The sequence below is a fragment of the Agrococcus sp. GW821-FHT14H11 genome (genome assembly GCF_058803545.1).
This window is the reverse complement of the sequence record NZ_JBXAPA010000007.1, coordinates 110307-164339: the sequence shown is the minus strand read 5'-3', so window position 1 is coordinate 164339 and position 54033 is coordinate 110307. Positions and strand designations below refer to the sequence as shown.

The 54033-nt window shown below is 73.1% G+C and carries 58 protein-coding genes, 1 tRNA gene and 1 pseudogene (2 of these 60 running past the window's edge); 31 read left to right on the top strand and 29 right to left on the bottom strand.

Annotated elements, in window-relative coordinates:
* The 4 genes in view from hpaD to AC1RNL_RS09705 are tightly spaced (at most 59 nt apart) and all read right to left on the bottom strand, a layout consistent with a single transcriptional unit that may run on beyond the window.
* Positions 1–935 carry the 5' portion of a 3,4-dihydroxyphenylacetate 2,3-dioxygenase gene (hpaD, locus tag AC1RNL_RS09720; RefSeq protein ID WP_128189587.1) on the bottom strand. The gene continues 160 nt to the left of window position 1, outside the view, so the window shows 935 of its 1095 coding nt (coding positions 1–935); it begins with the start codon at positions 933–935; its stop codon lies off the left edge, out of view.
* A 24-nt stretch (positions 936–959) separates the two neighbouring features.
* Positions 960–2453: a 5-carboxymethyl-2-hydroxymuconate semialdehyde dehydrogenase gene (gene hpaE / locus AC1RNL_RS09715; RefSeq protein WP_492935090.1), complete on the bottom strand. Its 1494-nt coding sequence runs from the start codon at positions 2451–2453 to the stop codon at positions 960–962.
* A gap of 59 nt (positions 2454–2512) precedes the next feature.
* Positions 2513–3217 carry a GntR family transcriptional regulator gene (locus AC1RNL_RS09710; RefSeq protein ID WP_128189585.1) on the bottom strand — a complete coding sequence of 235 codons (705 nt, stop codon included), beginning with the start codon at positions 3215–3217 and terminating at the stop codon, positions 2513–2515.
* The gene (locus tag AC1RNL_RS09705; protein WP_492935089.1) at positions 3214–4731 is read right to left on the bottom strand and encodes a fumarylacetoacetate hydrolase family protein; all 1518 of its coding nucleotides are present in this window, start codon (positions 4729–4731) and stop codon (positions 3214–3216) included. Before AC1RNL_RS09705 ends, AC1RNL_RS09710 begins: the two co-directional genes overlap by 4 nt.
* A 173-nt stretch (positions 4732–4904) precedes the next feature.
* Here AC1RNL_RS09705 and AC1RNL_RS09700 point away from each other — a divergent pair, with 173 nt between their 5' ends.
* Positions 4905–6302 (top strand): MFS transporter, encoded by a 1398-nt coding sequence (locus AC1RNL_RS09700; protein ID WP_128189583.1) that lies wholly within the window; start codon positions 4905–4907, stop codon positions 6300–6302.
* 82 nt (positions 6303–6384) lie between these two features.
* Here AC1RNL_RS09700 and AC1RNL_RS09695 read toward each other — a convergent pair whose 3' ends face one another.
* Entirely contained in the window at positions 6385–7575 is a 1191-nt protein-coding gene (locus AC1RNL_RS09695) for a RimK family alpha-L-glutamate ligase (RefSeq protein WP_128189582.1), read from the bottom strand.
* A 35-nt stretch (positions 7576–7610) separates the two neighbouring features.
* On the opposite strand from AC1RNL_RS09695, the gene AC1RNL_RS09690 reads away from it, so the two are divergent.
* Positions 7611–8099, top strand: coding sequence for an ATP-dependent zinc protease family protein (locus tag AC1RNL_RS09690; protein WP_146356544.1), 489 nt, complete (start codon positions 7611–7613; stop codon positions 8097–8099).
* Positions 8092–9036 (top strand): succinylglutamate desuccinylase/aspartoacylase family protein, encoded by a 945-nt coding sequence (locus AC1RNL_RS09685; protein WP_492935088.1) that lies wholly within the window; start codon positions 8092–8094, stop codon positions 9034–9036. The genes AC1RNL_RS09690 and AC1RNL_RS09685 overlap by 8 nt, the downstream gene beginning before the upstream one ends.
* A gap of 6 nt (positions 9037–9042) precedes the next feature.
* Here AC1RNL_RS09685 and AC1RNL_RS09680 read toward each other — a convergent pair whose 3' ends face one another.
* The 3 genes from AC1RNL_RS09680 to AC1RNL_RS09670 all read right to left on the bottom strand — a co-directional run bounded on the left by AC1RNL_RS09680 (position 9043) and on the right by AC1RNL_RS09670 (position 11247).
* A complete protein-coding gene (locus AC1RNL_RS09680; RefSeq protein WP_246991855.1) occupies positions 9043–9795 on the bottom strand; it encodes a sulfite exporter TauE/SafE family protein in 753 nt (250 codons plus the stop codon).
* Positions 9796–9801: 6 nt separating this feature from the next.
* Complete coding sequence (locus AC1RNL_RS09675) at positions 9802–10524, bottom strand: IclR family transcriptional regulator (protein ID WP_246991853.1); 723 nt, start codon at positions 10522–10524, stop codon at positions 9802–9804.
* Between the two features lie 90 nt (positions 10525–10614).
* Entirely contained in the window at positions 10615–11247 is a 633-nt protein-coding gene (locus AC1RNL_RS09670) for an MBL fold metallo-hydrolase (RefSeq protein ID WP_492935087.1), read from the bottom strand.
* Between the two features lie 256 nt (positions 11248–11503).
* On the opposite strand from AC1RNL_RS09670, the gene AC1RNL_RS09665 reads away from it, so the two are divergent.
* Both AC1RNL_RS09665 and AC1RNL_RS09660 read left to right on the top strand, forming a co-directional pair.
* Positions 11504–12394, top strand: coding sequence for a diacylglycerol/lipid kinase family protein (locus AC1RNL_RS09665; protein WP_492935086.1), 891 nt, complete (start codon positions 11504–11506; stop codon positions 12392–12394).
* Between the two features lie 95 nt (positions 12395–12489).
* Positions 12490–12562: transfer RNA gene (locus tag AC1RNL_RS09660), tRNA-Glu, on the top strand.
* A 107-nt stretch (positions 12563–12669) separates the two neighbouring features.
* Here AC1RNL_RS09660 and AC1RNL_RS09655 read toward each other — a convergent pair.
* The gene (locus AC1RNL_RS09655) at positions 12670–14574 is read right to left on the bottom strand and encodes an FAD-binding monooxygenase (RefSeq protein ID WP_492935085.1); all 1905 of its coding nucleotides are present in this window, start codon (positions 14572–14574) and stop codon (positions 12670–12672) included.
* Between the two features lie 325 nt (positions 14575–14899).
* Between AC1RNL_RS09655 and AC1RNL_RS09650 the strand changes: the two genes are divergently transcribed.
* Both AC1RNL_RS09650 and AC1RNL_RS09645 read left to right on the top strand, forming a co-directional pair.
* On the top strand, positions 14900–15745 hold the full coding sequence (locus tag AC1RNL_RS09650; protein WP_310124105.1) for a DUF559 domain-containing protein: 846 nt from the start codon (positions 14900–14902) through the stop codon (positions 15743–15745).
* Between the two features lie 88 nt (positions 15746–15833).
* Entirely contained in the window at positions 15834–16223 is a 390-nt protein-coding gene (locus tag AC1RNL_RS09645; RefSeq protein WP_492935084.1) for a TFIIB-type zinc ribbon-containing protein, read from the top strand.
* Positions 16224–16331: 108 nt separating this feature from the next.
* Here the strand turns inward: AC1RNL_RS09645 and AC1RNL_RS09640 are convergent, their stop codons facing one another.
* Both AC1RNL_RS09640 and AC1RNL_RS09635 read right to left on the bottom strand, forming a co-directional pair.
* Positions 16332–17333, bottom strand: coding sequence for a malate dehydrogenase (locus tag AC1RNL_RS09640; RefSeq protein ID WP_492935083.1), 1002 nt, complete (start codon positions 17331–17333; stop codon positions 16332–16334).
* A 32-nt stretch (positions 17334–17365) separates the two neighbouring features.
* A complete protein-coding gene (locus AC1RNL_RS09635; protein ID WP_492935082.1) occupies positions 17366–18370 on the bottom strand; it encodes a magnesium and cobalt transport protein CorA in 1005 nt (334 codons plus the stop codon).
* 159 nt (positions 18371–18529) lie between these two features.
* Between AC1RNL_RS09635 and leuC the strand changes: the two genes are divergently transcribed.
* From leuC to AC1RNL_RS09600, 7 genes are read left to right on the top strand one after another with little or no spacing between them, the layout of a single operon-like run.
* Positions 18530–19951: a 3-isopropylmalate dehydratase large subunit gene (leuC, locus tag AC1RNL_RS09630; RefSeq protein ID WP_128188840.1), complete on the top strand. Its 1422-nt coding sequence runs from the start codon at positions 18530–18532 to the stop codon at positions 19949–19951.
* A 1-nt stretch (position 19952) separates the two neighbouring features.
* Positions 19953–20558: a 3-isopropylmalate dehydratase small subunit gene (gene leuD, locus AC1RNL_RS09625; RefSeq protein WP_492935081.1), complete on the top strand. Its 606-nt coding sequence runs from the start codon at positions 19953–19955 to the stop codon at positions 20556–20558.
* A 45-nt stretch (positions 20559–20603) separates the two neighbouring features.
* Complete coding sequence (gene murA, locus AC1RNL_RS09620; protein WP_128188886.1) at positions 20604–21920, top strand: UDP-N-acetylglucosamine 1-carboxyvinyltransferase; 1317 nt, start codon at positions 20604–20606, stop codon at positions 21918–21920.
* The gene (locus tag AC1RNL_RS09615; protein WP_492935080.1) at positions 21920–22726 is read left to right on the top strand and encodes a lysophospholipid acyltransferase family protein; all 807 of its coding nucleotides are present in this window, start codon (positions 21920–21922) and stop codon (positions 22724–22726) included. Before murA ends, AC1RNL_RS09615 begins: the two co-directional genes overlap by 1 nt.
* Positions 22719–23717, top strand: a complete 999-nt coding sequence (locus AC1RNL_RS09610) for an NAD(P)H-dependent glycerol-3-phosphate dehydrogenase (RefSeq protein ID WP_492935079.1) — start codon at positions 22719–22721, stop codon at positions 23715–23717. Before AC1RNL_RS09615 ends, AC1RNL_RS09610 begins: the two co-directional genes overlap by 8 nt.
* 2 nt (positions 23718–23719) lie before the next feature.
* A complete protein-coding gene (locus tag AC1RNL_RS09605) occupies positions 23720–24814 on the top strand; it encodes a D-alanine--D-alanine ligase family protein (RefSeq protein ID WP_128188844.1) in 1095 nt (364 codons plus the stop codon).
* On the top strand, positions 24739–25356 hold the full coding sequence (locus AC1RNL_RS09600) for a DUF488 domain-containing protein (RefSeq protein ID WP_492935105.1): 618 nt from the start codon (positions 24739–24741) through the stop codon (positions 25354–25356). The genes AC1RNL_RS09605 and AC1RNL_RS09600 overlap by 76 nt, the downstream gene beginning before the upstream one ends.
* Before the next feature lie 43 nt (positions 25357–25399).
* On the opposite strand, the gene AC1RNL_RS09595 is transcribed toward AC1RNL_RS09600, so the two are convergent.
* The 5 genes from AC1RNL_RS09595 to AC1RNL_RS09575 form a co-directional block, all read right to left on the bottom strand.
* On the bottom strand, positions 25400–26188 hold the full coding sequence (locus tag AC1RNL_RS09595) for an alpha/beta fold hydrolase (RefSeq protein ID WP_246991830.1): 789 nt from the start codon (positions 26186–26188) through the stop codon (positions 25400–25402).
* A complete protein-coding gene (locus AC1RNL_RS09590; protein WP_128188846.1) occupies positions 26185–26706 on the bottom strand; it encodes a PadR family transcriptional regulator in 522 nt (173 codons plus the stop codon). Before AC1RNL_RS09590 ends, AC1RNL_RS09595 begins: the two co-directional genes overlap by 4 nt.
* Positions 26707–26875: 169 nt before the next feature.
* Positions 26876–27949 carry a Glu/Leu/Phe/Val dehydrogenase dimerization domain-containing protein gene (locus tag AC1RNL_RS09585; protein ID WP_146356575.1) on the bottom strand — a complete coding sequence of 358 codons (1074 nt, stop codon included), beginning with the start codon at positions 27947–27949 and terminating at the stop codon, positions 26876–26878.
* 206 nt (positions 27950–28155) lie between these two features.
* Positions 28156–28437: an acylphosphatase gene (locus AC1RNL_RS09580; RefSeq protein WP_492935078.1), complete on the bottom strand. Its 282-nt coding sequence runs from the start codon at positions 28435–28437 to the stop codon at positions 28156–28158.
* Between the two features lie 7 nt (positions 28438–28444).
* Positions 28445–28777 carry a hypothetical protein gene (locus tag AC1RNL_RS09575; RefSeq protein WP_128188849.1) on the bottom strand — a complete coding sequence of 111 codons (333 nt, stop codon included), beginning with the start codon at positions 28775–28777 and terminating at the stop codon, positions 28445–28447.
* 121 nt (positions 28778–28898) lie between these two features.
* Here AC1RNL_RS09575 and ychF point away from each other — a divergent pair, with 121 nt between their 5' ends.
* From ychF to AC1RNL_RS09550, 5 genes are all read left to right on the top strand, one after another.
* Positions 28899–29972 carry a redox-regulated ATPase YchF gene (ychF, locus tag AC1RNL_RS09570; protein ID WP_128188850.1) on the top strand — a complete coding sequence of 358 codons (1074 nt, stop codon included), beginning with the start codon at positions 28899–28901 and terminating at the stop codon, positions 29970–29972.
* 23 nt (positions 29973–29995) lie between these two features.
* A complete protein-coding gene (locus tag AC1RNL_RS09565) occupies positions 29996–31036 on the top strand; it encodes a serine hydrolase domain-containing protein (protein ID WP_275065522.1) in 1041 nt (346 codons plus the stop codon).
* 69 nt (positions 31037–31105) lie between these two features.
* Positions 31106–31594 (top strand): SOUL family heme-binding protein, encoded by a 489-nt coding sequence (locus AC1RNL_RS09560; protein ID WP_492935077.1) that lies wholly within the window; start codon positions 31106–31108, stop codon positions 31592–31594.
* Between the two features lie 239 nt (positions 31595–31833).
* Complete coding sequence (locus AC1RNL_RS09555) at positions 31834–32559, top strand: competence/damage-inducible protein A (protein ID WP_492935076.1); 726 nt, start codon at positions 31834–31836, stop codon at positions 32557–32559.
* A gap of 75 nt (positions 32560–32634) precedes the next feature.
* On the top strand, positions 32635–35178 hold the full coding sequence (locus tag AC1RNL_RS09550) for an excinuclease ABC subunit UvrA (protein WP_492935075.1): 2544 nt from the start codon (positions 32635–32637) through the stop codon (positions 35176–35178).
* A 48-nt stretch (positions 35179–35226) separates the two neighbouring features.
* Here the strand turns inward: AC1RNL_RS09550 and AC1RNL_RS09545 are convergent, their stop codons facing one another.
* Positions 35227–35565 carry a TraR/DksA family transcriptional regulator gene (locus AC1RNL_RS09545; RefSeq protein ID WP_128188855.1) on the bottom strand — a complete coding sequence of 113 codons (339 nt, stop codon included), beginning with the start codon at positions 35563–35565 and terminating at the stop codon, positions 35227–35229.
* Positions 35566–35626: 61 nt separating this feature from the next.
* On the opposite strand from AC1RNL_RS09545, the gene AC1RNL_RS09540 reads away from it, so the two are divergent.
* Together AC1RNL_RS09540 and AC1RNL_RS09535 are read left to right on the top strand one after the other, a co-directional pair.
* On the top strand, positions 35627–36883 hold the full coding sequence (locus AC1RNL_RS09540; RefSeq protein ID WP_492935074.1) for an FAD-dependent oxidoreductase: 1257 nt from the start codon (positions 35627–35629) through the stop codon (positions 36881–36883).
* 71 nt (positions 36884–36954) lie between these two features.
* A complete protein-coding gene (locus tag AC1RNL_RS09535; RefSeq protein WP_364196394.1) occupies positions 36955–37431 on the top strand; it encodes a GNAT family N-acetyltransferase in 477 nt (158 codons plus the stop codon).
* A 15-nt stretch (positions 37432–37446) separates the two neighbouring features.
* Here AC1RNL_RS09535 and arfB read toward each other — a convergent pair whose 3' ends face one another.
* Positions 37447–37887, bottom strand: a complete 441-nt coding sequence (arfB, locus tag AC1RNL_RS09530; RefSeq protein WP_492935073.1) for an alternative ribosome rescue aminoacyl-tRNA hydrolase ArfB — start codon at positions 37885–37887, stop codon at positions 37447–37449.
* Between the two features lie 38 nt (positions 37888–37925).
* On the opposite strand from arfB, the pseudogene AC1RNL_RS09525 reads away from it, so the two are divergent.
* Positions 37926–38123 (top strand): annotated as a pseudogene (locus AC1RNL_RS09525) (4a-hydroxytetrahydrobiopterin dehydratase); the annotation flags it as partial.
* A gap of 42 nt (positions 38124–38165) precedes the next feature.
* Here the strand turns inward: AC1RNL_RS09525 and AC1RNL_RS09520 are convergent.
* Complete coding sequence (locus AC1RNL_RS09520; protein ID WP_492935072.1) at positions 38166–38753, bottom strand: hypothetical protein; 588 nt, start codon at positions 38751–38753, stop codon at positions 38166–38168.
* 118 nt (positions 38754–38871) lie between these two features.
* Between AC1RNL_RS09520 and AC1RNL_RS09515 the strand changes: the two genes are divergently transcribed.
* Together AC1RNL_RS09515 and AC1RNL_RS09510 are read left to right on the top strand one after the other, a co-directional pair.
* On the top strand, positions 38872–40533 hold the full coding sequence (locus AC1RNL_RS09515; protein WP_492935071.1) for an ABC-F family ATP-binding cassette domain-containing protein: 1662 nt from the start codon (positions 38872–38874) through the stop codon (positions 40531–40533).
* A gap of 99 nt (positions 40534–40632) precedes the next feature.
* The gene (locus AC1RNL_RS09510; RefSeq protein ID WP_128188862.1) at positions 40633–41013 is read left to right on the top strand and encodes a PH domain-containing protein; all 381 of its coding nucleotides are present in this window, start codon (positions 40633–40635) and stop codon (positions 41011–41013) included.
* 30 nt (positions 41014–41043) lie between these two features.
* Here the strand turns inward: AC1RNL_RS09510 and AC1RNL_RS09505 are convergent, their stop codons facing one another.
* The 5 genes from AC1RNL_RS09505 to AC1RNL_RS09485 all read right to left on the bottom strand — a co-directional run bounded on the left by AC1RNL_RS09505 (position 41044) and on the right by AC1RNL_RS09485 (position 45254).
* Positions 41044–41373 carry a YciI family protein gene (locus tag AC1RNL_RS09505; RefSeq protein ID WP_246991791.1) on the bottom strand — a complete coding sequence of 110 codons (330 nt, stop codon included), beginning with the start codon at positions 41371–41373 and terminating at the stop codon, positions 41044–41046.
* Between the two features lie 66 nt (positions 41374–41439).
* Positions 41440–41901, bottom strand: a complete 462-nt coding sequence (locus AC1RNL_RS09500; RefSeq protein ID WP_128188864.1) for an Lrp/AsnC family transcriptional regulator — start codon at positions 41899–41901, stop codon at positions 41440–41442.
* Complete coding sequence (locus AC1RNL_RS09495) at positions 41886–43226, bottom strand: aspartate aminotransferase family protein (protein ID WP_246991789.1); 1341 nt, start codon at positions 43224–43226, stop codon at positions 41886–41888. Before AC1RNL_RS09495 ends, AC1RNL_RS09500 begins: the two co-directional genes overlap by 16 nt.
* 94 nt (positions 43227–43320) lie before the next feature.
* Positions 43321–43737 carry a universal stress protein gene (locus AC1RNL_RS09490; protein ID WP_128188866.1) on the bottom strand — a complete coding sequence of 139 codons (417 nt, stop codon included), beginning with the start codon at positions 43735–43737 and terminating at the stop codon, positions 43321–43323.
* Positions 43734–45254 carry an APC family permease gene (locus AC1RNL_RS09485; protein WP_492935070.1) on the bottom strand — a complete coding sequence of 507 codons (1521 nt, stop codon included), beginning with the start codon at positions 45252–45254 and terminating at the stop codon, positions 43734–43736. Before AC1RNL_RS09485 ends, AC1RNL_RS09490 begins: the two co-directional genes overlap by 4 nt.
* Before the next feature lie 180 nt (positions 45255–45434).
* Here AC1RNL_RS09485 and AC1RNL_RS09480 point away from each other — a divergent pair, with 180 nt between their 5' ends.
* On the top strand, positions 45435–46673 hold the full coding sequence (locus AC1RNL_RS09480; protein WP_492935069.1) for a saccharopine dehydrogenase family protein: 1239 nt from the start codon (positions 45435–45437) through the stop codon (positions 46671–46673).
* 127 nt (positions 46674–46800) lie between these two features.
* On the opposite strand, the gene AC1RNL_RS09475 is transcribed toward AC1RNL_RS09480, so the two are convergent.
* Both AC1RNL_RS09475 and thpR read right to left on the bottom strand, forming a co-directional pair.
* Entirely contained in the window at positions 46801–47178 is a 378-nt protein-coding gene (locus AC1RNL_RS09475; RefSeq protein ID WP_128188869.1) for a nuclear transport factor 2 family protein, read from the bottom strand.
* Between the two features lie 51 nt (positions 47179–47229).
* On the bottom strand, positions 47230–47781 hold the full coding sequence (gene thpR / locus AC1RNL_RS09470) for an RNA 2',3'-cyclic phosphodiesterase (RefSeq protein ID WP_492935068.1): 552 nt from the start codon (positions 47779–47781) through the stop codon (positions 47230–47232).
* Positions 47782–47860: 79 nt separating this feature from the next.
* Between thpR and AC1RNL_RS09465 the strand changes: the two genes are divergently transcribed.
* Genes AC1RNL_RS09465 through AC1RNL_RS09455 form a run of 3 tightly spaced genes read left to right on the top strand, consistent with a single transcriptional unit; the run spans position 47861 to position 49294 of the window.
* On the top strand, positions 47861–48067 hold the full coding sequence (locus AC1RNL_RS09465) for a hypervirulence associated TUDOR domain-containing protein (RefSeq protein WP_246991786.1): 207 nt from the start codon (positions 47861–47863) through the stop codon (positions 48065–48067).
* Between the two features lie 40 nt (positions 48068–48107).
* Positions 48108–48563 carry a DUF1905 domain-containing protein gene (locus tag AC1RNL_RS09460; RefSeq protein WP_492935067.1) on the top strand — a complete coding sequence of 152 codons (456 nt, stop codon included), beginning with the start codon at positions 48108–48110 and terminating at the stop codon, positions 48561–48563.
* Between the two features lie 17 nt (positions 48564–48580).
* On the top strand, positions 48581–49294 hold the full coding sequence (locus AC1RNL_RS09455) for a ZIP family metal transporter (protein WP_492935066.1): 714 nt from the start codon (positions 48581–48583) through the stop codon (positions 49292–49294).
* A gap of 14 nt (positions 49295–49308) precedes the next feature.
* On the opposite strand, the gene AC1RNL_RS09450 is transcribed toward AC1RNL_RS09455, so the two are convergent.
* Both AC1RNL_RS09450 and AC1RNL_RS09445 read right to left on the bottom strand, forming a co-directional pair.
* Positions 49309–49617: a biopolymer transporter Tol gene (locus AC1RNL_RS09450; RefSeq protein WP_146356622.1), complete on the bottom strand. Its 309-nt coding sequence runs from the start codon at positions 49615–49617 to the stop codon at positions 49309–49311.
* A gap of 5 nt (positions 49618–49622) precedes the next feature.
* A complete protein-coding gene (locus AC1RNL_RS09445) occupies positions 49623–50045 on the bottom strand; it encodes an Hsp20/alpha crystallin family protein (protein ID WP_246991780.1) in 423 nt (140 codons plus the stop codon).
* Positions 50046–50181: 136 nt separating this feature from the next.
* Between AC1RNL_RS09445 and AC1RNL_RS09440 the strand changes: the two genes are divergently transcribed.
* From AC1RNL_RS09440 to AC1RNL_RS09430, 3 genes are all read left to right on the top strand, one after another.
* Positions 50182–50631 carry an SRPBCC family protein gene (locus AC1RNL_RS09440; RefSeq protein WP_128188875.1) on the top strand — a complete coding sequence of 150 codons (450 nt, stop codon included), beginning with the start codon at positions 50182–50184 and terminating at the stop codon, positions 50629–50631.
* A 266-nt stretch (positions 50632–50897) separates the two neighbouring features.
* Positions 50898–53024 carry a DEAD/DEAH box helicase gene (locus tag AC1RNL_RS09435; RefSeq protein ID WP_492935065.1) on the top strand — a complete coding sequence of 709 codons (2127 nt, stop codon included), beginning with the start codon at positions 50898–50900 and terminating at the stop codon, positions 53022–53024.
* A 24-nt stretch (positions 53025–53048) separates the two neighbouring features.
* A complete protein-coding gene (locus AC1RNL_RS09430; protein WP_492935064.1) occupies positions 53049–53798 on the top strand; it encodes a class I SAM-dependent methyltransferase in 750 nt (249 codons plus the stop codon).
* A 16-nt stretch (positions 53799–53814) separates the two neighbouring features.
* On the opposite strand, the gene AC1RNL_RS09425 is transcribed toward AC1RNL_RS09430, so the two are convergent.
* Positions 53815–54033, bottom strand: partial view of a DsbA family oxidoreductase gene (locus tag AC1RNL_RS09425; protein ID WP_492935063.1) — the 3' portion only. The gene runs 441 nt beyond the window's last position; only the last 219 of its 660 coding nucleotides appear in the window; its start codon lies off the right edge, out of view; the stop codon is at positions 53815–53817.

The following is a 54033-nucleotide window of genomic DNA, read 5'->3' as shown; positions in this document are numbered from 1 at the left end:
TCGAGCACGGGCGACGCCTCGGTGTACCAGGAGGGCACGACGGGGTTGCCCCACCAGTCGCGGCGCTGGTTGTCGTGCACGTCCCACGTGATGACGGGGTTGTCGGGGTCGCCCGTCCAGTAGTCCTGCGTGTAGATCTCGACGCGGTGGCCGTCGGGGTCGGTGATGTAGAGGTAGAACGCGTTCGAGACGCCGTGCCGGCCCGGTCCGCGCTCGATGTGGTCGGACATCCGCAGCGCGCCGAGCTTGTCGCAGATCTGGATGATGTTGTGCTTCTCGTGCGTCGAGAAGGCGATGTGGTGCATGCGCGGGCCGTTGCCGCCGGTGAGCGCCGTGTCGTGCACGGTGCCCTTGCGGTGCATCCACGCCGCGTAGGTGACGCCCTGGTCGTCCTGGATGTCCTCGGTGACGCGGAAGCCGAGGTCCTCGAGGTACTTTCGGCCGCGCGGCACGTCGGGGGTGACCTGGTTGAAGTGGTCGAGGCGCACGAGCTCGCCCGCCGAGATGAGGTCGTAGCGCTGGTGCAGGCGCTCGGCGTGCTCGGTCGCGTGGAAGAACTCGTAGGGGAAGCCGAGCGGGTCCTCGACGCGCACGCTGTCGCCGAAGCCCTTCTGGAAGCCGTCGCGCCGGCGCTCCGTGCGGCAGCCGAGCTCCTGGTAGTAGGCCTCGGCGGCGTCGACGTCCTCGGGGGTGCGCACGCGGTAGGCGAAGGCGGCGACGGCCGCGACGGGGCCCTTCCGCAGCACGAGGTTGTGGTGGATGAACTCCTCGAACGACCGCAGGTAGATCGCCTCGTCGTCCTCCTCGGTCACGTGCAGGCCGAGCACGTCGACGTAGAAGGCGCGGCTCTCGGCGAGGTCGGTGACGACCAGGTCCATCGCCGCGCAGCGGATGATGTCGGGCGCGGGCACGGAGGGCTTGGGGATCTCGTTCATGGTGCTGCTCCTTCGCAGTCGGGGTCAGGCGGATGCGCCGAAGCGGGCGGTGTGGACGTCGCCGAGCGTGATGTGCACGGCCTGCTGGTCGCTGTAGAAGTCGAGCGAGCGGTAGCCGCCCTCGTGCCCGAGGCCCGAGGCCTTCACGCCGCCGAAGGGGCTGCGGAGGTCGCGCACGTTGTGGCTGTTGAGCCACACCATGCCGGCCTCGACGTCCTGCGCGAAGAGGTGCGCGCGCTGCAGGTCGCGCGTCCAGATGTAGGCGGCGAGACCGTACTTCGTGTCGTTCGCGAGCTCGAGCGCCTCCTCGTCGGAATCGAACGGCGTGATCGCGACGACCGGGCCGAAGATCTCCTCCTGGAAGATGCGCGCATCCGGCGCCACGTCGACGAACACCGTCGGCGCGACGAAGTTGCCCTCGGGGAAGGCATCGGGGCGGCCTCCGCCGGCGACGAGCCGGCCCTCCTGCTTGCCGATCTCGACGTACGACATGACCTTGTCGAAGTGCTCCGGGTGCACGAGCGCGCCGACCTCGGTGCTGGGGTCGCCCGGGTCGCCGACGACGATGTTCTTGGCCCGCGCCGCGTAGCGCTCCACGAACTCGTCGTAGATCGAGCGCTCGACGAGGATGCGGCTGCCGGCGGTGCAGCGCTCGCCGTTGAGCGAGAAGACGCCGAACAGCGTCGAGTCGATCGCGGCGTCGAGGTCGGCGTCGGCGAAGACGACGGCCGGGCTCTTGCCGCCGAGCTCCATCGACAGCGCCTTGAGGTGCGGCGCCGAGTTGCCGAAGATGAGCTGGCCGGTGCTGCTCTCGCCCGTGAAGGAGATGAGCGGCACGCCCGGGTGCTTCACGAGCGCGTCGCCGGCGGTCTCGCCGAAGCCGTTGACGAGGTTGAACACGCCCTTCGGCAGCTCTGCCTCCTCGAAGATGCCGGCCCAGAGCGACGCCGACAGGGGCGTGAACTCGGCGGGCTTCAGCACCACGGTGCAGCCGGAGGCGAGCGCGGGGCCGAGCTTCCACGACTCGAGCATGAACGGGGTGTTCCACGGGGTGATGAGCCCCGCGACGCCCTTGGGCTTGCGGTTGACGTAGTTCACCTGGCTGCCGGGCACCTTGTAGGCGTCGTCGCGGCCGGCGACGATGAGGTCGGCGAAGAAGCGGAAGTTCTCGGCGGCGCGCTGCGCCTGGCCGCGCGCCTGCGTGATGGGCAGACCCGAGTCCCACGACTCGAACTGCGCGAGCTCCTGGTCGCGCGACTCGACGATGTCGGCGATGCGGCTGAGGATGCGCGCGCGCTCGCGGTTCTTCATGCGCGGCCAGGGCCCCTCCTCGAAGCCGCGCGTGGCGGCGGCGACGGCCAGGTCGATGTCGGCCTGCTTGCCCGACGCGGCGACGGTGTAGTCCTCGTTCGTGACCGGGTTCAGCACGCCGAACGTCTCGCCGTCGACGGAGGGCACGCGCTCGCCGTCGATGTAGTGGGGGATGAGCTCGGGGATGCCTGCGGGCTGGGTGGCCATGGTGGGGCTCCGTTCGTTCGGATCGTGGGGCCGGCGCCGCGATGCGGCTCGGCGGTCGGTCAGTCCTGGTTCGGGTGGATGCGCTGGAGGTAGGCGTCGGGGGTCGCGAGGCGGTGGGCGCGCACGGCGAGCTCGATGCGGCGCGGATCGGCGCCCTCCTCGATGAGGGCGAGGATCGCCTCGTGCTCGTCGACCGACGACACGGCGCGGCTCGGCACGAACGAGAAGGTCGACTGGCGCAGCCGCGCGAGCCGCTTCCAGCAGGTGTCGATCACGTCGCCGAGCACCTCGTTGGGGCAGACGTCCGAGAGGCGGCGGTGGAAGGCCTCGTTGAGCGCGGTGAACTGCACCGGGTCGAAGCCGGCGAGCGACTCGCGCAGCTGCGCGTTGATGGCGCGCGCCTCGTCGACGTCGCGCTTCGAGTAGAGGCCGGCGGCGAGCATGATCGCGGCGCCCTCGACGAACGAGAGCGTCTCCATCGTGTCGTGGTACTCGAGCTCGTCGATCTCGGCCACGCGCGCGCCGATGTTGCGCTCGAAGGTGACGAGCCCCTCCGCCTCGAGCCTGCGGATCGCCTCGCGCACGGGCACGACGCTCATGTCGAGCTCGCGGCCGATCGCGTCGAGCACGAGCCTGTAGCCGGGGGAGTAGGTGCCGTCGACGATGCGGTCGTGCAGCAGCTGGTAGGCGCGCTGCGACTTCGAGGGCGCGGCGGTGCCGCCCGCCTCGGCGAGCGCCGCGGCGCGGGCGCGCGGGCCGGTCACTCGGCCGCCCCCTGCTGCGCGAGGTGCGCCTCGTACTTCGCGCGCCACTCGGCGTTCATCGGGAAGAGCCCGTCGACGGGGTGGCCGGCGTCGACCTGCGCGGCGATGAACTCCTCCTCGCGCTCCTGCGCGATCGCCTCGGCGGCGAGCTCGCGCGCGAGCGCGGGCGGGATGACGAGCACGCCGTCGCCGTCGCCGACGATGATGTCGCCGGGCTGCACGGTGGCGCCGCCGCACGCGATCGTCTCGTCGTGCGACCACGGCACGTGGAGCCGGCCGAGCACGGCCGGGTGGCCGCCCGCGTGGTAGGTCGGCACGCCGATCTCGGTGACGACGTCGAGGTCGCGCACGCCGCCGTCGGTGACGAGGCCGGCCGCGCCGAGGTGCCGGGCGCGCAGCGCCAGGATGTCGCCGAGCGTGCCCGAGCGGTTGTCGCCGCGCGCCTCGATGACGACGACGTCGCCCGGGCGCAGCGAGTCGAACAGCCGCTTCTGCGCGTTGTAGCCGCCGCCGTGGGTCGTGAAGAGGTCCTCGCGGTTGGGCACGTAGCGCAGCGTGCGCGCGGTGCCGACGATGCGGCTGCCGGGCCGCGTCGAGCGCAGGCCGTCGATCGAGACGTTGTTGAGGCCGCGCTTGCGCAGGCCCGACGAGAGCGTCGCGAGCGCGACGCTCGTCAGCTGCGCGCGCAGCTCGTCGTCGAGCACGGGCGCCTCGGCCTGCTGGAACTCGTCGATCGGGCGGCCGGAGGCGTCTGCCCACTGCTCGGGCGTCGGCTTCGGCTGCGCCGAGTACGGCGGGAGCGCCTGGTCGCCGACCCGCACGGTCGTGGCGAGCCTGCCGGTCGACAGCCGCTCGCCGTCGCGCGCGGCGGCGGTCACCTCGACCTCGACGGTCTGCCCGGGGGAGAGGGTGGATGCGCCGGCGGGCGTGCCCGTGAGGATCACGTCGCCGGGCTCGAGGGTGATGAGCTGCGAGAGGTCGCTGACGATCTGCGGCAGCGAGAAGATGAGGGTCGCGGTGGAGTCCTCCTGCACGAGCTCGCCGTCGAGCCAGGTGTGCACCTCGATCGACGCCGGGTCGAGCCGCTCGGCGGGCAGCAGCGTCGGCCCGATCGGCGTCATGCCGTCGCCGCCCTTCGAGCGCAGGTTGGAGCCCTTGTCGACCCACCGGAGGTCGAACACGCCCAGGTCGTTCGCGGCGGTGACCGCGGCGACGTGACCCCACGCATCCGCCTCGCTCACGGCGCGGGCGTGGCGGCCGATGACGACGGCGATCTCGCCCTCAAAGCCGAAGATCGAGGTCGACGCGGGCAGCACTGCCTCGCCGCCGGTGGAGAGCGAGGTCGCGGGCTTCAGGAAGTAGCCGGGCGCCTCGGGCGTGCGGCCCTTCTGCGCGGCGCGGGCGCGGTAGCCGATGTGCATCGCGAACACCTTGTGGGGGCGGGCGCCGAGCAGCTGCCACGCCTCGGCGGCGGCGGGAGGGGCACCCTCTGCGGGGTGCGACGATGCATCCATGCGGGCATCGTATACGATTCCGAATCTGAAGTGCAAGGGTCGGGCAGCAGCCCTCCACCCCGTGTCAAGAGGCCTCCAGCGCCCTCTTGACCGTCGTGCATGAAATCGTATATGTTCCTGGCAGTCCCCCCGGGTCGCGCCTCGCGGTCCACCTCTCTGACAAAGGAGTCAGCGTGTCTCACAGCACGACGCATCCGCACACGTCGCCCAAGGAGCGCAACAAGGTCCTCGGCGCCGTCGTGGTCGGCACCACCATCGAGTGGTACGACTTCTTCATCTACGCCTTCATGGCGAACCTCGTCTTCGCGCAGCTGTTCTTCCAGCCGGCCGGCGAGGGCATGATGCAGATCCTCTCGCTCATCACCATCGGCATCTCGTTCCTCTTCCGGCCGCTCGGCGCGTTCCTCGCCGGGCACTTCGGCGACAGGGTCGGCCGTCGTCCGATGCTCGTGCTGACGCTCCTGCTCATGGGCGTCGCGACCACCCTGGTCGGCGCGCTGCCCACCTTCGAGCAGGCCGGCTGGATCGCGCCGATCCTCCTCATCCTGCTCCGCATCCTGCAGGGCATCTCCGCGGGCGGCGAGTGGGGCGGCGCGGTGCTCATGGCCATCGAGCACGCGCCGCGCGGCCGCCGCGGCCTCTTCGGCTCCTTCGTGCAGGCGGGCGTGCCGCTCGGCATGCTGCTCGCGACGGGCGTGCTCGCCGCGATCCGCGCCATGTTCCCCGGCGACGCGTTCCTCGAGGTCGGCTGGCGCATCCCGTTCTTCATCTCGATCCTGCTGGTCGTCGTCGGCTACGTCGTGCGCCGCTCGGTCGACGAGTCGCCGGTGTTCCAGGAGATCAAGGAGACCGCGCAGCAGGAGTCGGCGCCGATCGTGCAGGTCTTCAAGAAGTACGGCCTCGTCGTGCTGCTGTGCGCGATGGTCTTCATGGCCAACAACGCCATCGGCTACATGACGACCGGTGGCTTCGTGCAGGGCCTCGCGTCGCGACCGGTCGACGGCACCCCGCCGGGCCTCGGCTTCGACCCGGTGGGCGTGCAGCTCGCGGCGTTCGCCGGCTCGCTCTCGTGGCTCGTGTTCACGTTCGTCGCCGGCTGGGCCTCCGACCGCATCGGCCGCAAGAAGCTCTACCTCATCGGCTGGACGGTGCTCGCGATCACGACGATCCCGCTCTTCATCCTCGTCGAGCAGGGCGTCTGGGGCGTCGCGATGGGCACGATCCTGCTCGGTGCGGGCCTCGGTCTCACCTACGGCGCGCAGGCGGCCTGGTACGCCGAGTCGTTCCCGGCCTCGGTGCGCTTCTCGGGCGTCTCGATCGCCTACGCGATCGGGGCGGTCATCGGCGGCGCCTTCGCGCCGACCATCGCGCAGGCGCTGCTGCAGGCGACCGGCACCACGTGGGCGATCGTCGGCTACCTGCTCGTGACGGTGGTCATCTCGGTCATCGGCACGGTGCTGCTGCGCGAGCGCAACGACATCCCGCTCTCGATCGACTTCGAGCACTCCGGCAAGTGGGAGTCGTGGCGCACGGGCGACCCCGAGACCGTCGAGGCGACCGCCGCGCGCTGATCCGCGCCGAACGCACGGGAGGGGGTCCGCCGCACGGCGGGCCCCCTCCCGTCTGCGCTGGCTCGGCGACCGCCGCGCCGGCTCAGGCCTCCTCGATCGCCCGCTTCGTCAGCTTCTTGACGCGGGCGCGGCGCTTCGGCCGCGCGGGGATCATCGAGCGCATCTCCTCGAGCCGGCCGAAGCAGAGCAGGCGGTCCTCGGCCTCGAGCACCCGGCGGCCGGGCGGGTTGGGGATCACGTGCGTGCCGCGGTGCAGCGTGAGCACCGTGATGTCGCGCTCGCGCAGGCCCGACTCGCTGATGGTCTTGCCGATGAGGTCGGCGTCGCCGTGCACGACGAGCTCGGCCACGCCGTAGCCGGTCGAGATGCTCAGCCGCTCGCGCACGTCGATCTGCGGGAACGCCACCTGATCGGCGATGTGGTCGATGATCGCGCCGGCGACGTCGAGCCGCGTCGCGGTCTCGATGCCCTCGAGACCGGGGGAGGAGTTGACCTCCATGACGAGCGGTCCGTCGTTGCCCTCGAGCATGTCGACGCCCGCGACCTTCAGCCCCATGATCTGCGCGGCCCGCACCGCGACGCGCTCGAACTCGGGGTCGAGGTCGACGGCCTCGACGCTGCCGCCGCGGTGCACGTTCGAGCGGAACTCGTCGCCCTGGGCGCTGCGCCGCATGGCCGCGACGACCCGGTCGCCGACGACGAGCGCGCGGATGTCGCGGCCCTTGCTCTCGGCCACGAAGTGCTGGATGAGCACCTGCTGCCGCGTCGACTGCAGCGTCTCGATGATCGCCTCCGCCACCTTGATGGTGGGCGCGAGGATCACGCCGATGCCCTGCGTGCCCTCGAGCAGCTTGAGCACGACCGGCGCCCCGCCGACCCGCTCGATCGCCGGGATCACATCCGCCCGATCGCGCACGAACGTGGTGGCGGGCATGCCGATGTCGTGCCGCGCCAGGATCTGCGTCGCGCGCAGCTTGTCGCGCGCGTTGGCGATGCCGTTGGCGGTGTTCGGCGTGTAGACGTCCATCTGCTCGAACTGCCGCACGACCGCGGTGCCGAAGTAGGTGATCGAGTTGCCGATGCGGGGCAGCACGGCGTCGTAGTCGCGCAGCTGGCGGCCCCGGAACTGCAGGTCGGGCCCGTCGCCCGAGAGGTCGATCGCGAAGCGCAGGGTGTTGAGCACCTTCACGTCGTGGCCGCGCTCGACGGCCGCGGCACGGAGCCGCCGGGTGCTGTACGAGCGCGGAGCGCGCGAGAGGATGGCGAGCCTCATCAGGACGCACCTGCCTTTCCTGGTTGGATGGCCGCATGGGCGGAGACCATCCTGGCAGGCCGGCGACGGCGGGCTGGCGCGAGTGGGTCGGGCTGCCCGAACTCGGCATCGCGCACGTGAAGGCCAAGCTCGACACCGGTGCACGCACGAGCGCGCTGCACGCGTTCGAGATCGAGGAGCTCCGTCGCGACGGCGCCGACTGGGTGCGCTTCGAGGTGCACCCGTGGCAGCGGTCGAAGGCCGACGCCCGGGTGGTCGAGTGGCCCGTGCACGATCGCCGGCTCGTGCGCTCCTCCACCGGTCACGAGCAGGAGCGCATCGTCATCCGCACCGCCCTCGCGCTGCTCGGCACGCCGGTGACCACCGAGATCACGCTCGCGCGCCGCGACGAGATGGGGTTCCGGATGCTCGTGGGGCGCGAGGCGCTCCGCCAGGGCTTCGTGGTCGACGCCGCGCACTCGTACCTCGGCGGGCGCCCCGACCGCGCCGTGCGCCAGCGCAACCGGGGGCGCGCCGGTGCGTGAGTCGTTCGCGATCGGCGGCGTGCGGGTGCGCGCCGGCCAGTCGAAGAGCGTCGAGCTGCCGATCGCTCGGCTCGTGACCGGCGGCGACGTCTCGCTGCCCGTGCGCGTCGTGCACGGCCGCGAGCCCGGCCCCGTGGTGTGGCTCGACGCGGCGGTGCATGGCGACGAGGTCGTCGGCGTCGAGGTGATCCGCCAGGTGCTCGCCGCGGTCTCGCCGCGCACGCTGCGCGGCACGCTGCTCGCGGTCCCCGTCGTCAACGTGCTCGGGTTCATGACGGGCGACCGCTACCTGCCCGACCGGCGCGACCTCAACCGCTCCTTCCCCGGCTCCGCGCGCGGCTCGCTCGCGAGCCGCATCGCCCACCTGCTCATGACCGAGGTGGTGGCGCGCTGCGACGTCGGCATCGACCTCCACACCGGCTCCGACCGGCGCGACAACCTGCCGCAGATCCGCGCCGACCTCGACGACCCCGAGACCCGGCGGCTCGCCGCCGCGTTCGGCGCCCCGGTCATGCTGCACGCGCGGCTGCGCGACGGCTCGCTGCGGCAGGCCGCGAGCGAGGCGGGCGCCATCGCGCTGCTGTACGAGGCCGGCGAGGCGCTGCGGCTCGAGCCGGAGCCGATCGACGTCGGCGTCGCGGGCGTGCTGCGCGTGCTCGCCGCGCTCGACATGCTCGACGGGCAGCCGCACGAGGGCCCGCCGCCGGTCGAGTGCCGCGCGAGCGGCTGGGTGCGCTCCCGGGGCTCGGGCATCCTGCACCTCGACGCGCAGCTCGGCGACGCGGTGTCCGCGGGCGCCCGGCTCGGCCGCGTCGCCGACGCGCTCGGCACCGGCGGCCGCATCGTGCGCGCCGACCGCGACGGGATCGTCATCGGCCTCACCCGTGCGCCGATCGTGCACGCGGGCGACGCGGTCGCGCACATCGCCGCGACCTGACGCGCCTCAGCCCAGCAGCCCCAGCGTGCCGGTCACGATGAGCGCGCCGCCGCCGAGCACCGACAGCGCGATGATCGTCCATCGCACGACGGTCGGGTTCACCAGGTGCGCGAGGCGGTCGCCGAGCAGCACGCCCGCGACCACCGGCAGCGCGAGCGCGAGCCACGCCCACAGCGGCCACTCGGGCGATCCCTCGGGGGCGACCAGCGGACGCACCGCGACGACCGCGCCGCTGATGAGCACCCAGAAGGGCTGCATCGTCGCGACGAAGGTGCGGTCCTGCCAGCCGGACAGCAGCGAGTAGGCGCCGACCGCCGGAGCCCCCATGCCGACGCTCGCGTTCAGCAGGCCGATCGCGGTGCCCGAGGCCACCCGCAGCGCCGGGCCGTCGTGCGTGCGCGTCGCGCTGGTGAACGCGACCGCCACGAGCACGCCGAGCACCGCGATGGTGCCGACGGCCACGCGCAGCAGATCGGTGTCGAGGCCCTTCGCCAGCAGCATGCCGGGCACCATCACGGCGAGCGCGGGGATCGCGATCCAGAGCAGCCGCCGCCAGTCGATGTCGCGCCAGACCCGCGGCAGGATGATGAGGCAAGCGATGGCGCCGTAGAGGTTCACGACGAGCACGGCGGCGAGCGGGCCTGCCACGAGCGCGACGGCCGGCGTGACGACGAGGCCCCAGCCCATGCCGATCATGCGCTGCCCGACGGCGCCGATGAGCACGGCCGCGAGCGCGACGACGAACGAGAGCAGGTCCACGGGGCGCTAGCGGAGGTCGGCCTCGATGGCGCGGGCGACCCGCTGCACGGCGGCGCCGAGCGCCTCCGTGTCGGGCTGGCCGACCGTGACCACCGCCACCGACGCATCCGTCGTGCCGCGGCTGCGGATCGGCGCGCCGACCGACGTGATGCCCTCGATCACCTCGTTGGCGCTCACCGCGAAGCCGCGCGAGCGCACCCGCTCGACCTCCGGGTGCATCGGCCCGTCATGGCCGAGCGCGCGCCACGTGGCGTCGTCGAGCATCGCCTGCAGCGCGATGCCGGGCGCGCCGAGCGCGATCGGGTGCCGGTGCCCCGGGTGCTGGGCGACGGATGCGTTGACGCCCCGGGGCACGGCCGTCACGAGGGTCACGGCGTCGTCCCCGTCGCGGACGGCGAGGAACGCCGTCATGCCGAGCTCGTCGGCGAGGTGCTGCAGGTGGGGGAGGGAGGCCGACTGCAGGTCGTGCTCGACGTCGCGGGCGAGCACGACGAGCTGCGGGCCGAGCGACAGCATGCCGCCGGCGTCGCGCACGACCAGCCGGTGCTCCTCGAGGGTGCGCACGAGCCGGTAGGCGACCGAGCGGTGCACGCCGAGGCGGTCGGCGAGCGACTGGATCGACTGGCTGCCGTGGTCGGCGAGCAGCGAGAGCGCGGTCAGGCCCCGCGAGAGGGTCTGCGAGCCGCTCGTCTCGCTGCGCGGGGTCGTGGTCGCGGCATCCGTCGGCATCGTCGCCCGCTCCCATCACCGCATCCGCTCGGACGCGCTGTTGCAAGCATAGAACAGCGCGTTCAGATAGCGGGCGGCGTCCGTCCGGCGTCAGACCTCGACGAAGTCGCCGACGTCCAGGCGGTGGTGCTCGCCGCCGCCCTGGCTGACGGCGCCCTCGATGCGCGCGTGCGCCATGCCGAGGCCCATCTCCGACAGCGGCGCGTCGTGCACGGCGAAGGTCGCGCGCGGCGCCACCTCGACGACGAAGTCCATCACGTCGCCGATCTTCAGCCACGGCGCGCCGGCCGGCGCCGCGAGCAGCGCGACGGGCACGTCGGGCACGGCGTAGGAGTCGCCCGGGTAGTAGAAGCGCTCGTTGACGAGCACGCCCAGGTTGTCGACCACCGGGATCGAGCGGTGGATGACGGCGTGCTCGCCGCCGAAGAAGCGCAGCCGGAACGGGCCGGCCGTCACGCGCTCGCCGGCGTGGACGACCGACACGTCGAAGCCCTCCGCCGCCTGCGCGACGCCCTCGGGGCCGTAGATCGGCACGCCCGGGTGGGCGGCGCGGAGCGCCTCGAGGTGCTCGGCATCCCAGTGGTCGGCGTGCTCGTGGGTGATCACGATCGCCACGAGCCCCGGCGCCGTGACGGCGCCGCTCTGGTTGCCCGGGTCGATGACGAGCTGCTGCCCCTCGTCGTCGAGGATCATGCAGGCGTGCTCTCGCTTGGTCACTCGCATGCCGACCACCCTAGGCGCCCGCCTCCCGGCGGTCGAGCCGCGACCCCCTCCGCCGGTCGAGCCGCGGCCGCCTCCGCTGGTCGAGCCGCGACCTCTCCTCCGCTGGTCGAGCCGCGGCCGCAGGCCGCGAGTCGAGACCACCCCGCAACCTCCTCCGCTGGTCGCGGCCTCCTCCGCCGGTCGAGCCGCGGCCGCAGGCCGCGAGTCGAGACCACCCCCGCGAGCCGCCCACCCCGCGCGCCCCTAGGCTCACCCTGTGCGCATCGTGGTCGCCTCCAACCCCGCCGCCCGCTTCGGCCGCAGCGGCGCCGTTGGCGCGCTCGTCGCCGCCCGCATCGCCGACCTCGGCCACGAGGTGACCCACATCGCCGCGGCCGACTACGCCGGCCAGCTCGAGCAGTCGCGCTTCGCGATGATCGCGGCGGATGCGCTGGTCGTCGTGGGCGGCGACGGCATGGTGCACCTCGGGGTCAACATCGTCGGCGGCACGTCGAAGCCCCTGCTGGTGGTGCCCGCGGGCAGCGGCAACGACTTCGCGGCGGCGATGGGCATCACGTCGGCGCAGCAGGCGATCGACAGCCTCGAGGCGGCGCTCGCAGCCGAGCCCGACCGCGTCGACCTCATCCGCATCGAGCACCCCGACGGGGTCGCGCTCGCCGCCGGCGTCGTCTCGGTCGGGTTCGACGCCGACGTCAACGTGCGCTCGTTCCGGCTGACGGGCGTGCCGAGCCGCATCCGCTACCAGGCGGCGATCCTCGCGACCGTGTTGCGGCCGCGGCACCGCACCTTCCGCGTCCGCCTCGACGGCGGCCCCGAGCGCACCTGGCGCACCCTGGTCGCGGCGATCGCCAACAACCGCACCTTCGGCGGCGGCATCCCGATCGCGCCCGACTCGTCGATGCGCGACGGGCGACTCACGGCGGTCTTCGCCGACGAGCTCTCCTACCCGTCGTTCCTGCGACTGCTCGCGCGCGTGCTGCGCGGCACGCACACGCGCGACCGCCGCGTGACGGTCATCGACTGCGAGACGGCCGAGCTCGCGAGCGACGAGACGGTGATCGTGTGCGCCGACGGCGAGATCGTGGGCCGGCTGCCCGTGCGCTGCAGCATCATGCCGGGCGCCCTGCGGGTGCTCCGGGCGCGCTGATCGGGCGCGCTCGACGCCCCGGCGGCGGCGGATTTTGCGCGGCGCCGCATCGTGTGGCACACTATCCAGGTTGCAATCGCAAGACCAGCAGCGCCGGCCCCATCGTATAGCGGCCTAGTACGCCGCCCTCTCACGGCGGTAACGCGGGTTCGAATCCCGCTGGGGTCACAGTGAGAAGCGCCCCGGTCCACGGACCGGGGCGCTTCGTCGTTCCCGGCCACGGATGCGCAGCGCCCCTCGACCGGAAGGCCGAGGGGCGCTGGAGCCGCCGCTGCTCAGGCGGGCTGGCGCACCGCCGGCAGCAGCGCGCCGCGGAAGTACTCGGCGAGCTCGTCGGTCGCCGTCAGCGGCAGCACGGCGCCCACGTACTGGTCGGGCCGCACGACGACGATCGCGCCGTCGCGCGAGATGCCGCGGATGTCGAAGATGTCCTCGTGGGGGAGCGTCGCGTAGACGTTCTCGAGGTTCACGAGCTCGAACGGTCCCACGACCGGCTTGAACGCATCCGGCACCTGGCCGAGGTGGAAGTCGTGGTGCCCCTGCTGGTAGACGGCCTTCACGTCGATGATCGCGCTCGAGTCGCGGCCCTCAGGGGTGTGCACGCGGATGGGGGAGTCGGGCGACTGCTCCAGCCACTCGGCGAGCGCCGTCATCGCCGACGCCTCGCCGGCGGCCGGGCGGTCGGCGAACGCGTAGAGGCGGTAGCGGCCGTCGGCGGTGTGGAAGTGGCCGAGCTGCACCGGGTTGGTGTCGGCGACCTTCACGACGCGGGCCGACTTGAAGCGCTTGCCGACGGGGAAGCCCGTCGCGAGCTCCTGGTGGCGGGCCTCGGCGACGATCTGCGACGGCGCGTACTCCGTCATGAACCCGGCCGGGAACTCCATCGTCCGCGTGTAGAACTCGGCGACCTCCTGCGGGCTGCCGAGCTCGCTCGCGGGCTTCGCCATGAGCGTCGACCACTCCTTGTCGAAGTCGATGAGGTTCTGCGCGACCACCTGGCGCTCGAGCGAGTAGGTGTCGAGCAGGCTCTCGGGGGCGCGGCCGTCGAGCACGTGGCCGAGCTTCCAGCCGATGTTGAAGCCGTCCTGCATCGAGACGTTCATGCCCTGGCCGGCCTTCGCGCTGTGCGTGTGGCACGCGTCGCCGGTGATGAACACGCGCGGCGTGCGCGTGCCGCGCTCGTCGGGCTTCACGTCGTCGAAGCGGTCGGTGATGCGGTGCCCGACCTCGTAGATGCTGCTCCAGGCGATGTTGCGCACGTCGAGCGTGTACGGGGCGATGATCGCGTTCGCGCGGCGGATGACCTCCTCCATGGGGGTCTGGCGCACGCGGCCGTGGTCGTCCTCGGGCACCTCGCCGAGGTCGACGTACATGCGGAAGAGGTAGCCGCCCTCGCGGGGGATGAGCAGGATGTTTCCGCCCGTGCTCGACTGGATCGCGCACTTGGTGCGGATGTCGGGGAAGTCGGTCACGGCCAGCACGTCCATGACGCCCCAGGCGTGGTTCGCCGACTGGCCGGCGAGCGTGCAGCCGATCGCGGCGCGCACGCCGCTGCGCGCGCCGTCGGCGCCGATCACGTACTTGGCGCGGATGACGCGCTCCTCGCCCGTGCGCTCGCCGGCCGTGCGGGCGACCGTGACGCGCACGGGGTGCTCGCCCTCCTGCGCCACCTCGAGGCCGCGGAACTCGTAGCCGTAGTCGGGGGTGACGCGGCCGGGCGCGTTGCGCGCCGCCTCGGCGAAGTAGTCGAGCACGCGCGCCTGGTTGACGATGAGGTGCGGGAACTCGCTGATGCCGGTCGGGTCGTCCTCGGGCGCGGAGGTCTTCACGATGCGCGAGGGGTCCTCGGGGTCGGGGCCCCAGAACGCCATCTCGGTGATGCGGTACGCCTCGGCGGTGATGCGCTCTGCGAAGCCGAACGCCTGGAACGTCTCGACGCTGCGCGCCTGGATGCCGTCGGCCTGGCCGATCTCGAGCCGGCCCGGCCGGCGCTCGATGATGCGCACGTTGACTTCGGGGAACTGCGCGAGCTGCGCGGCGGCGATCATGCCCGCGGGGCCGGAGCCCACGATCAGCACGTCGACCTCGTCCGGCAGGTCTGCCGGGCGGGCGAGCCCGATGCCTGCGGCCGGCTGCACGCGCGGGTCGGTGGACACGTAGCCGTGGTGGTGGAACTGCACGGGCTTCCTCACTCCTGTGTGGGGATGACGGACATCATCGTCTGTTCGCCTCGTGTTCGATATATGAACACGCGCTTCGATTATTGACACGAGCATACGACGGCGGCCGAGGCGGTACAACCCTCGGCCCCTTGCGCGACGGATCGAGGAGCATCCAGGCGCTGTGCACCGGCCGAGGTCCGACTCTCCTCATCTCGTGCCACCTCCTCTGCTCGTGACGGGCTCGCCCGGCCGCTCGCCGCCCACCGGGCCGCACGCCGCATCCGTCTCCACACCCCGGCCTGCCGCCCGCACGAGGGCGAGCCAGTCGCGCCAGACTCCCGCCATGCGCGACCTCCGACTCGATCTGCTCGCAGCAGGCGGCGCCACGACGCGCACGGCGCTGCGCGCGCTCGGGCACTCGCACCGCGGGCTGCGCGCCGCGGTCGACGCCGGCGTCGCTGACGCGGCGACGCGCTCCTGGCTCGTGCTGCCCGACGCGATGCCGGCGATCCGCGCGGCACTCGCCGCCGGAGGCGCTGTCGGCGGCGCGAGCGCGCTCGCGACCTACGGCGTGTGGGTGACCGAGGCCCCGCTGCTGCAGATCGCGACGACCCCCACCACCGGCGTGCCGGCCGCGACTGTCGGCACGCGGCTGTGGGTGCGATTCGAGCGCGACGCGCAGCCGTGGCGAGTCAGCATCGTCGACGCGCTCGCGCAGCACGCGGTGCGCGTCGAGCGGGAGCACGCGATCGCGTCGATCGACAGCGCGCTGCACCAGGGGCTCATCGACGACGGCGACCTCGATCGCCTCTTCGGGATGCTCCCGCAGCGCTGCGGGCCGTGGCGGCGGCGGCTCGATGCCGCGGCCGAGTCGGGCCTCGAATCGCTGCTGCGCGTGCCGTGCCGCGATCGAGGCTGGACGGTCGAGTCGCAGGTGCCGGCGCCGGGCGGCGGTCGCAGCGACCTGCTGATCGACGGCTGGTTGTACGTGGAGGCCGACGGTGCGCAGTGGCACGACGAGCCGAAGCAGGCGGCGAAGGACCGCCGGCGCAACGCGGCGATCACCGCGGCCGGCGGCCGGTGGCTGCGGTTCGGCTACGCCGATGTGGTGCACCAGCCGACGCGCACGCTCGACACGATCGCACTCGTGCTGGCGCAAGGGCGGCCCGCGCGGAGGCTGGCTGGATGACGCGAGCGGCGCGGTCACCGGACGGCCGTCCATCGGTGCCGCACAGGCGCATCCGCCATGCTCTCCCGGTCGACGAGAGGAGACCGACATGCAGTGCCCCAATGACGCGACGACCCTGGTGATGAGCGAGCGCAGCGGCATCGAGATCGACTACTGCCCCGAGTGCCGCGGCATCTGGCTCGACCGCGGCGAGCTCGACAAGCTCATCGAGCGGTCGGCCGAGCAGCAGCCGCACGCGGCGCAGGCCCAGCAGCAGCAGCCCCACGGCCAGCAGCAGCCCGGCTACGGCCAGGGCTACGGCCAGCAGGGGTCGAGCGACACCGTCGGGAAGATCGCCGACAAGGTGCTCCGCACGGTGCAGCAGCGCACCGGCGGCCAGCAGCAGCGCCAGCCCTACGGCGACCAGCGCTACGACCCCCGCTACGGCGACCAGCGCCAGCGCGGCAGCCGCGGCTGGCTCGGCGACATCCTGGGCTGAGGCGCAGCGCCCGTCACGGGATGAGGATCGGCGACGGCTCGAGGACGGATGCTCCTCGAGCCGTCACCGGAACCTGGATGCTCCTCGATCGGTGACGGCAGCTGAGCGTCAGCCGAGCAGCCCGAGCGCCCGCACCTGCTCGCGCTCCTCCTCGAGCTCGGCGACGGAAGCGCGCAGCTGCGCGGCGACATCCGCGTCGAGCTCGAGGCCCTCGACGATCGACCAGTCGCCGCCGGCCGCCGTGACCGGGAACGACGAGACGAGCCCCTCGGGCACGCCGTAGTCGCCGCGCGAGACGACCGACATCGAGGTCCAGTCGCCGTCGGGCGTGCCGAGCGCCCACGACCGCACGTGGTCGACGGTCGCCGATGCGGCCGAGGCCGCCGACGACGCGCCGCGCGCCGCGATCACCGCGGCCCCGCGGTTCGCGACGGTCGGCACGAACTCGTCGCGCACCCACTCGCGCTCGACGAGCTCGGTCGCGGGCTCCCCGGCGACGAGCGCGTGGGTGAGGTCGGGCACCTGCGTCGTCGAGTGGTTGCCCCAGACGATCATGCGGCGGATGTCGCCGACGGCGGCGCCCGTCTTCGTCGCGAGCTGCGCGACGGCGCGGTTGTGGTCGAGCCGGGTGAGCGCCGAGAAGCGCTCGCGCGGGATGTCGGGCGCCGCCGCGGCCGCGATCAGCGCGTTGGTGTTGGCCGGGTTGCCGGTGACGGTGATGCGGATGCGGTCGCTCGCGCGGTCCTGGATCGCGCGTCCCTGCGCCTGGAAGATCGCGCCGTTGGCGGCGAGCAGGTCGCTGCGCTCCATGCCCTTGCTCCGCGGTCTCGCGCCCACGAGCAGCGCGTGGTCGGCGCCCTCGAACGCGACCGGCGCATCCGCCGTCGTGTCGACCGAGGCCAGCAGAGGGAACGCCGCGTCCTGGAGCTCCATCACGACGCCCTCGAGCGCCGGCAGCGCGTCGGGGATCTCGAGGATGCGCAGCCGCACCCGCTGGTCGGGCCCGAGCATGTCGCCCGCAGCGATGCGGAACAGCAGCTGGTAGGCGATCTGGCCGGCGCCGCCGCTCACGGCGACGGTGACGGGCGGGGCGGCAGTGGAGGCGCTCATGCCTCCATCGTGTCGGCCGCCGCGGCCCGTGGCTAGAGCCAGTGCCGCGCCTTGAAGACCACGTAGAGCACACCCGCGAACGCGAGCATCAGCAGCAGGGCGAAGGGGTAGCCGAGCAGCCACTCGAGCTCTGGCAGGTGCCGGAAGTTCATCCCGTAGATGCCGGCGATGAGCGTGGGCGCGAAGAGGATCGCGGCCCACGACGTGACCTTCTTCGTCTGGTCGTTCTGCACGATCTGCTGCTCGGTCATCGCCCGGATCTCGTCGTTCTGCCGCTCGGCCACCCTGGCGGATGCCAGGTGCAGCATGCTCGCGAGCAGGTCGCGGTCTCCGGTCAGCCGAGCAGCCGTGCGGCGCGCGTGGTCGTCGACGTCGCGCAGGTGGCGGCGGAGCTCGAGCTGCCGCCCGTCGACCGCGGCCCCGACCCGCTCCACGACGATGCTCATCGGGTCGGCGGCGCGCTGCAGCGCGAGCACCCTGCGCATCGCGCGGTAGATCCCGACCGTCGGCGGGTGCTCCTCGGCGAAGAAGATGTCCTCGATGCCCTCGATCTGCTCGTGGACGCGGGCCGCGAGGCGCTCGTGCTCATCGGCCGCCTCGTCGAGCACTGCGTAGAGCACGGCGCGGGGCGTGACCTCCAGGGAGACGAGGCCCGCGTCGACGCGGCGGCGCACGCCCGACAGGCCCTCGTCGTCGCCCCAGGACGCCGTGACGATGCACCGCTCGTTGACGATGGCGTGCACCTCGCGGATCGCGAGCCCGTTGCCGTCGTCGACGACGCGGTGCACCACGCAGTAGTCGAGGTCGCCGTACGACTCGACCTTGGGGCGCTGGCCCTGCGCGATGACGTCCTCGACCACGAGGTGGTGCAGGTCGAGCTCCACGGCGACCGCGCGCAGCTCCTGGGCGGTCGGATCGACCAGGTCGATCCAGGCGAAGCCGCCGCGCTCCGCCGCCGTCTCCAGCACGCGGTCGAACGGCACGTCCTCGGCGACCCGCGCGCCCGACGCCCACACGGATGCGTCAGCGATGGGCATCGGGGGATCCTCCGGGGGCTGCGCTCACGCTCGCAATATATGCGCAGCCGATGCCGCTCCGGGTCGGCGCGCTGTTCGCCATCAGAGGAGCGGGCTCGCACCCCCGCGTAGACTTGCCAGACGGCCGATCGCGGATCGCAGGTGCTGGGGGAGTAGGACATGGGCAGGACGCTCGCAGAGAAGGTGTGGGACGACCACGTCGTGGTGCGCGGTGAGGACGGCGCGCCCGACCTCATCTACATCGACCTCCACCTCGTGCACGAGGTCACGAGCCCGCAGGCGTTCGACGGCCTCCGCCAGGCCGGCAGGGGCCTGCGCCGCACCGACCTCACGGTCGCGACCGAGGACCACAACACCCCCACGCTCGACATCGACAAGCCCATCCAGGACCCGACGAGCCGCAAGCAGATCGAGACGCTGCGCCACAACGCCGCCGAGTTCGGCGTGCGCATCCACTCGCTCGGCGACAAGGAGCAGGGCATCGTGCACCTCGTCGGCCCGCAGCTGGGCCTGACCCTGCCGGGCGTGACGGTCGTGTGCGGCGACTCGCACACCTCGACGCACGGCGCGTTCGGCGCGATGGCGTTCGGCATCGGCACGAGCGAGGTCGAGCACGTCATGGCCACGCAGACGCTGCCGCTCAAGCCCTTCAAGACCATGGCGATCAACGTCGAGGGCGAGCTGCGCCCGGGCGTGACGGCGAAGGACATCATCCTCGCGGTCATCGCCAAGATCGGCACCGGCGGCGGCGCCGGCTACGTCTTCGAGTACCGCGGCAGCGCCATCCGGGCCCTCTCGATCGAGGGCCGCATGACGATCTGCAACATGTCGATCGAGGCCGGCGCCCGCGCGGGCATGGTCGCGCCCGACGAGACGACCTTCGCCTACGTCAAGGACAAGCCGCACGCGCCGAAGGGCGCCGACTGGGACGCGGCGCTCGAGTACTGGCGCACCCTCCCGACCGACGACGACGCCGTCTTCGACAACGAGATCACCATCGACGCATCCGAGCTCGAGCCCTTCGTCACGTGGGGCACGAACCCCGGCCAGGGGGTCTCGCTCTCGGGCGAGGTGCCCGACCCGTCGTCGTTCGCCGACCCGACCGACCGCGCCGCCGCCGAGCGCGCGCTCGAGTACATGGACCTCGCGCCGGGCACGCGCCTCAAGGACATCCCGGTCGACACCGTCTTCATCGGCTCCTGCACGAACTCGCGCATGGAGGACCTCACGGCCGCCGCCGACATCCTGCGCGGTCACAAGAAGGCGGATGGCGTGCGCGTCATGGTCGTGCCGGGCTCGGCCCGGGTGCGCCTCGAGGCCGAGGCCGCGGGGCTCGACAAGGTCTTCACCGACTTCGGCGCCGAGTGGCGCTTCGCCGGCTGCTCGATGTGCCTCGGCATGAACCCCGACCAGCTCGCGCCGGGGGAGCGCTGCGCCTCGACCTCGAACCGCAACTTCGAGGGCCGGCAGGGCAAGGGCGGCCGCACGCACCTCGTGTCGCCGCTCGTGGCCGCCGCGACCGCGATCCGCGGCACGCTGTCGAGCCCGTGGGATCTGGTGCGCGAGCAGGAGGAGGTCTGAGATGGAGAAGATCAGCACGCTGACCGGCCCGATCATCCCGCTCGAGCGGTCGAACGTCGACACCGACCAGATCATCCCCGCCGTCTTCCTGAAGCGGGTCACGAAGACCGGCTACGACGACGCGCTCTTCCACTCGTGGCGGCAGGACCCGTCGTTCGTGCTCAACCAGGTGCCCTACCGCGACGGCGGCATCCTCGTCGTCGGCCACGACTTCGGCACCGGCTCGAGCCGCGAGCACGCGGTGTGGGCGCTGCGCGACTTCGGCATCACCGCCGTGCTCGGCCCGCGCTTCGGCGAGATCTTCCGCGGCAACGCCGGCAAGCAGGGGCTGCTCGTCGGGCAGATCTCGGAGGAGTCGATGGAGGCCCTCTGGGCCGTCGCGAAGGCGAGCCCGGGCGCGACGGTCGACGTCGACCTCGAGGCGCGCACCGCGACCGCCGGCGGCGTCGCGCACGACTTCGAGATCGACGACTACACTCGCTGGCGCCTGCTCGAAGGCCTCGACGACATCGCCCTGACCCTCCGAGACGAGGACGCGATCTCCGCGTTCGAAGCCAAGCGCCCGTCGTGGATGCCCACGACGCAGCCTGTGAGCGAAGGAACCTGAGTGAACCTGACCGAGTTCAGCAAGAGCGCCGGCGCCGCCGTCGGGATGAACGTCGACCGCATCACGGTGCGCGGCGGCAAGCCCCTGCAGGGGCGCATCCAGATGAAGGGCGCGAAGAACCTCGTCACGAAGGCGATGGTCGCGGCGCTGCTGGGCGAGTCGCCGAGCGAGCTGCGCAGCGTGCCCGAGATCAGCGACGTGCGCGTCGTGCAGGGCCTGCTCGAGCTGCACGGCGTCAGCGTCGAGCGCGACGGCGACACGCTGCGCCTCGACCCGGCGAACGTGCGCACCGCCCACGAGACGTCGATCAACGCGCACGCCGGCTCCAGCCGCATCCCGATCCTCTTCTGCGGGCCGCTCCTGCACCAGCTGGGCGAGGCGTTCATCCCCGACCTCGGCGGCTGCCACATCGGCGACCGGCCGATCGACTTCCACCTCGAGGTGCTGCGCACCTTCGGCGCCGTCGTCGAGAAGCTGCCGAGCGGCATCCGCATGACCGCCCCGAACGGCCTGCACGGCGCCAAGATCGAGCTGCCCTACCCGTCGGTCGGCGCGACCGAGCAGGTGCTGCTGGGCGCGGTGCGCGCCCGCGGCCGCACCGAGCTGAAGAACGCGGCCGTCGAGCCCGAGATCCTCGACCTCATCGCGATCCTGCAGAAGATGGGCGCCGAGATCCAGGTCGACACCGACCGCACGATCCGCATCGAGGGCGTCGACCGGCTCGTCGGCTACAGCCACACGGCGCTCTTCGACCGCAACGAGACGGCCTCCTGGGCGTGCGCGGCGCTCGCGACCGGCGGCGACGTGTTCCTCGAGGGCGCTCGGCAGCCCGAGATGACGACGTTCCTCAACGTGTTCCGCAAGGCCGGCGGCGCGTTCGAGATCGAGGACGACGGCATCCGCTTCTGGCACCCGGGCGGCGACCTGAAGCCCGTCGTGGTCGAGACGGATGTGCACCCCGGCTTCATGACGGACTGGCAGCAGCCGCTCGTCGTGGCGCTGACGAAGGCGAACGGCATCTCGATCGTGCACGAGACCGTCTACGAGCAGCGCTTCGGCTTCACCGAGGCGCTCGTCGAGATGGGAGCGCGCATCCAGATCCACACTGACTGCCTGGGCAGCCACGCGTGCCGCTTCGGCGCCCGCAACTACCAGCACTCCGCCGTGATCGCAGGCCCCGTCGAGCTGCACGGCGCCGACGTCGTGGTGCCCGACCTGCGCGGCGGCTTCAGCCACCTCGTGGCGGCGCTGACGGCCGAGGGCACGAGCCGCATCTCCAACGTCGGGATCATCGCCCGCGGGTACGAGCGCTTCATCGAGAAGCTGGAGACCCTCGGCGCGGACTTCGACGTGGAGGGCTGATGGCGCTGCCCGGCATCCCGCCGAAGTCGGAGCGCAGCCCCGTCTACCTCGGGCTCGCCGCGCTCGTCCTCCCCGCAGTGGCAGGCATGGCGAAGCTGCGCATCCGCGGGCACGAGCACCTGCCCGCCACGGGCGCGTTCGTGCTCTCGCCCAACCACTTCAGCGAGATCGATCCGGTGATCATGGCGGTCGCGGTGTGGAAGTCGGGCCGGGTGCCGCGCTTCATGGCGAAGGCGAGCCTGTTCGAGATCCCGGTGATCGGCAGCATCCTGCGGGCGGCCGGGCAGATCCCCGTCGAGCGCGCGGGCCGCTCGTCGCACGGCGAGCCGATGCAGGCGGCGCGCACCCTCGTGCGCGAGGAGCAGGGCGTCATCATCTACCCCGAGGGCTCGCTCACGCGCGAGCCGAACCTCTGGCCGATGCGCGGCAAGACGGGGGCGGTGCGCATGGCCCTCGAGGCCGGCGTGCCGCTCATCCCCGCGGCGCACTGGGGCACGCAGCACCTGCTGCCGCGCTACGGCAAGCGCCTCCACCCGTTCCCGCGCAAGCACATCGACATCCTCTTCGGCCCCCCGGTCGACCTCAGCGACTTCGAGGGCCGCACCGACCAGGCGTCGATGACGGCCGCGACCGACCGCGTCATGGGCGCGATCGCCGGGCTGCTCGGCGAGCTGCGGGGCGAGCAGCCCCCGGCGGTGCGCTACGACCCGTCGCAGTACGGGCAGTCCGAGATCGGGCGCTTCGAGGCGGGGCCGGATGCGCCGGAGCACCCGGGCACGGACGACGAGCGGCGCACGGATGGTTGACGCCGCCGTCCTCGGCGCCGGCAGCTGGGGCACGACGTTCGCGAAGGCGCTCGCCGACGGCGGCGCCGAGACGGTGCTGTGGGCGCGGCGGCCGGAGGCGGCGCGCGAGATCGACGAGTCGCGCCGCAACACCCGCTACCTGCCGGGCATCACGCTGCCGGCGTCCCTGCACGCGACGAGCGACGTGCGCGAGGCGCTCGCCGAGGCATCCCAGGTCTACCTCGCCGTGCCGAGCCAGCAGCTGCGCCAGCTGCTGCGCGAGCACGGCGGCGCGATCCGCGACGACGCGCCCGTCGTGAGCCTCATGAAGGGCGTCGAGGCGGGCACGCGGCTGCGGATGAGCGAGGTCATCGCCGAGGAGCTGCAGATCGACGCCGGCCGCATCGCGGTCGTCTCGGGGCCGAACCTCGCGCTCGAGATCGCGCAGGAGCACCCGACCGCCGCGGTGGTCGCCTCGTCGAGCCCGATGACGGCGCGCGAGGTGGCGAAGCGGGCGCGCAACGACTACTTCCACTCGTTCATCAACACCGACGTGATCGGCACCGAGTTCGGCGGCGTGCTGAAGAACCTCGTGGCGCTCGCGATCGGCATCGTCGACGGCGTCGGCTACGGCGAGAACACGAAGGCGTCGATCATCACGCGCGGCCTCGCCGAAGTGACCGACTTCGCGGTGGCGCACGGCGCCGAGCCGCAGACGATGAGCGGGCTGGCCGGCCTCGGCGACCTCATCGCCACGTGCGGCTCGCCCCTGTCGCGCAACTTCACCGCCGGGCGGCTGCTCGGCATGGGCTATTCGCGCACCGACGTGATCGCCCGCATGGAGCAGGTGGCCGAGGGCCTCGCCTCCGTCGACCCGGTCGCGCAGCTCGCGGCCGCGAAGGGCGTGCGGATGCCGATCCTCGAGCAGGTGCGCCTGGTGCTCGACGGCGCCATGGACCCGCGCGACATCGCCCCCCACCTGACGACCGACGACGAGCCGATCGAGGAGTGACGGTGCCCGAGACCCCCACGAAGACCCGCGTCGCGCTGCTGTTCGGCGGCCGCTCGAGCGAGCACAGCATCTCGTGCGCGACCGCCGGCAGCGTGCTGCGCCACCTCGACCGCGAGCGGTTCGAGCCGATCGTCGTCGGGATCGCCCCCGACGGCGCCTGGACGCTGTGGGACGGCGACCCGGCCGAGCTGACGCTCGAGGCGATGCCCGTCGTCGCCGACAACGGCACCCGCGTGCGGCTGCCGCAGGTCGCGGGGGAGCGCACCCTCACCGTCGAGGACGCCTCCGGCACCCGCACCGTGCCCGTCGACATCGTTTTCCCGATCCTGCACGGCCCGTTCGGCGAGGACGGCACCGTGCAGGGCGCGCTCGAGCTGGCGGGGCTGCCGTACGTCGGCAACGGGGTGCTCGCGAGCGCCGTCGGCATGGACAAGCACTTCACCAAGACCGTGCTCGAGCACGCGGGCATCCGCGTCGCGCCGTGGATGACGATCTCGCGCGCCGACTGGGCGCGCGACCCCGACGCGGTGCGCGCGCGGCTCGGCGACTTCCCGATGCCGGTGTTCGTCAAGCCGGCCCGCGCGGGCTCCTCGGTGGGCGTGAGCCGCGTCGCCTCGGTGCTCGAGTTCGACCGCGCGATGGAGACGGCGCTCGCCGAGGACACGCGCGCGCTCGTCGAGGCCGGCGTCTCCGGGCGCGAGATCGAGCTGGGCGTGCTCGCGGGCCGCGCCGGCGCGATGCCGCGCGCGTCGTTGCCGGGCGAGATCGAGCTCGACGAGGGGCGCTTCTACGACTTCGACCTCAAGTACCGCGGCGGCGAGGGCGCCCGCGTCGTCTGCCCTGCCGAGGTCGACGACGAGACGCTCGCCGCGCTGCAGACGACGGCGATCCGGGCGTTCGAGGCGATCGAGGGCGCCGGGCTCGCCCGCGTCGACTTCTTCGTCTCGCCCGAGCACGGCATCGTCGTCAACGAGATCAACACCATGCCCGGCTTCACGTCGATCTCGATGTTCCCGGTCGTCTGGGAGGCGACGGGCATCGCGTACGGCGACCTCATCACCGAGCTGATCGAGCTGGGGCTCCAGGAGCAGCGATAGCCGCCACCCTGCTCACCGTCGGCCACGGCCGGCTCGACGGCGACGGGCTCCGCTCCCTGCTGGGCGGCGCCGGCGTCGAGCTCGTCGTCGACATCCGCCGCTTCCCGGGCAGCCGGGCCAACCCCGCGGCGTCGCGCGACGCGATCGAGGGCGAGCTCGCCGCGGGCGGCATCGGCTGGCGCTGGGAGGAGCGGCTGGGCGGCCGGCGGCGGCTGACCGCCGCGGAGGACGCCGCGTCACCGGATGCGTGGTGGCGGGTCGCCGCGTTCCGCGCGTACGCGGCGTGGACGCGCTCCGACGACTTCGCGGCGGCCCTCGCCGAGGTGCTCGCCGAGGCCGAGGAGCGCCGCGTCGCGGTCATGTGCTCGGAGGCGGTGTGGTGGCGGTGCCACCGGCGCGTCGTCGCCGACGTCGCGGTGGTGCTGCACGGCGCCGAGCCGCTGCACCTCATGCACGACGGCTCATTGCGCCCGCACCCGGTGAGCGAGTCGGCCGTCGTCGTCGACGGCGCCGTGCGCTGGCCCGCGGAGGCGGCAAACTGACGCACGCCGGCTGACGCGGCCCGGCTGACGCGGGCCGACCGGCTCAGAGGTGCACGAGCTCCGGCTCGCGCAGCCACCCGTCGATCCGGCCCTGCAGCCAGGCGACGACCATGGCGTTGAAGTGCTCGACGTCCTCGATGCTCCACACGTGGTGGACGCCGGGCGCGGTGCGGGTCTCGGCGTGCGGGACCGCCATCTGGATGCGGTCGAGGGAGGCGCGCATGACCGCGTGATCCTTCTCGCCGACGACCGCGAGCATCCGCCCCGAGTAGTCCCGGAGGTCCTGCGGCAGCGTGCCGCTGAAGACCTCGTCGAGCATCGCCCGCGCGTTGTCCTGCCGGAGGGTGACGCCGTGCTCGACGAACGCGCGGCGCGCTTCCTTCGGCATGCCGTAGACAGCCGCCTGGGCGCGCCAGCTCCAGCGCATGCCCCACAGCGCGAGCTGCGCGCGCGCGGCGAGGCGGGTCTGGCGGGGGAGCGGCACGGCCGCGGCGCCGCTCACGAGCACCGAGCGCACGAGCTCCGGGTGCCGGGCGGCCAGGTGCAGCGCGACGGCACCGCCGAGCGACAGGCCGACCACGTCGACGCGCCGCTCGCCCGCGAGCGCGCGGATCCGCTCGGCGACGTCGTCGGCGGCGCCGGCGAGGCCCGGCCAGTCCTCGGCGGCGCGGGCGCCGAAGCCGGGCAGGTCGGGCGTGAGCGCGAGCCGGTCGGCGACGGCGGGCAGCTGCGGCTCCCACATCCAGTTGGCGACGTTGCCGCCGTGGATGAGCACGACGGGCGGATGCTCGCTGGGCATGGCGGGCGGGTGGACCTCGGGGAAGGCGGTCACGGCAGCTGCTCCTCGAGGGCGTCGAGCCAGTCGAGCTCGACCTGCACGTGCCGGAGCCCGTGGTCGAGCGTGGCGAAGCGGAGGTGCTCGGCGCGCGTCGCGGGCTCGGGCATGGCGTCGCGGATGGCCTCGAACTCGCCCTGGCGCGCGAGGGCGAGGGCGCGGCGCTGCTCGATGAGGGCGCTCAGCTCGTCGTCGTCGAGCGCGTCGGCGAGGAAGACGCGGGCGAGGAACGCCTCGCGCTCGGGCTGCCGGTCGAGGTCGGAGCGCAGCCAGTCGTGGAGCGCCTCGCGGCCGGCGGGCGTGAGGTGGTGCTCGAGCCGGTCGGGGGTGTTCGTGCCCGGCACCACGGTGACGGTCGCGTGCCCGTCGTCGACGATCGTGCCGAGGGTGCGGTAGATCTGCGCCTTGTCGGCCGACCAGAAGTGGTTGACCGTGGTGTCGAAGTGCCGCTTGAGGTCGGCGCCGGTCATCGGGGCCAGGTCGAGCAGCCCGAGGATGATGCGGGAGAGGATCACGGCCTCAGTGGAGCAGACGCTAGTCGATCTGTCAACTAGCGAAGCTGCGACAGGAGGCCGCGCGCGACGCGCGGCGCCCCCTGCCGCGACGCTACTCGCGCCGTGTCCGGGCGCGCCACGGCAGGGGCGGCGGGCGTCTCGCGCACCGCCGCCTCCTGGTCCCGTCGTCTCAGACGCCGACGTGCATGGCGTGGGCGGAGGCGCGCGCCGCGTCGATGCGCTCGGCGGCGAGCGCCTCGGCCGCGGCGAGCGGCGTGATGCCCCGCTCGCTCGCGCTCGCGAGCACGCCGCGCACGGTGTCGCCGATGCCGGTGAGGCGCTCGGCGATCGCGGGCCACTCCATGCCGTGCCCCATGCCCTCGAGGTGGATGACGCCGCCGGCGTTCACGACGAAGTCGGGCGCGTAGACGATGCCGCGCGCCGCGAGCCGCTCGGCGCCGGAGCGGTCGGCGAGCGGGTTGTTGGCAGGGCCGACGACGGCCCGCACCGGCAGCGCGTCGATCGTCTCGTCGGTGAGGATGCCGCCCAGGCCGGCAGGGACGAGCACGTCGGCGGGCGTCGTCAGCGCGGCTTCGGGCGCGATCCACTCGGCGCCGAGGTCGTGGGCGAGCTGGCGCTTGCGGTCGTCGATGTCGGTGACGAACAGGCGCGCGCCGTGCCCGGCGAGCATGCGCGCGAGGCGGCCGCCGACCTGGCCGAGGCCCGAGATCACGAACGAGCGCTCCTCGATGCGGTCGGAGCCGAAGGCGGCCTCGAGCGTCGGCGCGATCGCCGAGTAGACGCCGAGCGCGGTCGCGCCCGCGGGCTCGCCGGCGCCGCCGTTCTCAGCGGGGAGGCCCACGACGTGCGCGGTGCGCTCGCGCACGACGAGCATGTCGTGCTCGGTCGTGCCGACGTCCTCGGCGGTGCGGTAGCGACCGTCGAGCGCCTCGACGAGGTCGCCGAGGTCGAGGAGCGCGGCGCGGCGGCGCTCGGCGTCGAGCGTCGTGCCCATCGGCAGCGCGATGACCGACTTGCCGCCGCCCGCGTCGAGGCCGGCTGCCGCGTTCTTCAGCGTCATCGCGGCCGAGAGCCGCAGCGCGTCCGCCTGCCCGTCGGCCCACGTCGGGTAGGTCCACATCCGGCATCCGCCGAGCGCCGGGCCCAGCGCGCTCGAGTGCAGTGCGACGGTGATGACGAGTCCGCTGCGGGCGCCCATGGATGTCAGGACGCGCTCGTGCGTGAACTCAGGGATGGCGCTCATGGCGGCTCTCCTCATTGAGTGCATGCGCCGTGGATCCCACGGCGCTGTGGGGTGCCGCGGGTCGCGCGGCTGCCTCGATCATGGTGCGGATGCGCGCGGCGCGCAAGCGGGAGCCGCCCAGTTGCGCGCGCAGCGCAGTGGCGCCGCAGGAAACCGCGTCGGATTGCGCACCTCGACCTGCCGGGGCGAGCGCCGCGCGGCGACGGTCAGGCGATGCGGAAGCCCTCGTCGCCGCGCGGCTCCGCCTCGGCGGCGTCGACCCGGTCGACGTGGGCCGAGGGCGGGCCGTGCGCGAGCCACGCGCCCATCGCCCGCACCGCATCCGCCGTGCCCTCGACCTCCGCCTCGACCGTGCCGTCGACGCGGTTGCGCACGCTGCCGGCGACGCCGAGGCGCCGGGCCTCGTGCGCCGCCGCCATGCGGAAGCCGACGCCCTGCACGCTGCCGTGCACCACGAAGCGGCGGCGGATGCGGTCGGTCGCCGTCATGCCGCGCTCAGTGCTGGTCGCGGGGTGCGTTGTCCTCCGACCAGTGCGACTGCTCCTGCTCGAGCTCGACGCGCTCCTCGCCGTCGACCTGCTCGGGCTGCTCGGCGTCGGGGCCGGTCGGCCAGGCGTGGCTGGGCGCCTCGACGGGCGTGCCGTCGCCGTGCACGGGCTTGCCGGTCTTCGGGTCGATCGCGGCGCCGTCGTGGCCGGCTCCGGGCGGGAACTCGTTGTGGCGAGTGTCGAACGACGATGCCGAGCCGCTGTCGGCCGGTGGCGCCTCGTGGTACACGGGGTCGCCGTCGCGGGAGTCGTGGTGCGGGTCGTTCTGGTTGTGGGTCATCGTCGCTCCTGACGCGCTGCGCCCTGCGCGCGATGCGCCCGCGGGGCTGGTGCGGCAGACGCTACGCCGCTCACCTGGGGGGAACAAGGGAGCCGGCCGCCCGCCGGTAGGCTGATCTGTCGTGGCACTCACGATCGGCATCGTCGGACTCCCCAACGTGGGCAAGTCGACCCTCTTCAACGCTCTCACCAAGAACACCGTGCTCGCGGCGAACTACCCGTTCGCGACGATCGAGCCGAACATCGGGGTGGTCGAGCTGCCGGACGAGCGCCTGACGCGCCTCGCCGAGATCTTCGGCTCGGCGCGCATCCTGCCCGCCGCCGTCTCCTTCGTCGACATCGCCGGCATCGTGAAGGGCGCGAGCGAGGGCGAGGGGCTCGGCAACCAGTTCCTCGCCAACATCCGCGAGGCCGACGCGATCGCACAGGTCGTGCGCGGCTTCGCCGACGGCGACGTCGTCCACGTCGAGGGCGCGGTCAACCCCGCCTCCGACATGGAGACGATCAACACCGAGCTCATCCTCGCCGACATGCAGACGCTCGAGAAGGCGATCCCGCGCCTCGAGAAGGAGGTCAAGGGCAAGAAGGTCGACCCCTCGGTGCTCGCGGCCGCCGTCGAGGCCAACGAGATCCTGAACTCGGGCCGCACCCTCCAGCAGGCAGGCTTCGACACGACGCCCATCAAGGAGCTCGGGCTCCTCACCGCGAAGCCCGTGCTCTTCGTCTTCAACGTCGACGAGGAGGTGCTGTCGGATGCGTCGAAGAAGGCCGAGCTCGAGGCCCTCGTCGCGCCGGCCAAGGCCGTCTTCCTCGACGCGAAGGTCGAGTCGGAGCTCGTCGACCTCGAGCCCGACGAGGCGCTGGAGCTGCTGCAGTCGCTCGGCCAGGAGGAGTCGGGCCTCGACCAGCTCGCCCGCATCGGCTTCGAGACGCTCGGCCTGCAGACCTACCTGACGGCCGGTCCCAAGGAGTCGCGCGCCTGGACGATCCGCAAGGGCTGGACGGCGCCGCAGGCCGCCGGCGTCATCCACACCGACTTCGAGCGCGGCTTCATCAAGGCCGAGGTCGTCTCCTTCGCCGACCTCGACGCAGCCGGCTCGATGGCGGATGCGAAGGCCGCGGGCCGCGTGCGCATCGAGGGCAAGGACTACGTGATGGCCGACGGCGACGTGGTCGAGTTCCGCTTCAACGTGTGAGCGTCCCGCCCTCGACCTCGACGATGGGCGAGCTGCGGGCTCGCGTCGCGGCTGCACCGTCGGGTCCGCCGGATCCGCCGGCGCTGAGCGTCGCGGTCATGGCGCACGGACGTGTCGAGGAGGCGGCGGGCTTCGGACTCCTGGCCGCCGACGGGCAGCGGCAGGCCGGGCCCGAGTCGATCTTCCACGCGGCGTCGATGAGCAAGCTGGTCACGGCGCTGGCTGCGCTGCGGCTCGTCGCGCAGGGGGACATCGATCTCGATCAGGACATCGATCGGTACGCGACCACCTGGCGGCTGCCTCGGGCGACGAGCGGTGGCGCGGTCACGCTGCGGATGCTGCTGAGCCACCACAGCGGCATCGTGGACGCCGACGGCGCCTTCGACGTCATCCTTCCTGGGAGCACCCGCCCGTCGATCGACGATGTCCTGCGTGGACGGCACGCGCCGAGCGCGCGAGCTGTCCGTCAGGAGCACGAGCCGGGGGTGCGGTTCGTGTACTCCGATGCCGGCTATGGCGTCGTCGAGCGGCTGCTCACCGATGTCATCGGTGCACCGTTCACCGCGCTGATGAGCGAGCTCGTGCTGCAGCCGCTCGGCATGACCCGCAGCCGGTTCGGCACGCCCGAGGAGCTCGGCGCGGACGTGGCAGATGGCCATGACTCGGCAGGCGTCGTCATCGAGGGGCGGCGTCCGGACTACCCGTGCTCGGCCGCGGCCGGTCTTTGGTCGACGCCGACCGACCTCTGCCAGATCGCGCGAGAGCTCCACCGTGCTCTTCGGGACTCCGGCGCGCTGGGGATCCCGGGAGCGCTCGCGCGCGACATGGTCAGCGGCCAGTTCGACACCGGATGGGCAGGGCTCGGCGCCTTCCTGGGCGGGGATCCGGCGGGCACGCGCATCACGTCGCTCGGGTGGGGCGTCGGCTTCCAGTGCATGCTCCGCGCATATCCCGACTCCGGCGACGCGGTCGTGGTGATGACGAACAGCGATCCGGGGCGCCCGCAGGACGAGGCGATCTCCGGCCAGGTCGTGGAGATCGTCGAGCGCCTGCGGGGGTGGTGAGTCGCCCCTGGAGAGCCCCGGCAAGCCGCCCGCTCGACGTGCGGGATCCGGCGAGCCTACCGTGGGGGCATGACGGAGCAGCAGCGCTACACGGTGCTCTCCGAGCATGACGGCTACGAGGTGCGCCGCTACCCCGCGCACCTGCTCGCGCAGGTCGAAGCACCAGGGTCGTTCTTCGAGGCGGGAAACCGGGGCTTCGGCCCGCTCATCCGCTACATCACCGCCTCGCACATCTCGATGACGGCACCCGTGATCCAGGCGCCGGGCGTCACGCAGCAGTGGACGGTGAGCTTCGTGATGCCAGCGAGCGCCACCCGCGTTCCGGCTCCGTCAGACGCCGCCGTCCGCATCGTGGAAGTGCCCGAGCGGCGGGTCGCCGCGCGGAGGTTCAGCGGTGGATCCAACGAGACGAGGTATCAGGAGAACGCCGATGCGCTCGAAGCGGCGCTTGCCCGGGATGGCGTCGCCGTCGAAGGTCCGGTCTGCTTCGCACGCTACGACCCGCCCTGGAAGCCCGGGTTCCTGAAGAGGAACGAGGCGCTGGTCGCTCTCGCATGAGAAGCGCCCATCGAGCAGGGTCGGCTCCAAGAGGACACCGGGTCTCGCACCGCATCTGCACCTCGTACCCAGGAAGCACTCAGCGGTGGCCTGGCAGTGTGTACCCCGGTACTCCTGGGGCGGGAAACGTCTTGGATGAAGGCCCAGCGACAGCCCCTCCGCTTCGGCGTGAGGGGCTTCCACCTTGTTTGGGCGGTTCTCGTTTGGCTTCCTCCAGCCCGGCACGCCAGTCTTGACCCATGTCGAACCCGACCGCCGCGATGCTCGTGATTGGCGACGAGATCCTGTCAGGGCGCACTCGCGAGGCGAACGCGTACCACCTTGCCGGCCGGCTCGGGCAGGTCGGCATCGACCTCCGCGAGATCCGCGTCGTGCCCGACGACCACCGGGTGATCGTCGACGCGCTCGACCAGCTGCGGGCGGCGCACACGCACGTCTTCACCTCCGGCGGCATCGGCCCGACCCATGACGACATCACCGCGGATGCGGTGGCCGACGCGTTCGGTGTCGGCATCGATGTGCGCGAGGACGCTCGAGAGCACCTGCAGGCGGCCGTCGGCGCGAGGAGGACGCTGACGCCCGAGCACCTGCGCATGGCGCGCATCCCGCACGGCGCTGCACTGATCGCCAACCGCATCAGCGGCGCGCCGGGCTTCAGCATCGGCAACGTGCACGTGATGGCCGGCGTGCCGGCGATCTTCGTCGCCATGCTCGACGACCTCCTGCCGGGTCTCGAGGCGGGCTCGCCGGTGGTCTCGAGCGAGCTGCGCTTCGACGTCGGCGAGGGCCGGATCGCCGCTCCGCTGCGCGAGCTCGCGGCCGAGATGCCGACGCTCAGCATCGGCTCGTACCCGTTCCGCGACGACGCCGGCTACGGCACGAACATCGTCGTGCGAGGGACCGAGCCGACGCTCGTGCGGGAGGCGATGGAGCGGCTGCGCGCCATCCACGAGGCGGTGGGATGAGCGTGGTGCGTGGAGCCTCAGCGCCGTGAAGCACTGCTCAGCGGTCTCGCGGGCGCCTCGCGAGAGACTGGCCGGATGGATGCAGTGGGGGAGTCGGGCCTGGACCGCGTGAGGGTCCGAGGGGCCCGCGAGCACAACCTGCGGAGCGTCGACCTCGACATCCCGCGCGACGCGCTCGTGGCGTTCACGGGGATCTCCGGCTCCGGCAAGAGCTCGCTCGCGTTCGGCACGATCTACGCCGAGTCGCAGCGTCGCTACTTCGAGTCGGTCGCGCCCTACGCGCGGCGGCTCATGAGCCAGGTCGGGGTGCCCGACGTCGACGCGATCGACGGCCTGCCGCCGGCCGTCGCGCTCCCGCAGCAGCGCTCGGGCGGCTCGGCGCGCTCGACGGTCGGCAGCGCGACGACGATCGCCAACGTCGTGCGCATGCTCTACTCGCGGGTCGGCACCTACCCGGCCGGCGCCCCGATGCTCTACGCGGAGGACTTCTCCACCAACACCGTGCAGGGCGCGTGCCCGACGTGCCACGGGCTCGGCCAGGTGCACGACGTGCCCGAGTCGCTCATGGTGCCCGACGACTCGCTGACGATCCGCGATGGGGCGCTCGCGGCCTGGCCCACCGCGTGGCACGGCAAGCAGCTGCGCGACAGCCTCATCTCGCTCGGCTACGACATCGACGTGCCGTGGCGCGAGCTGCCGCGCGAGCAGCGCGAGTGGGCGCTCTTCACCGACGAGTCGCCGCAGGTGCCGATCTACACCGACCGCGGCCCGGCGGAGGTGCGGAAGGCGATCGCCGCCGGCGTCGAGCCGCGCTACATGAGCACGTTCCTGGGCGTGCGCCGCTACGTGCTGAGCACCTTCGCCGGCTCGAAGAGCGCCCGGATGCGCGAGCGCGCGGCGTCGTTCATGGTGAGCGTCGCGTGCCCGGAGTGCGGTGGCCGCCGCTTGAAGGGCGAGGCGCTCGCGGTCACGTTCGAGGGGCTCGCCATCACCGAGCTCGCCGCGATGCCGCTCGACGACGTCGCGGCGCTCCTCCAGCACGTGCTCGAGCCCGACTGGCGGCCGCGCGGCGGAGCCGGCGACGAGCATCCCGAGCAGCTGCTCGCAGCACGGCGCCTCGTGACCGATCTCCTCGCGCGCCTCGCGCCCATCATCGACCTCGGGCTCGGCTCGCTCTCGCTCGACCGCACCACCGCATCCCTCTCCTCCGGCGAGCTGCAGCGCATGCGGCTCGCGACCCAGGTGCTCTCGCAGCTCTTCGGCGTCGTGTTCGTGCTCGACGAGCCCTCGGCCGGGCTCCACCCCGCCGACACGGAGTCGCTGCTGCGCATCCTGCGGCGGCTGCGCGACACGGGCAACTCCGTGTTCTTCGTCGAGCACTCGCTCGACGTCATCCGCGAGGCCGACTGGGTCGTGGACATCGGTCCCGGCGCCGGCTCCGAAGGCGGCGCGGTCGTCTACTCGGGGCCGCTCGACGGGCTGCGGGAGGCGGACGACTCCGTCACGCGCCGCTACCTGTTCGACGCGCCGTCGCCGAGCCGCGAGCGGCGCGATCGCCGGGCCGGCGACGGCGTGCTCGAGCTGCAGGGCGTCTCCCGGCACAACGTGCGCGACCTCTCGGTCGGGTTCCCGCTCGGCGCGCTCACCGCCGTCACCGGGGTCTCCGGCTCGGGGAAGTCGACGCTCGTGGTGCAGGCGCTGCCCGAGCTGCTGCGCGCGAGCCTCGCGAGCGAGGTCGACGACGCGGCTGTCGATGAGGACACTCCCGCCGCCGACCCGCTCGCGCAGCGCAACGAGGCGGAGACCGCCGGACGGGCACATGGCCCAGCCGGCCGCCTACGGCGCGTCGTGCAGGTGAGCCAGCGACCCATCGGCCGCACCTCGCGCTCGAACGTCGCGACCTACACGGGCCTCTTCGACCGCGTGCGCGCGCTGTTCGCCGCGACGCCCGAGGCCAGGCGGCGCCGCTACGCGCCGAGCCGGTTCTCGTTCAACCTGCCCGCAGGGCGCTGCCCGACCTGCAAGGGGGAGGGCACGATGGAGGTCGAGCTGCTCTTCCTGCCGACCGTGCACGCGCCGTGCACCACGTGCGGCGGGCGCCGGTACAACGCCGAGACGCTCGAGATCGAGCTCGACGGCCGCTCGATCGCCGACGTCCTCGCGATGAGCGTGCGCGACGCCCGCGCGTCCTTCAGCGACGACGCCGAGGTCAACCGGCACCTCGACGCGCTGCTCGACGTCGGCCTCGGCTACGTCGCGCTCGGCCAGCCGGCACCCCAGCTCTCGGGCGGGGAGGCGCAGCGCGTCAAGCTCGCCGCCGAGCTGCAGCGCGGGCAGCGCGACGACACGCTGTACCTGCTCGACGAGCCGACCTCCGGGCTGCACGCCGCTGACGCCGACCGGCTGCTCGCCCACCTCCAGCACCTCGTCGACGGTGGCAGCACCGTCGTCATGGTCGAGCACGACATGCGCATCGTCGCCGAGGCCGACTGGGTGATCGACCTCGGCCCGGGGTCGGGGGATGCGGGCGGCCGGGTGGTCGCGGAGGGCACGCCCGAGCAGGTGGCGGCGAGCCCCTCGAGCCGCACCGCCCCGTACCTCGCGGCGGCGCTGGGGTGAGCGCAGCGCGGTAGCCCACGCGGCCGAGCCTGGTCGCGCGTGCCTGCGCTACCGAGCGCAGTCGATGCAGGTCGTGGCCTGCGGCCGCGCCTCGAGCCGCTCGGGCGCGATCGGCCGGCCGCACACGCTGCACGTCGCATCCTCGCCGCGCGCGAGCCGCTCGGCCGCCTCGTCGATCGCCGCGAGCGCCGCGACCTCCGCCTGCCGCAGCCCCTCGAGCCGCGACCACTCCGACGAGAGCGAGACGCCGTCGGGGTCGTGCTCGTCGTCGTCGTGCAGGCGCTCGCGCAGCGCCCGCAGGTCGGCGAGCTGCTGGTCGAGCTCGGCGAGGTTCGCGAGCACCTCGTCCCGCCGCTGCGCGATCCGCGCCGCCCTCGAGTCGCTCATGCCGCCACGGTAGCCCCAGGCCGGTGCGCCAGACTGGCGGGCACGCGCAGGGAGGAGCTGCATGGACGCCGACGTCATCGTGATCGGAGCAGGGCTGGCGGGGCTGCGGAGCGCCCGGCACCTCGAGCAGGCGGGCCTCGCGGTCGTCGTGGTCGAGGCGGCGGATGCGGTTGGCGGCCGGGTGCGCACCGATGTCGTCGACGGGTTCCGGTGCGACCGCGGCTTCCAGGTGCTGAACCCCGCCTACCCGGCGGTCGCGCGCTGGATCGATGTGGCGGCGCTGCAGCTGCAGGACTTCGGCGTGGGCGCGATCGTCCGCACGGGCGCGACGACCACGACCCTCGCCCACCCGCTGCGCCATCCGCAGCACGCCCTCCGCACGATCTCGAGCGGCCTTCTGCCGCTGCCCGACCTGCTCGCGCTCGCGCGGTGGCTCGGGCCCACCCTGCTCGACGCGCGCGCCGCCACCCGCGCGGCGAGCGACGAGACGCTGCGCGCCTCGCTCGACGCCGCGGGGCTCACGGGGCGCCTGCGGCGCGACGTGCTCGACACCTTCCTGGCCGGCGTGCTCGCCGACAGCAGCGGCGACGCATCCGCCAACTACGTGCGGCTGCTGCTGCGCTCCTTCGCGCTCGGTGCGCCCGGGCTGCCGCGGGAGGGCATGCAGGCGATGCCGGAGCAGCTGGCGGCGGGGCTGCGCGAGCCCGTGCGGCTCGGCACTGCCGCGCGCGAGGTGCGCGACGTGGCCGACGGCGTCGAGGTGACGACCGACGGAGGAGCGCTGCGCGCGCGTGCCGCGGTCGTCGCGGTCGGGCCGCAGCACGTCGCCGAGCTCACGCCGCTGCGCGCACCCGAGACGCATGGGCTGACGACGTGGTGGTTCCGCGCGACGGGTGAGCCTCGCACCGGGCCGTTCTTGCTGCTCGACGCATCGCGGCCCGGCGGCGGCCCGGCCGGTCCGGTCTGGAACACGGCGGTCATCTCGGAGGCCGCGCCGTCGTACGCGCCGCCCGGGCAGCACCTCGTGCAAGCGACGACCCTGCTCGGCGAGCCCGACGGGCACGCGGGCGAGCACGAGGTGCGCCGGGATCTCGCCCGCCTCTACGGCACCTCGACCGCGCGGTGGGAGGTGCTCGCGCACCATGTCGTGCACCACACCCTGCCCGCGCAGGCGCCCGGGCCCATCCGCCGCGGCCCCGTGTGGACGGGGGAGCGGGTGCTCGTCACCGGCGACCACCGCGAGACCGCGTCGATCCAGGGTGCGCTCGTCGCCGGCGAGCACGCCGGCGCGGCGGTGGCGGCGCGGCTCGCCAGCTGACCGCCACCGGGCGTGAAGTGGACCGGCCCGACCGTCCTACGCTGGGCGGACGAGCGGCAGAAGGAGGCGCGATGGGCGGCGAGCACGGAGCACTGGCGGTCACCGAGCTGGCGCTGCGGCGCGAGCTGCTCGCGGGCTACGAGCTCGACACCGACCGCTCGCGTCTGGACCTCGAACGCGTGCACCGATGGCTGTCGACGGATGCGTACTGGGCGATGGGCAGGTCGATGGACGTGCTGCGGCGCGCGGTCGAGGGCTCGGCGAGCTTCGGCGTCTACGCGCCCGACGGCGCGCAGGTCGGATTCGCGCGCCTCATCACCGACGGGGCGACCTTCGGATGGCTGTGCGACGTCTACATCGACCGCGCCGCCCGCGGTCTCGGGCTCGGCACGGCGCTCGCGAACGCGATCGTCGACGCTGTGGAGCCCATGGGGCTCAAGCGCCTCATGCTCATCACCGCCGACGCGCACGAGGTCTACGCGACGGCGGGCTTCGTCGTGGCGCCGAATCCCGAGCAGCTGATGGCGCGCATCGCGCCGACCGCGTGAGCGGTCGGCCCGCGGTCAGTCGCTGAAGGGCCGCCGGCGGGCGCGCTTGGTCTCGGAACGCTGCGCCTTGGCGTCGAGCCGCCGTCGCTGCGAGCCCCGCGTCGGGCGGGTGGGTCGGCGCGGGGCCTCCGGCACCACGGCCTCCCGCAGCAGGTCGGCCATCCGCCGCCTGGCCGCGAGGCGGTTGTCGAGCTGCGCGCGGTGCTCCGAGGCGGCGATCGTCAGCACCGAACCGGTGAGCCGCGGAGCCAGCCGCTGCAGGATGCGCCTGCGCTGCACGTCGTCGAGCGCGGTCGTCGTGGCGAGGTCGAGGCTCAGCTGCACGCGCGAGTCGGCGGTGTTGACGCCCTGGCCGCCCGGGCCCGACGAGCGCGAGAACTGCTCGACGAGCTCGCTCGCCGGCACCACGAGCCCGCGCGGCGCGCCGGGGCCCGGGGCTACGCGCAGGTCGTCCATGCCTCGAGTCTGGCGCACCATGGACCCCGACGTTCGCGGCAGGCCTGGAGCTGGTGAACCGCATCGGTGATGCCGCGGAGGCGGTGGACCACCACCCTGACGTCACGCTCAGCTACGGCACCGTCGACGTGACGCTCAGCAGCCACGCCGTCGGTGCAGTGACGATCCGCGACGTGCGGCTCGCGCGCGTGATCAGCGAGCAGGCCGAGGCGCTCGGCATCGCGCCGGTCCGCTGAACGGACCCGCTGAGACGGATGGCGCGGCTGGGGAGACCGCCGTCAGAAGACGGCTGCGTCCCAGTCGCGGTAGCCGTCCGTCGGGAGCGCGCTCAGCCGCGCCACCGCTGCGTCCGCGGCTGCGGCGGACTGCTGCTCGAGGTGCGCGACGAGCCCTCTGCGGCGCAGCTCCGCTGCGCACTGCTGTCGGAGCGCATCCTGCGCCGTCGCCGTGCACGTCACCAGCGCCAGCCCGATGTCGAGCAGCAGCTCGTCGGAGAGCCCGCCGAGGCCCAGGGCGCGCTGCTCCACCCGCCGCTCCTGGTCGCGCTCCCACGGCGATGGCTCGCGCTGGGCGAGCGCGCCGAGCCAGTCGTAGTCGCCGTCCGCGTCGAGCTGCCGCAGTCGTGGCAGCGCGAGGTCGATGGGCAGGTGGCGCTCCTCGAGCGGCAGCATCCGGCGCACGTGCATCGGGAGGCTCGTGGGCGTGCGGCCGAGGCGCCGGGCGATCTGCTCGATCGAGGCGCCGTCTCGACACGCCTCCATCACAGCTGCGAAGTCCTCCTCGGTCCACGGCTTGCGGCTGCGGGGCGCCGGGTCGTCGCGGAACGCGGCCAGCAGGCGATGCTCATCTCGTCGGTCGTCGCTCATGCCCACACTCTGGGACCTGCCCCGCGGGCGCGGGGCGCAGCGCGTCGGCCGCTGTGGAGAACGCTCGATCGACGGGGGAGCGGCCGCGACGGCGACTGCCGCCTGCGAGAATCGAGGGATGACCGCAACGCTCGTCGCGCAGGGCCTCGCCGGCGGGCACGGCCACCGCACGCTCTTCGACTCGCTTGACCTCACCGTCGCGCCCGGCGACGTCGTCGGCGTGGTCGGCGCGAACGGCGCCGGCAAGTCGACGCTGCTGCGCATCCTCGGCGGCGAGGCCGAGCCGCAGGCGGGCACCGTGCAGCTGGCGCCGGCCGACGCGTTCGTCGGCTGGCTGCCGCAGGAGCACGAGCGCGTCGAGGGCGAGACGGTCGTGGGCTACATCGCCCGGCGCACGGGGTGCGCGCTGGCGACGGCTGCCATGGATGCCGCGGCCCTCGCCCTCGGCGACCCGAGCCTCGCACCCGCCGGCGTCGACCCATCCGACGCCTACTCCGCCGCACTCGATCGCTGGCTCGCGAGCGGCGCCGCCGACCTCGAGGAGCGGATCCCGATCGTGCTCGCCGACCTCGGCCTCGAGCTCGACGGCGACCCCGAGCAGGCGCTCATGACCTCGCTCTCGGGCGGGCAGGCGGCGCGCGTCGGCCTCGCGGCGCTGCTGCTCAGCCGCTTCGACATCGTGCTGCTCGACGAGCCCACGAACGACCTCGACCTCGACGGGCTCGAGCGGCTCGAGGCGTTCGTGCAGGGCCTGCGGGGCGGGGTGGTGCTCGTCAGCCACGACCGCGAGTTCCTCGCGCGCTGCGTGACGCGCGTGCTCGAGCTCGACCTCGCGCAGTCGACCAACCGCGTCTACGGCGGCGGCTACGACGCCTACCTCGAGGAGCGCGCGACGCTCCGCCGGCACGCGCGCGAGCAGTACGACGAGTTCGCCGACAAGAAGGCCGACCTCGTCGCCCGCGCCCGCACCCAGCGCGAGTGGTCGAGCCAGGGCGTGCGGAACGCCATGAAGAAGGCACCCGACAACGACAAGAACCGCCGCCGCGCGATGACCGAGTCGAGCGAGAAGCAGGCGCAGAAGGTGCGGCAGATGGAGAGCCGCATCGCGCGCCTCGAGGAGGTCGAGGAGCCGCGCAAGGAGTGGGAGCTGCAGTTCGCGATCGGGGCCGCGCCCCGCTCGAGCACCGTCGTCTCGACGCTGAGCGGCGCGGTGATCCGGCAGGGCGACTTCACGCTCGGCCCGGTGTCGCTGCAGGTCAACGCGGGGGAGCGGATCGGCATCACCGGCCCCAACGGCGCCGGCAAGTCGACGCTGCTGCGCGCCCTCCTCGGCCGGCGCGAGCCCGACGAGGGCACCGCGAGCCTCGGCGCGAGCGTGCAGGTCGGCGAGATCGACCAGGCGCGCTCGCTGCTCGCGGGCGCGACGCCGCTCGCCGCCGCCTTCGAGGGGCTCGTGCCCGAGATGACGTCGGGCGAGGTGCGCACGCTGCTGGCGAAGTTCGGCCTGCGCGCCGACCACGTCGGCCGCCCCGTCGACGAGCTCTCGCCCGGCGAGCGCACGCGCGCGGCGATGGCGCTCCTGCAGGCGCGCGGCGTCAACCTGCTCGTGCTCGACGAGCCCACGAACCACCTCGACCTCGCGGCGATCGAGCAGCTCGAGCAGGCGCTCGACACCTACGACGGCACGCTGCTGCTCGTCACGCACGACCGGCGGATGCTCGAGACGGTGCGCACGGACCGTCGCTGGCACGTCGAGGCCGGCAGGGTCGCGGAGCGCTGAGCGCCAGCGTCGGCGGTGGTCGCGCAAGCACCATGCGCGCGATGTCTGAGGGTTGCTCTAGCGTCTGAGGGGTCCCCACGACTGCACCGAGGAGTCCTCATGTCCATCGAGACCACCGCCGCCATCACCGCTTGGACGTTCGTCGCCGAATGCCCCATCCCCGACGACGTGATGCCGATGCTCGTGCAGGGCGAGCAGCCGATCGCCGCCTACAAGACCTTCCGCGACTCCGCGGTCTTCACGACCAAGCGTCTGATCGTCCGCGACGCGCAGGGGATGACCGGCAAGAAGGTCGAGATGTACTCGCTGCCGTACTCCTCGGTGAACATGTGGTCGTCGGAGAACGCCGGCACGCTCGACTTCAACGCTGAGCTCGAGCTCTGGACGAGGGCGGGGCACATCAAGATCAAGGTCGGCAAGGGCGTCGACGTCCGCAAGCTCGACCACCTCATCGCCCACGTGGTGCTCGGCGCCAGCTAGTCGGCAGACCCGGGCCGGCCGCCGCTCGCCTCAGCTGGCCGGGTCGTACTGGAACGCCCGCAGCTCCTGCGGCGTGCGGCATCCCTGGGCGATGCGCGCAGCCCACGACTCGGCCTCCTCGCGCGAGCCGAGCCTCAGCACGCAGAAGCCGCCGTCGAGGTGCGTCGTCGCCGGCGACGTCGCGCCGTCGGCGTGCACGAGCACGGGGTCGACGCTCTCGTCGATGCCGCCGCCGAAGACGTAGACGCCGGCCGCCTTCGCCTCCTCGATCACCGCGTGCGAGTCGCGCACGACATCCGGGAACTCCTCGTCGGTCAGCACCATCGAGGCGCTCGGGAACGAGATCAGGTAGTGGTCCATGCCGGCCATCATGCACCGGTCGGGCCTGTCCGACCAGACCTGCTGACGCGCGAGTGACGCGACGCGCTACCGCACGCCCCACGCGTAGCTCTGCTTCTGCAGCTTCAGGTACATCAGGGTGTCGGTCTCGCGCACGCCCTCGATCGAGCGGATGCGCTGCGAGACGAGCTCGAGCAGGTGCGCGTCGCTCTCGCAGACGACCTCGACGAGCACGTCGTAGCTGCCGGCGGTGATGACGACGTAGTCGACCTCGGGCAGCGCCGCGAGCGACTCGGCGAGCGGCTCGAGGGCACCGGATGCGCGGATGCCGATCATCGCCTGGCGCGCGAACCCGAGCTGGGTCGGGTCGGTGACGGCGACGATCTGCATCACGCCCGAGTCGGTGAGGCGCTTCACCCGGTTGCGCACCGCCGTCTCGCTCAGCCCGACGGCGTCGGCGATCGCCGAGTAGGGCGCGCGGCCGTCGCGCTGCAGCTCGGCGATGATCGCCTTGTCCTGGGCGTCGGGGAGGCTCACAGCCGCGCCCATGCCTCGGTCAGCACACCGCGCAGGATCTGCTCGATCTCGTCGAAGTGCGACTGGTCGCAGATGAGCGGCGGGGAGAGCTGGATGACCGGGTCGCCGCGGTCGTCGGCGCGGCAGTAGAGGCCTGCGTCGAACAGCGCGGTCGACAGGAAGCCGCGCAGCAGCCGCTCGCTCTCGGCCTCGTCGAACGTCTCGCGGGTGGCCTTGTCCTTCACCATCTCGATCCCGTAGAAGTAGCCGTCGCCGCGCACGTCGCCGACGATCGGCAGGTCGGTGAGGCGCTCGAGCGTCGCCCGGAAGGCGCCCTCGTTGGCGCGCACGTGCTCGAGCACGCCCTCCTCCTCGAAGATCTGCAGGTTGCGCAGGCCCACGGCCGTCGCGACCGGGTGACCGCCGAAGGTGTAGCCGTGCGCGAACATCGCGCCCGGCTGCGCGAACGGCTCGAAGAGCCTCGCGCTCGCGATCATCGCCCCGAGCGGCGCGTAGCCGGAGGTGAGCCCCTTCGCGCACGTGATGATGTCGGGCTGGTAGCCGTAGCGCTCCGCGCCGAACATCGTGCCGAGCCGCCCGAAGGCGCAGATCACCTCGTCCGAGACGAGCAGCACGTCGTGCTCGTCGCAGATCTCTCGCACCCGCTCGAAGTAGCCCGGCGGCGGCGGGAAGCACCCGCCGGCGTTCTGCACCGGCTCGAGGAAGACCGCCGCGACCGTCTCGGGCCCCTCCTGCTCGATCGCGACCGCGATCTGGTCGGCCGCCCAGCGGCCGAACGCCTCGGGGTCGTCGCGGTGGATCGGCGCCCGGTACAGGTTGGTGTTCGGCACCCGGAAGGTCGACGGCACGAGCGGCTCGAACATCTGCTTGAGCGACGGCAGGCCCGTGATCGACAGCGCCCCGTGCGTGGTGCCGTGGTAGGCGATCGCGCGGCTGATGACCTTGTGCTTCTGCGGCCTGCCGGTGAGCCGGTAGTAGTTCTTCGCGAGCTTCCACGCGCTCTCGACGGCCTCGCCGCCGCCGCTCGTGAAGAAGACGCGGTCGAGGTCGCCGGGCGCGAGCGCCGCGATGCGGTCGGCGAGCTCGACGGCGGTCGGATGCGCGTACGACCAGAGCGGGAAGTACGCAAGCGTCGACGCCTGGTCGGCCGCGACAGCGGCGAGGTCGGCGCGGCCGTGCCCGAGCTGGTTGACGAACAGCCCGGCGAGCCCGTCGAGGTAGCGCTTCCCCCGGTCGTCCCAGATGTAGGCGCCCTCGCCGCGCACGATGACCGGCGCCGCGTCGGCGCCTGCCATCCGGGTGAAGTGCATCCACAGGTGGTCGGCGGGCGTGCTCATGCGTCTCGTCTCCTCGTTCGTGTCGTCGGGGTGCCTGGGGCGGCGTGCCGGATGCGCGCGGAGGCGCACGGCCGCGCCGCCGCGCGTCGGGCGGTCAGTCGGGGATCGGCACGCAGAGCACCGGGCGCCGGCTGCGGTGCAGCAGCTTGTGCGGCGTCGAGCCGAGGATGGCGCCCTGCAGCGGGCTCTCGCCCCACGTGCCGACGACGATCACGCTCGCGTCGTGGGCGTCCGCCTGCTCGAGCAGCGCATCCACCGGCTTCGCCGAGACGAGCTGGGTGATCGCGTCGACGCCGGCCTCCTCGGCCGCGGCGAGCGCGTGGCTGATCGCCTCGCCGCCGAGCTGCGCGAGCGCCGCCTCGTGCGTGCGCAGCTCGTCGCCGGGAGCCCCGGGCGGCGCGGTGCCGTAGACGATCACGAGCTGCTCGCCGAAGCGGCGGGCGACGTCGATCGCGGTGGTGAGCGCCGCCCGGGCGCCGGGCGACTCGTCGTAGCCGAGCACGATGCTCATGCGCGCGTCCCCTCTCCGTCGCGGGTGGCGTCGACCCGCACGATGGTCTGCTCGGCGGTGCTCGGCCGCTCCTCCCAGAAGCGCCGGTCGCGGAAGTACCAGATGATCATCAGCACGACGCCGGTGGCGAAGATGCCGATGCCGATCACGAGGGGCGGGCCGAGGCCGAACCAGGGGGTCTCGGTGTAGGCGTTCTCGGGGTTGCCGTAGTCGATGATCGCCGAGACGAGCAGCCAGATGAGCAGCAGCGAGCCGATCACGGGGCCCACGCCGATGAGCAGGAAGCTCTTCGCGCTCGACATGAGGCGCTTGCGGAAGTAGATCGCGCACGCGATGCCGGTGAGCGCGTAGTAGAACGCGATCAGCAGGCCGAGCGCGGTGAGCGTGTCCCAGAGCGCCGTCTCGCTCAGCAGGCCCACGACCAGGTAGTACGCGATCGCGATGCCCGCGACCCACCAGGTCGACACATCCGGCGTCCGGAAGCGGGGGTGGATGTGCCCGAACATCGCGGGCAGCGCGCGGCGGCGGGCCATGCTGAGGCCCGTGCGGGACGCGGGGATGATCGTCGTCTGCGTCGACGCGAGGGCCGAGGTCGAGACCGACAGCATCACGATCCACGCGAACGGGCCCATCGTGTCGGAGGCGAGCACCTGGAAGATCGCGTCCTCCTCGTCGGCGGTCTCGGCGAGGAACGCCTCGCCGGCGAGCGCGACCACGGCGATCGTGACCGAGAGGTACGTGATGACGAGCACGACTGTCGACCAGATCGCGGCCTTGCCGGGCGACTGCGAGGAGTTGGTGGTCTCCTCGGTGAGGTTGACCGCCGACTCCCAGCCCCAGTAGGCGAAGACGCCCAGCAGCAGGCCCGCCGTCACGCCCTCCCAGCCGCCGCCGAACGGGTTCAGCCACTCCCACGAGGGGGTGATCGACTCGTACGCCGACGTGTTGGTGAAGACCTGCACGAGCGCCACGACGGCGAAGGTGAGCAGCGACAGCACCTGGAAGACGATGAGCACGTTCTGCAGCCGGGCCGAGATCTCGGTGCCCCAGACGCAGATGGCGGTCATGACGAGGATGACGATCACGGTGAGCACGCGGATGAGCACGGGGTCGTAGGCGAGATCCTCGAGCCCGAAGGTGAGCAGCGCGTAGCGGGCGGCGACCTCGGCGAGCGATCCGACGATGAGCACGCCGGTCATCGCGATCGCCCAGCCGCCGATCCAGCCGAACCAGGGGCCCATCGCGCGCGTCACCCACGAGAAGGTGGTGCCGCAGTCCTGGTCGACGGTGTTGAGGTAGTAGAAGGCGGAGGCGATGAGCAGCATCGGCAGGAAGCTCGCCAGCATGATGCCGGGGGCGTGCACGCCGGTGTAGAGCACGAGCCCGCCGATGATCGCGGCGATCGTGTAGGCGGGGGAGGTGGAGGCGAGGCCGATGACGAGCGCGTCGAAGAAGCCGATGGCGTTCGGCTTCAGCTGCGCTCTGCCGTCGGCGACGGGGGTGGTGCTGCGGGTCACGACGGCTCCCTCTGGGCAATGCGGCGGATGCCGTGGGTGCGTCCCGGTGTCGGGTGCTGTATCCGCGCTTCTTGCTGGGTGAGACTACTGATTCCGTCGTTCTGGCGCTAGAGTCGCGCTGAATCCGGCTTCTCGTGTCGCGCGGCCGCGCGGCCGGAGCCGGCGGAGGGAGCATCGTCCATGCGGATCCTGCTGGTGGGAGCCGGAGGCGTCGGCGGCGCGTTCGCCGCGATCGCGGCCCGGCGCGACTTCTTCGAGGCGATCGTGATCGCCGACTACGACGCAGCGCGCGCCGAGCGCGCCGCGGCCGTCGACGCGCGCTTCAGCGCGGCGCAGGTCGACGCCTCCGACCCCGACTCGGTCGCGGCGCTGTGCCGCGAGCACGGCATCACGCACGTCATGAACGCGGTCGACCCGCGCTTCGTGATGCCCATCTTCGACGGCGCGCTCGCAGCCGGCGCCGACTACCTCGACATGGCGATGAGCCTGTCGACGCGGCACCCCGACGAGCCCTACGCGAAGGTCGGCGTGAAGCTCGGCGACGCGCAGTTCGCGAAGGCAGGGGCCTGGGAGTCTGCGGGCCGGCTCGCGCTCGTGGGCATGGGCGTGGAGCCGGGCCTGTCGGACGTGCTCGCGCGCTACGCCGCCGACGAGCTCTTCTCGTCGATCACCGAGCTCGGCACGCGCGACGGCGCGAACCTCGCCGTGCACGACGACGACGGCAACGAGATCTTCGCGCCCTCGTTCTCCATCTGGACGACCATCGAGGAGTGCCTCAACCCGCCCGTCATCTGGGAGCGCTCGCGCACCGGCGTCGACGGCGGCTGGTACACGACGCCGCCCTTCAGCGAGCCCGAGGTCTTCGACTTCCCCGAGGGCATCGGCCCGGTCGAGTGCGTCAACGTCGAGCACGAGGAGGTGCTGCTCATGCCGCGCTGGCTCGACTGCGAGCGCGTCACCTTCAAGTACGGGCTCGGTGCCGAGTTCATCGGCGTGCTGCAGACGCTCCACACGCTCGGGCTCGACCGCACCGAGAAGGTGCGGGTCGGCGGCGTCGAGGTCTCGCCGCGAGACGTCGTGGCCGCCTGCCTGCCGGATCCCGCATCCATCGGCCCGGTGATGACGGGCAAGACGTGCGCCGGCGTGTGGGTGCGCGGCACCGGGAAGGACGGCGAGCCGCGCTCGACCTACCTGTACCACGTGGTCGACAACGCGTGGTCGATGGCCGAGTACGGGCACCAGTGCGTCGTCTGGCAGACGGCGATCAACCCCGTGATCGCGCTCGAGCTGCTCGCGACCGGCGTCTGGTCGGGCTCGGGCGTGCTCGGGCCGGAGGCGATGCCGCCGAAGCCGTTCCTCGACAAGCTCGAGGAGTACGGCAGCCCGTGGGGGCTGATGGAGGTCGCGCTGGCCGCATGAGGCGGCCCGCGGGGTCGCGGTCGCGTGCTGCGGGCGGCCGCCCGTTCGTCGACCGGCCAGGTGCGTCGCCGACCGGACTATCCGGCCGGACTCGCACGGAGCCGGTCGAGCGACGGCGTGCGGGAGGTCAGTCGGCGTCGGGGCTGCCGGCGGCGGGCTTCGGCAGCGTCATGTACCACTCGACGAAGCGCCGCGCGCGGCCGTCGGGCGCGAGGTGCACCTCCCACAGGTTCGCGTACGACTCGTGGCCCGGGTACGAGACCGTGCCGGTGACGATCGCGAGCCGCGCGTCCTCGATGAGCACGCGCAGGTCGTGCTGCGGCGCCGTCGGCTCGCGCTCCGTGCGCCACATCTCGACGATCGCGTCGATGCCGCGCAGCGGCGAGGGGTCGTCGGGCCGGAACCAGTACTCGGCGTCGTCGGCGAAGATCGCGCGCACGTCGGCCGGGTCCTTCGTCTCCCACGCGCGGATGTAGCCGTCGAGCCATCGCTGTGCAGCCGTCATGCTGCGTTCCTACCGCACGGGGCGCCCCGGCGGTAGGGCGGTGCGCGAGCGTCAGCCGCCGAGCGGCAGCGTCGCGACGCCGAGGTGCCGCGGCTGGTGCGGGCGGCCGAGCAGCTGCGACTCGATGAGCTCGACCTCGTCGACCGTCCAGGTGCGCGAGGCGTAGGTGTCGAGCACGCGCAGCCAGCGGAGCGCGCTGCGGTGGCGCGGCGGCCGCGCGAGCGTCACGTGCGGCACGAATCGCCGACCGTCGGGCGCGGCGCCCGCGACGCTCGCGGCGGTGCGCACGCGCTGCGCGAGGTGCTCGAGCTCGGCATGGCCGCGGTCGACGCCGAGCCAGAGCACGGCCGGGCGATCCGGGTCGGGGAACGCACCCGCCCCGGCCAGCCGGCACGCGAACGGCGGCACGTCGAGCACGGCGGCGCGCAGGCGCTCCTGCAGGGGCTCGAGGATGCGCTCCGGCAGGTCGGGCAGGAACGCGAGGGTGAGGTGCAGGCGATCCGAGGGCGTCCAGCGCAGGCCCTCGCGGGGCTCGAGGAACGCGGCGAGATCCTCCCGCACGTCCTCCGGCGGCACCACGGCCGCGAACATCCGTCGCCCCATGGGCCGACCCTAGCCGCGCCGCCCAGGCGCCGCTCGGGAGCCGGGCGTAGCGTGCGGCACACGAGCGAGGGGAGCGGCCATGGGGTTCCGGAAGGGCGACGAGGTGCGCTGGAGCACGAGCCAGGGCGAGACGCACGGCAGCGTGGTGGAGCGCCGCACGAGCGACTTCCAGCTCGACGGGCAGCAGTTCCGCGCCTCCGAGGAGGAGCCGTACTACGTCGTCGAGTCGGCGAAGACGGGGGCGAGGGCGGCCCACAAGGAGTCGGCGCTCCGGAAGCGCTCGTGACGCTGGTGCACGGCCGTCGGCGCGGCCTACGCTGGCGCGCATGAGCGAGCTCCGCATCCGCACCACCGTCGAGCGCCGCGGGCCGGCCGCAGCGATCATCCTCACCGACGAGCAGGTCGCCTCGCTCGGCGGCGCGAGGAACGCGCCCGTCACGCTGAGCATCGGCGACGCCACCGTGCGCACGCGCATCGGGCAGATGGGCGGCGAGAACCTGCTCGGCCTGTCGAAGGAGCGGCGCGCGGCGCTCGGCGTCGACGAGGGCGACGAGGTCGAGGCGGTCGTCGCGCTCGACCGGGCCGAGCGCGAGGTCGAGCTGCCGCAGGAGCTCGCGGCGGCGCTCGACGCCGATCCGACCGCGGCCGCCGCCTTCGCGGGTCTCGCGCCGTCGCGCCGCAAGGAGCTCGCTCGGGGCATCGCCGACGCCAAGGCCGACGCCACCCGGCAGCGCCGCCTCGAGCGGGCGCTCGACGAGCTGCGCGCGACGACCGCGAGCTGAGCCGCGGGACGCCGACCGTGCTCGACGCGCTGCTGTGGGGTGCGGTCGCGACGTCGTCGCTCGTGGTCGGCGCCGCGCTCGCGATGCTGCGGCGCTGGTCGGATGCGGTGGTCGGCATCGTGCTCGCGTTCGGGGCGGGCGCGCTCATCGCGGCCGTCGCGTTCGAGCTCGCGGAGGGCGGCCTCGCCGAGGGCGGGCCGCTCGCGGTCGGCGCCGGCCTCGCCGCGGGAGCGCTCACCTTCTTCTTCGCCGACCGCGCCCTCGAGGCGGGCTCCGGCCGCCGCAGCAACCGCGGCCACGGCACGGCGGGCGTGCCGCTCGCCCTCGGCGCGCTGCTCGACGGCGTGCCCGAGCAGGCGGTGCTCGGCATCGGGCTCGCCGCAGGCGACGGCGTGAGCGCGGCGCTGCTGGCGGCGGTCTTCATCTCCAACCTGCCGGAGTCGGTCGGCTCCTCGGCCGACATGCTCCGCGCCGGACGCTCGCGCCGCTTCGTGCTGCTGCTGTGGCTGGGCGTCGCCGTCGTCTGCACGCTCGCCGCCGTCGGCGGGCGCGCGATCGCCGAGGGCGCGCCGCCGGCGCTCACGGGGGTCGTCGACGGCTTCGCCGCGGGTGCGCTGCTCGTGATGCTCGTCGACGCGATGATCCCCGAGGCCCGCGCGAAGGGCGGCACGGGCGCGGGCCTCGCGACCGTCGTCGGCTTCGCGGGTGCCGCGAGCCTCTCGCTGCTCTGAGGCGGCGGCCCGCCTCAGGCCTCCGGCGGCGCGAGCTCGTCGAGGCGCGCCAGCCGCTCGCGCGCCCGCTCGGCGCGCTCCGCCTCGCCGAGCTCCCACCAGGCGTCCCCGCGTTCGCCGAGGCCCTCCTTCGCCAGCTGCACGCGGTCGCGCGCCGCCCGCCTCGAGGCGTCGTCGCCCGCGAGCCGCACGGCCGAGCGCGCCCGGCCGAGGTGCGAGCGCAGCCGCGCCGACGCATCCGCCGCCAACGACGGATCCTCCGCGCGCCAGCGGCGCCCGTCGACGACGATCCACCGCCCGTCGTCGGTGCGCTCGGCCGGCACGCCGCTCAGCGCCGCTCGACCGGGATGTGGCGGGTCTTCGCGGGCACGCGGTCGAGGCCGACGCGCACGGTGAGCACGCCGTCCTCGTAGGAGGCGGTGATCTCGTCGTCCTTCGTGCCCTGCGGCAGCCGCACCGCGCGGGCGAGCGCGCCGTAGCGGAACTCCGAGCGCTGCTTCTCGCGCTTGTCGGGGTGCCGCTCGGCGTGGATCGTGAGCACGCCGTGCTCGACCGTCACGTCGATGTCGCGCGCCGGGTTCAGCCCCGGCAGCTCGGCGTGCACGACGAAGGCGCCGTCCTCCATGAGCTCCTCCACCCGGATGCCGGGCAGCGGGCCCCTGCCGTCCCAGCCGCCGAGCAGCGCGAACGCATCCACCCACTCGGTGAACGGCGGGAAGATCGGGTACCTGCGCGAGGCCTCCGCGGTCATGGCCGCTCCCTCCGTCGTCGTTGCCTCGTGTCTACTCCGCTTCGACCGTCGCTTCAATGGCCGGGCGGTCAGGAAGCGGATGCGCCGGGCCGGGCCGCGATGGCGCGCTCGGCCGCGCGCATGGTTCGATCGATCCATGAGCGACACCGAGGTCTCCCGAGTCGTGCAGGCGAGCCGCATCATCGAGGCTCCCGCCGACGTCATCTTCGAGCACATCGCCGACCCGGCCAGGCAGCCGGCGTGGGACGGCAACGACAACCTCGCCGAGGCGCCCGACGGCCAGCGCGTGCGGGGCGTCGGCGACGTCTTCTCGATGACGCTGACGCAGGGCGCGGTGCGCGAGAACCACGTCGTGGAGTTCGAGGAGGGCCGCACGATCGCGTGGAAGCCCGCCGAGCCCGGCTCGCCGCCCATCGGCCACGTGTGGCGCTGGGAGCTCGAGCCCGAGGGCACGGGCACCCGCGTGACGCACACCTACGACTGGACCGACCTGCACGACGAGCAGCGCATCCCGCGCGCGCAGCGCACGCAGCCGGCCAACCTGCTCGCCTCGATCGACCGGCTCGCGGGCGTCGTCGGCGGCTGAGACCGCGGGGGAGAGCGTCGGGGCGGGGGAGCGCCCTGCGCGGCCGGTCAGCGCGCCCGGTGGGGCTCAGGAGCGCGCGCCGGCGCGGAGCGGGTAGCATGGTGGCAGGCGACAGCCCGCCGGTCACCGCCGGAGCCGCATCGCGGCCCCGCCCGTGCACCGCAGCCGCCGTCGCCGGCTCGATCAGCCGCCCGCGCTCCGCGGGCGACGTCGCAGCCTGAACGCCTGGGGCCCGCATCGCCGGCCCCGCCTCGAACGGAGGACATGTGGCCGACGCCGCAACCATCGATGCTCCCGAGACGGACGCATCCCCCGACGCCCCGTCGCGCGAGCGCGACGCGCTCATCCCGCAGCTCGCCCGCGCCGTCCGGCAGGTCGAAGCCGGCGTGAAGCGCGGCGCGGCATCGCGCTCGACCCGCACGAAGCTGCAGGTCGTCGCGATCCTCGCCCGCGAGGAGCGCGCCCGCGTGCGCGCCGACAAGGAGCTCACCGACGCGCAGCGCGCCGAGGAGCTCAAGCGCCTCGACGGCATCGCCGTCATCCTCGCGAAGGCCGCGAGCCGCGAGCCCACGCTGCTGCCCTTGCTCGGCGAGGGCGCGCCCCTCACCGACGCCGTGCGCGAGCGCAAGCGCGAGATGCTGCTCGCCGCGGGCATCGAGCCCGAGCCCGAGGTCTCCTCGGCGCCCGAGCCCGAGCAGACCGAGCCGCAGGCGCCGCAGGTCGTGCCGCCCTCGGTGCGGCGCGTGCAGCTCGCCAACCCGTTCCTCGAGCCCGACCTGTCGCACGTGCGCCGCAAGCCCGAGCGCGACCGCCTCGCCGGCTTCGACCTGCTCTCTCCGCTGTTCCTCTCGTTCGAGGTCGCGGCCGACGGCCGGCCCGCGTGCATGCCCCTGCCGCAGCCCAAGCAGCGCATCGCGCCCGGCGGCAAGCAGCTCATGCACCACCAGGCCGAGCTCGTGCAGGCCGCCCGCGAGGGGCACCGCACGTTCCTGCTCGCCGACGAGCCGGGCCTCGGCAAGACCGCGCAGGCGCTGCTCGCCGCGCAGGCGGCGGATGCGTTCCCGCTGCTCGTCGTCGCGCCGAGCGTCGTGAAGATCAACTGGGCGCGCGAGACCGAGCGCTGGGTGCCCGGCCGCCGCGCCGCCGTGCTGCAGGGCGACGGCGACCAGCTCGACGCGTTCGCCGACGTCGTGGTCGTCAACTACGAGGTGCTCGACCGGCACATCGGCTGGCTCGAGCGCTTCGGCTTCCGCGGCATGGTCGTCGACGAGGCCCACTTCATCAAGAACACCCGCTCGAAGCGGTCGCGCCACGTGCTGCAGATCGCCGCGGCGCTGCGCGAGCGCGTCGGCAACCCGCTGCTCATGGCGCTGACGGGCACCCCGCTCATCAACGACATCGAGGACTTCGGGGCGATCTGGCGGTTCCTCGGCTGGATCGACCAGAAGGAGCCGAACGCCGAGCTCACCGACGACCTCGAGCAGATCGGCCTGACGCCGATGGACCGCGGCTTCTACCCGGCCGCGCGCCGCGCCGTGATCGACATGGGCATCGTGCGCCGCCGCAAGATCGACGTCGCCGCCGACATCCCGGCCCGCCGCATCGCCGACATCCCCGTCGAGCTCGACGAGGCATCCGGCCGCTCCATCCGCGCCGCCGAGCGCGAGCTCGTCGACCGCATGCTGCGCCGCTACGACGCCGCGATGGAGCAGCGCTCCGCCGACGCGCGCGACGACAGCCGCGTCGACGACGAGCTCGTGCACCGCATCGCCCGCAGCGAGGTCGAGACGCAGGAGGGCAGCACGGGCGAGAACGTCTTCGCGCTCGCCCGCCGCATCGGCCGCGCGAAGGCCGAGCTCGCCGCCGACTACGCGGGCCAGCTCGCGCACTCGGTGGGCAAGGTGGTCTTCTTCGCCAAGCACATCGACGTCCTCGACGCCGCCGAGCAGACGCTCGCGAAGGCCGGCATCAAGACGGTCTCGATCCGCGGCGACCAGACGCCGACGCAGCGCCAGAGGGCGATCGACGCGTTCACGAACGACGACTCGGTGCAGGTCATCGTCTGCTCGCTCATGGCGGCGGGCGTGGGCGTCAACCTGCAGGCAGCCGCCGACATGGTGCTCGCCGAGCTCTCCTGGACCGACGCCGAGCAGACGCAGGCGATCGACCGCATCCACCGCATCGGCCAGTCGATGCCGGTCACCGTGTGGCGCATCCTCGCGGCGCAGACGATCGACACGCGCATCGCCGAGCTGCTCGACGCGAAGGCCGGCATGGTCGGCCGCGCGATCGACGGCACCACCGGCGACGAGCCGACCACGGGCGACCTGCGGCAGGCGGCGGTCGAGGGCATGCTCCGCGACGCCGTCGCCGCTCGCATCGCGCGGCGCTGACGGCGCGACGGGGCTGAGCCGGCCGTGGTCGACGCGATCTTCGGCGATCCGAGGCTCGCGGCGGTCTACGACGCGCTCGACGCCGACCGCTCCGACCTCGAGGTCTACGAGCGGATCGTCGTCGACGAGCTGGGCGCCCGCTCGGCGCTCGACATCGGCTGCGGCACCGGCACCTTCGCGCTCATGCTCGCCGCCCGCGGGCTCGACGTCACCGGCGTCGACCCGGCCGCCGCATCCGTCGCCGTCGCCCGGGCGAAGCCCGGCGCCGACGCGGTGCGCTGGGTCGTCGGCCTCGCCGACGCGGCGACGCGGGCGGATGCGCGGGGTCGCTCGGGCGTCGACGTCGTCACGATGACGGCCAACGTCGCGCAGGTCTTCCTCGACGACCTCGACTGGCTCTCGGTGCTCGTCGCGGCGCGGCGGGCGCTCCGGCCCGGCGGCACGCTCGTGCTCGAGTCGCGCAGGCCCGAGCGGCGGGCGTGGCTCGAGTGGACCCCGGATGCGACGCGGCAGGTCGTCGACGTGCCGCACGAGGGGCAGGTGGAGGAGTGGATCGAGGTCACGGGCGTCGACGGCGAGCTCGTCACCTTCTCGTCGCCGACGGTCTTCCACCGGGACGGCACGCGCATCGACTCCACCACGACGCTGCGCTTCCGGCCGCGCGCCGCGATCGAGGCGTCGCTCGCGCGCGCCGGGCTCGAGGTGGTCGATGTGCGCGACGCGCCCGACCGCCCGGGGCGCGAGTGGGTCTACCTCGCGAGGCGCCCGGGCTGAGCGCGGCGACCGCCGCTCAGCGCTCGGCGGTCGCGCCCTCGAGCTCGAGCGCGCGAGCCTGCTCGAGCGCCTGCGTGAAGACCTGCACCGGCTGCGCGCCCGAGAGCCCGAGCCGCATGTCGAAGACGAAGAACGGCACGCCGTTGACCCCGAGCTCCCGCGCCTGCGCGATGTCGGCACGCACCGCGGGCAGGAAGCGCTCGTCGCCGAGCGCCTCGCGCACCTCGTGCTCGTC

Excerpts from the sequence above, each read along its gene's own strand:
- AC1RNL_RS09480 (WP_492935069.1), top strand. The coding sequence starts at position 45,435 with ATGCGGATCCTGCTGGTGGGAGCCGGAGGCGTCGGCGGCGCGTTCGCC.
- AC1RNL_RS09650 (WP_310124105.1), top strand. The coding sequence starts at position 14,900 with ATGCGCGACCTCCGACTCGATCTGCTCGCAGCAGGCGGCGCCACGACG.
- AC1RNL_RS09545 (WP_128188855.1), bottom strand. The coding sequence starts at position 35,565 with ATGAGCGACTCGAGGGCGGCGCGGATCGCGCAGCGGCGGGACGAGGTG.
- AC1RNL_RS09705 (WP_492935089.1), bottom strand. The coding sequence starts at position 4,731 with ATGGATGCATCGTCGCACCCCGCAGAGGGTGCCCCTCCCGCCGCCGCC.
- AC1RNL_RS09610 (WP_492935079.1), top strand. The coding sequence starts at position 22,719 with ATGGTTGACGCCGCCGTCCTCGGCGCCGGCAGCTGGGGCACGACGTTC.
- AC1RNL_RS09460 (WP_492935067.1), top strand. The coding sequence starts at position 48,108 with ATGAGCGAGCTCCGCATCCGCACCACCGTCGAGCGCCGCGGGCCGGCC.
- AC1RNL_RS09615 (WP_492935080.1), top strand. The coding sequence starts at position 21,920 with ATGGCGCTGCCCGGCATCCCGCCGAAGTCGGAGCGCAGCCCCGTCTAC.
- AC1RNL_RS09475 (WP_128188869.1), bottom strand. The coding sequence starts at position 47,178 with ATGACGGCTGCACAGCGATGGCTCGACGGCTACATCCGCGCGTGGGAG.
- AC1RNL_RS09640 (WP_492935083.1), bottom strand. The coding sequence starts at position 17,333 with ATGAGCGCCTCCACTGCCGCCCCGCCCGTCACCGTCGCCGTGAGCGGC.
- AC1RNL_RS09580 (WP_492935078.1), bottom strand. The coding sequence starts at position 28,437 with ATGACGGCGACCGACCGCATCCGCCGCCGCTTCGTGGTGCACGGCAGC.
- AC1RNL_RS09440 (WP_128188875.1), top strand. The coding sequence starts at position 50,182 with ATGAGCGACACCGAGGTCTCCCGAGTCGTGCAGGCGAGCCGCATCATC.
- leuC (WP_128188840.1), top strand. The coding sequence starts at position 18,530 with ATGGGCAGGACGCTCGCAGAGAAGGTGTGGGACGACCACGTCGTGGTG.
- AC1RNL_RS09695 (WP_128189582.1), bottom strand. The coding sequence starts at position 7,575 with ATGAGGCTCGCCATCCTCTCGCGCGCTCCGCGCTCGTACAGCACCCGG.
- AC1RNL_RS09505 (WP_246991791.1), bottom strand. The coding sequence starts at position 41,373 with ATGGACCACTACCTGATCTCGTTCCCGAGCGCCTCGATGGTGCTGACC.
- AC1RNL_RS09635 (WP_492935082.1), bottom strand. The coding sequence starts at position 18,370 with ATGCCCATCGCTGACGCATCCGTGTGGGCGTCGGGCGCGCGGGTCGCC.
- AC1RNL_RS09560 (WP_492935077.1), top strand. The coding sequence starts at position 31,106 with ATGACGGAGCAGCAGCGCTACACGGTGCTCTCCGAGCATGACGGCTAC.
- AC1RNL_RS09445 (WP_246991780.1), bottom strand. The coding sequence starts at position 50,045 with ATGACCGCGGAGGCCTCGCGCAGGTACCCGATCTTCCCGCCGTTCACC.
- AC1RNL_RS09645 (WP_492935084.1), top strand. The coding sequence starts at position 15,834 with ATGCAGTGCCCCAATGACGCGACGACCCTGGTGATGAGCGAGCGCAGC.
- AC1RNL_RS09575 (WP_128188849.1), bottom strand. The coding sequence starts at position 28,777 with ATGACCCACAACCAGAACGACCCGCACCACGACTCCCGCGACGGCGAC.
- AC1RNL_RS09500 (WP_128188864.1), bottom strand. The coding sequence starts at position 41,901 with ATGGGCGCGGCTGTGAGCCTCCCCGACGCCCAGGACAAGGCGATCATC.
- AC1RNL_RS09670 (WP_492935087.1), bottom strand. The coding sequence starts at position 11,247 with ATGCGAGTGACCAAGCGAGAGCACGCCTGCATGATCCTCGACGACGAG.
- arfB (WP_492935073.1), bottom strand. The coding sequence starts at position 37,887 with ATGGACGACCTGCGCGTAGCCCCGGGCCCCGGCGCGCCGCGCGGGCTC.
- AC1RNL_RS09690 (WP_146356544.1), top strand. The coding sequence starts at position 7,611 with ATGGGCGGAGACCATCCTGGCAGGCCGGCGACGGCGGGCTGGCGCGAG.
- thpR (WP_492935068.1), bottom strand. The coding sequence starts at position 47,781 with ATGGGGCGACGGATGTTCGCGGCCGTGGTGCCGCCGGAGGACGTGCGG.
- AC1RNL_RS09495 (WP_246991789.1), bottom strand. The coding sequence starts at position 43,226 with ATGAGCACGCCCGCCGACCACCTGTGGATGCACTTCACCCGGATGGCA.
- AC1RNL_RS09565 (WP_275065522.1), top strand. The coding sequence starts at position 29,996 with ATGGGCGAGCTGCGGGCTCGCGTCGCGGCTGCACCGTCGGGTCCGCCG.
- AC1RNL_RS09550 (WP_492935075.1), top strand. The coding sequence starts at position 32,635 with ATGGATGCAGTGGGGGAGTCGGGCCTGGACCGCGTGAGGGTCCGAGGG.
- AC1RNL_RS09585 (WP_146356575.1), bottom strand. The coding sequence starts at position 27,949 with ATGAGCGCCATCCCTGAGTTCACGCACGAGCGCGTCCTGACATCCATG.
- AC1RNL_RS09515 (WP_492935071.1), top strand. The coding sequence starts at position 38,872 with ATGACCGCAACGCTCGTCGCGCAGGGCCTCGCCGGCGGGCACGGCCAC.
- AC1RNL_RS09465 (WP_246991786.1), top strand. The coding sequence starts at position 47,861 with ATGGGGTTCCGGAAGGGCGACGAGGTGCGCTGGAGCACGAGCCAGGGC.
- AC1RNL_RS09490 (WP_128188866.1), bottom strand. The coding sequence starts at position 43,737 with ATGAGCATCGTGCTCGGCTACGACGAGTCGCCCGGCGCCCGGGCGGCG.
- AC1RNL_RS09555 (WP_492935076.1), top strand. The coding sequence starts at position 31,834 with ATGTCGAACCCGACCGCCGCGATGCTCGTGATTGGCGACGAGATCCTG.
- AC1RNL_RS09675 (WP_246991853.1), bottom strand. The coding sequence starts at position 10,524 with ATGCCGACGGATGCCGCGACCACGACCCCGCGCAGCGAGACGAGCGGC.
- AC1RNL_RS09510 (WP_128188862.1), top strand. The coding sequence starts at position 40,633 with ATGTCCATCGAGACCACCGCCGCCATCACCGCTTGGACGTTCGTCGCC.
- murA (WP_128188886.1), top strand. The coding sequence starts at position 20,604 with ATGAACGTCGACCGCATCACGGTGCGCGGCGGCAAGCCCCTGCAGGGG.
- AC1RNL_RS09520 (WP_492935072.1), bottom strand. The coding sequence starts at position 38,753 with ATGAGCGACGACCGACGAGATGAGCATCGCCTGCTGGCCGCGTTCCGC.
- leuD (WP_492935081.1), top strand. The coding sequence starts at position 19,953 with ATGGAGAAGATCAGCACGCTGACCGGCCCGATCATCCCGCTCGAGCGG.
- AC1RNL_RS09540 (WP_492935074.1), top strand. The coding sequence starts at position 35,627 with ATGGACGCCGACGTCATCGTGATCGGAGCAGGGCTGGCGGGGCTGCGG.
- AC1RNL_RS09535 (WP_364196394.1), top strand. The coding sequence starts at position 36,955 with ATGGGCGGCGAGCACGGAGCACTGGCGGTCACCGAGCTGGCGCTGCGG.
- hpaE (WP_492935090.1), bottom strand. The coding sequence starts at position 2,453 with ATGGCCACCCAGCCCGCAGGCATCCCCGAGCTCATCCCCCACTACATC.